This is a genomic window from Agrobacterium rubi TR3 = NBRC 13261 (assembly GCF_000739935.1).
Classification (GTDB): domain Bacteria; phylum Pseudomonadota; class Alphaproteobacteria; order Rhizobiales; family Rhizobiaceae; genus Agrobacterium; species Agrobacterium rubi.
Window position 1 is genome coordinate 1 of sequence record NZ_BBJU01000031.1, and the last position, 55,861, is coordinate 55,861.

The window sequence follows — 55,861 nt, forward strand, 5'->3', positions numbered from 1 at the left end:
TTGAGCAGCATGGCGGCCCCTTTTACGTGTCGGCCGTGGTTCGCATGGAAGCCTCGCTTTCGCTGACGCGGCGCATGGCCGAAGCGACAGGCCGCGACCGGCCTACGACCCCTGACATGCTCGCCACGGCGCGAAGGATGGTCGATCAGTTCTTTGCGGACCTTGAAGCCAAGGAGGCCATGATCTCTGGTGATGTCGGAACGAAAGCGCTCGACGCTGCACAGCAGTTCGGGAAGATCGTCAATCACCCGGCAAAACTGAATATGGGCGATTGCTTCACCTATGCCTGCGCCAGAGCCTACCGCACGAAGATCGCTTACAAGGGCAACGACTTTACCGAGACCGATCTCGGCTGGTGATCGTCCTCAACCAGGACGACCGGATCGCTTACATCCGGCGTGGAGATCCGAGAAGCAAATCCATTTCCTGGGGCGTCAGAGCATTGCCGGTCTTAAGGATGTAAGCTGCGATATAGGTCAGCTTCTCATTCACCTCGCTCTCACCCTGCGGCCTGTAATGGAGGATTGCCTGTCGGCTTTCCGCCTCTTGCCTCATCAGAGCGTCGTCAGACTGAGCGGCGTCTGCCATCGCGTGGAGCGTGGCGATGTGCTGATCAATCAACTCCTCAAGGCATGTCTCAAGGGTCTCCTTGCACACAAGGGCCTTGTGCGTGCGATGACGGAATGAGCGTGGATCGGATGACGACATATCTATCATGGCTGAACAACTCACTGATCTATGAGCGTCCAAGCGTAGACCACTGCTTGCGGATGAAGGCACGATACACTACGAAGTTCCACGAAACGAAACGAAATCAACGCCGGTAAGCCTTTGGAGAAGAACGGAAAGTTTTTCATCGCGCCCCCCAAGGATGGGCGTGATTTCAAGGAACTGTTCAAGGACCTTGCCGCTGCGGGGGCTGGACGTCCGCTGGACCGCGACGGCTTTCCATCGGGTCCGTGGACGCCAGAACTTCTAGCCGAAGCCATTTCGCAGATAGATTCCAATCATGTCGGCGTCGATTTGCGAACGGTCCAGCTCTGGTTTCAGGAGAACGACAAGGGTGTGAGCGCCGCCAACATCCGCTGGCTTGCGAGAGTATTCGGATGCGCTGATAAGCAAGCGACGAGCGAATGGCAGATGGAGCTCAGCGCGGCTCAATCCCGATTGGTCGCCAAGAGGCGGGATTCCAAAAAAACAGATAGCCGTCTCGATCGCATTCCTGATGTTTCTCTACCCGACCTCGAGGCCGTCGAAATCGTCTATGCGGCGCAAGGCGATGCGCAGACCCAAAAGCCGCGCTTCAGTCTCGGCCGAATGTCGGAAGCGGTCTTCACGCGCGGCTCGCCCCTGAATCTGCCCGCTTCGGTCTTCGCCGGCGCGTCGGCTCTCGGGTTCTTGGCCTATATCCTGGGCATACACAGCGCGATCTACACCCGGGCCGATGGCATTGTTAAGCAGGTCGGGTTCCTTTGGGCACCCAACTGGACCTTTCTCTTCATGGTCCTCCTGCCCGTGTTTTTCGTGCTGGTCACGGAGCTTCTGGTTTACTGGAAAAACAATGGACGGATGGTGCTGGCGGGCCATGGCGACAAGATCCAAAGCAGCCTTGAGTGGGACCGTTACCTCAAAGCCTATTCCTATTCCTACTGGGCCGTTTTCGTCATTTGCATTCCCTTCGCCGGTATCTTCCAGTGGACCGCGGTGGATCTGATACCGCTGCTAAAGGGCGGTGGCGACTACGCGACAAGTTGGGGCACGTTGGCGATCATCAGGCCCGAGGTGATCTCGGTGCCAATGGCGATCGTCTTGACAGGTCTTGCCTATCTCTACATGTGCCTGTGCTTCTATCTGCTGTTTGCTGGCCTTATTCTCCTTCATACGATCCTCCATGACCTCTGGACGATTGAAGGGGTAACATTGCTCCGGCCCGATGAATTTCAGCAGGAAGCCGGTGCAATCGCCTTAAGAGTGATGGAGGGAATATTCCGGTGCACCGCTATTGGTATTATGATCGCCATCTGCATGAAGCTGCAAAGCGCCTACTTGGCCTCAAATGGCAAGGACATCGTGACTTGGATCGTGAACGATATCTCAGTTGTCTTTGACGGATACGCAAATGGCCGCAGTGGCTTCCACTACAGAATGCCAACGCATTTCAGCAGTCTGTTGGTCGCGATCTCCGCCTGTGTCGGCTTTCTGTACGGCTCGATCCGGTTTGCAAGGCGCTTCCACATGCCGCTCTGGAGGATGTCGGCAGTGGTTGCGTTGCTATTTGCATCCTACATGCTGATCGATGCCTTTGACGGCTTCTCGATCCTCCTTGGTATCGTAACACTGGTTGCGACATACGCCCTCTTCGATCCGGAGTTCGGGCGATGGCGCGCAGACGAGATAGAAAGCGATCAACGTGTTTCATAGCTGGCTTGATGGTTGGGACGAACGGCGCGCGCAGCGTGGTGACGAGGCCAAGAAGACAACGCCTTTCCTGATCGACGCCGATCGCGCCTTTCCCGACGCGCACAATACCGCATCTCTGGAAGAATTTTGTTTGCTTGCCGACAAGGCCGCTTCCGATGCGGGTTTCTTCGAGCGACCGAGCGGGAGCGCTGACGGTTTTGACCGAAAAGACGGATGGCTCAAGTTCCCGTCCGACATCGCGACGGACGTTGACGAGAACAATACCGTCTGGGCAAAAATCACTGAAAGCGCGTCCAGCAAAAAGGCATTGGTAATCTTCCATCATTGGAATGCTGACGCCCGCAATGCCCATATCGCGACGTTTTTTTCAAAGCGGGGCATCACCGTGATCGAGATCGCGATGCCCTATCATTTCGAGCGTAGCCGTCTCGGGTCGCTGTATGCCGACTACATCCTCAGCGCCAATCTCGGGCGAACGCTCCAATCCATGAGGCAAGCCGTTTTCGACGGAAGGAAAGTCATTGGCTGGCTGAAAAGCGAAGGCTACCGCGAGATTTCGGTTCTCGGCACGAGCCTGGGCTCTTGGGTCGCAGGATTGATCACGGCGCACGAGCCCGCTGTGTCGAAAGCTTCGCTGTTTCTGGCAGCCGGTAGCCTCGCGGATATGGTTTGGACAGGGCGCGCGACACGATCCATTCACAAGAGCCTTGCGCCCCATATCGAGCTGAACGATCTCAGAAGAGCGTGGGGACCGCTCAATCTGGAGAACTACGCGCAAAACCTAGCGCGACCGGACTTGAGGCTTCACATCGTCCTCGCGAAACGAGACACAGTCGTTTTGCCCGATCTCTCTGCCCGATTTATGCAGAGGCTCGAGAGTGTCGGCGCTTCGCCCCACATCCTGGAACTGAACTGCGGGCATTATTCACTTGGTATTCCGCCCTACATCCTGCTGGCAGGCCTGAGCTTGAGCAGGTTCCTGTCGCGCTGATCAGTTCCACCGTTATGCCTCAAGCGCGCACTTGCTGACCGCGTTGAGCGGCCAGCGAGTGCAATGAGGGGGCCCCCTTCGGCCCCTCCCCTCAAACTCCCCTTCCCCCGCACGATGGACGCCCCGCAAGCGGGTCGGCTCATTGAGGCTTGTTGGCGTTTCCGGCCGGAGACGTCCTGATGTGTGTCCACCACGCTGCAGCATGATGGCGATGGAGATCCGCCCTTGCGGTCGGATAGCGATTTGCCGGTTGAAGGCAAAGGCGACGGCCGGGGCTACGAAGGCCGCGTTTACCGGTCTCTCCTTGCTGGCTGTACGTAATCTAATGCTGCGCACGATACGGCAGGCCCCGCCTTTGCGTGCAACCCCAAGGGGTTCTCCTCTCTGCTTCGCTCCGTTGCGATCGCTGCGCGATGCACTCGGCGGCTCCCGCCGTATTCGAGCTTCGCGATTACGCACAACCACCAAGGAGGATCACCTCATGAAAACGCTCGTAACCTTCTGCCAGAAAACCGGCCGTCGCCTTCGCCAGTTCATCAACCGGCAAATCGCGAAGTTGGCCCATAAGGGCCAACTAAAGTTCTCCATCGCCATCATGCTTCCGCTCCTCGCCAAGGTCGAGTTCACCTATCAGGTCGAGCTCGATGGCAAGGCCGGAAACGCCAACAAGCCTCAATGAGGCAAAGCCGCGCTCTTCGGGGCGCGGTTTTCCATCGTGCTCCCGGTGCGAATGGTGCAATATAAGAGGGTCCGGCCATGACGCGAGTTGGGGTAATGCACCATGGCCGGAGGAGAGCCGCGACATCATGTCGAGACAGCCGATAACATCATTCCGCATTCGAGCTCACAAGCCCGGATCGTCTTCCTCACTGTGAATTGAGTAGATGTCGCTGGCGTCCGCGTCGTCACGGATGCCCTTGAATGACGAATGACGAAGTTTCCTGTCATTCGTCCATCCTCGAAAATCGATCTCAGCAACGAGCGTCGGCCTGGTCGAAACCACGCCCTTCTTAAGTCCAGACGCTGTTTTCTTCACCTTCAGCTTGTCGAGCTGCGATCGCAGATCTCGCATTTGATCCGATTTGAAGCCGGTTCCAACGCTACCGACATAAACGTAGTCCGTCCCTGCTCTTGCGCCCAAAAGGAGACTGGAGAAGCCGTCAGGAGCCGAAGATGACGGCTCATATCCGACGATCGCGAAGCTTTCACGCTTGATGCACTTCACCTTGATCCAGTCGCCCGTTCGACCGGATCGATAAGGCCTGTCCCGGTGCTTGCCGATGATGCCTTCCAGGCCAAGTTGGCAAGCTTGCTTGAGCAGGAAAGCGGGATCGGCGTGAAACTCTTCCGATAGTCGAATGCCGCCGCCCTCGCCTTCCAGCAGGTCATCGAGAAGATGTCGCCGGCTCGCATACTCGACGCCCGTCAGATCGTGACCATCGAGATACAGTATGTCGAATGCGTACATGATGGCAGGCCCCGCGGTCGCGGTGCTGCCTCGCCCGCCGAGCGAGCTTTGCAAAAGTCCGAAATCCGAGCGGCCCTGTTCGTCCAGCATGACGGCCTCGCCGTCGAGGATGAACGTCGCCGGTCCGGTCGCAAGCGCGGCCGCCTCGATACCCGGAAAGCGGTGTGTCCAGTCATGGCCTCCCCGCGTGATAATGCGAACCCGATCAGGTTCGCGGTGGACCGCGATCCTGTATCCGTCCCACTTGATATCCCATGACCATTCCGGCCCGATTGGCGGGCGCGCGACGAGACTGGCAAGGCATGGTTCGATCCGCACGGGCATGGGATCGAACAGCAACTGCGGCTGGCTAGGGTCGCGGCGTCGCACGCGCCCGCTTTGCAGGGGCGCATTCTCTTCTGTACGGAGCGGCTGCGTTGAAGGGCGCGGGCGTCTGATCATCCCCGTATTGCATCAGGGAACCCTTAATATCCCGTACAATATGCTTTAGAACACAAAGCAAAAGACCGGACGGATGAACGATGACTTCAAGACAGCAACTATTGGCGAAGGTGCATGAGGTCGCTGATCCCTGCGAAGAGCTCCGGCAGGGTTTTCGTGCGTTGGCAGCGGACCCCTCAATACCCTCGGATGTACGGCAAGCCTCTCTCGATCTGGCCGACGCTATCGAGAAGGTCTTTCAGATTGCGCACTACATCATGAAAAGTGAAACGTCAGCTTCGGGCCGACTGGGCCTATATACGCCTTTCGGGTATTCGGATTGCGTATCTGGGCGGTAAAAAACTCCATAAAACGTCGGGCAGACGTTTCACCGGCCGAGAACATTATGCCTGGCGGAGAAACCGCACTGACAATCAGATCACCCATTGTCTTCTCCTCGGAGGATTAGCTTCGCGACAACGGCCGAGGTTTTGTTCTCGTAGCTTCCCTTCGCCATCTTCCTGAGATGCGATCGCAGCCATTCGTCATCGAGCAACTCCCACCCCTGACTGGCGAAGTGGTCGCTGAGCTGCTGGCGGTCAGTCGCACTTTTGAAGCGCCCACAAGCCAATCCTAACGTAACAACGGGATTTGGCGCACAGGCACCTGTCTTAGTGAATTGTAGAGCAAGACACTTGAGCACCACTTTCCGCAACCGTGCATCGGTAAAAAGCTTGTATCGTTGGGGCTTTTCCAGATTGGGTGCAATGATATCGCGGGCGGCAACACCTGTACTGTCGAGGTAGCTTTTGCACTCGACAACATGAAGCGTGTTGGTTGTTGGTTCGTAAGCAACCACGTCAAGCTCCCAACGGGGCGAGCTGGGACGACCGATCTCCTTCTTTTCCTCTTTGGAAAGGTCGACCTTCACTTCGGTTTGCGACCACCAGCCCTTGCTCCAAAGGGCGTCGCTAACCAGTTGCTCGAATGCGTCCATGCTGACTCTTTCTATATATGATCATATATATAGTAAGAATTGCGAACGTATTGGTTGAATGCAAACGAATAATTGACAAAACCGTGCGTTGATACCGACCTAAGTAAGGTGATGGGGGCGTTTTTTCGTTGAGCAAGCAGACTGTTGATGAATTCATAGCAAGATGGAAAACCACAGGCGGGAGCGAGCATGCAAATTATCAGTTGTTCGTAATTGAACTAACTGAATTGCTCGCCGTCGAACGGCCTAACCCTGCAACCGATGACGATAGCAACGATCACTACCGTTTCGAACGGCCAGTTAATTTTGCTACACATAAGCGATCGACTGGCTTCATTGATGTGTATCGGGGCGGTCACTTCATCTTGGAAACCAAACAGGGGGTTGATCAGAAGAAGGATAGAGCAGGCAACCTTGCTCATGGTATCCCCAAACGTAAACAGAAACGGATAGGTCACGGTGTCCGAGGCACAGCGGCGTGGGACGACACCATGCTCAAAGCGCGCAACCAAGCAGACAACTATGCTCGGGCTGTCGCAAGAGAAGATGGGTGGCCACCGTTCCTTATAATTGTAGACGTGGGCCACGTCATCGAACTGTACGCCGATTTTTCAAAGCATGGCCAGGGATACAACCAGTTTCCCGATGGCAACCGATACCGCATATTCATCGATGACTTAAGAAAGGACGAAACTCGCGACCTTCTGCGCACCATTTGGACTGATCCTTTCAGTCTCGACCCTTCCCTGAAAGCGGCCGAGGTAACGCGCGAGATCGCCTCTCACCTTGCCGAGCTTGGAAAGAGCTTCGAAGGGCAAGGCCATGATAGCGAGACAGTAGCTCGTTTTCTGATGCGCTGTTTGTTCTCTATGTTTGCTGAGGACGTCGAGCTTATCCCTCGGGATAGCTTTCAGGAGCTGCTCAAGAAGCTACGCGGTCATCCAGAGCACGCGCAGCCTACCCTAGAGGGCTTATGGGAAGTCATGAATACGGGCGGCTTTTCCCAGGTTCTGATGCAAGACCTCAAGCGCTTCAATGGCGGGCTTTTCAAGAATGCCGATGCGCTCCCTCTCAATAGTTTGCAGCTTGGGCTGTTGATCGAGGCAGCGGAAGCAGACTGGAAGCAGGTCGAGCCTGCGATTTTCGGGACACTTCTCGAACGAGCTATCGATAAGAAACAGCGTCATAAGCTCGGCGCGCACTACACCCCGCGCAGTTACGTCGAGCGGCTGGTAACGCCGACTATTATCGAGCCGCTTCGCGAAGATTGGCGCGATGTGCAAACTGCGGTTCAACGCCTCACTGAAGATGGAAAGAGGCCAGAAGCACTTGGTCTTGTCCGCAATTTTCATGCTCATCTGTGTGAAATTAAGGTTCTCGATCCCGCATGTGGATCAGGAAACTTTCTCTATATCGCGCTTGAAATGATGAAGAGACTTGAGGGCGAGGTGACAGCTCTTATTCAGGAACTAGGGGATACCAAGCCCCTCATCACTGTTGATCCGCACCAGTTCCTCGGCATAGAGTTGAACCCTTGGGCCGCTAACGTTGCAGAGTTGGTGCTTTGGATCGGTTATCTTCAGTGGCATTTCCGTACCCACGGCACAGCCGCCCCTGCTGAGCCGGTGCTACGAGACTTCAAAAACATCAAGAACGCTGATGCGGTGCTGGATTGGGAGGATCGCGTCCCTCTGCTAGATTCAGACAATCGTCCTGTCACTCGTTGGGATGGGGTAACGACAACACAGCATGCTGTGACGGGCGAAGATGTTCCCGATCAGAACGCAAGAGTGCCGGTTTTCCTTTATACCAAGCCTTCAGCGACCGTCTGGCCTAAGGCTGATTTCATTGTAGGAAACCCTCCCTTCATAGGCCTTCGGAATATCCGAAAAGCATATGCAGATGGCTATCTTGAAGCATTGCGTTCTGTTTATCCAGATGTTCCGGAGAACGCGGACTACGTCATGTATTGGTGGGAGAAAGCCGCCAATCGTGCCCGAGACTATAATTCCAAAGGAAAAAGCGGCGCACGTCGCTTTGGCCTGATTACGACGAACTCGATCAAGCAAAGCTTTAATCGAGCCATCACAGCCAGGCATCTTACAGATGCGAAAAAACCATTGTCATTGCTGTTTGCGATCCCCGATCATCCATGGATCGACGCTTCCGACGGCGCGGCCGTTCGAATTGCGATGTCTGTAGGAGCTCAAGGCCAGCGAGAAGGCCGCTTGCTCGAAATTTCGAAGGAGATAGAGAGCGGTAATGAGAGTGAAGGGATAACATGCGTGTTTTCGCAAGGCACTGGCACGATCTATTCGGATCTGCGTATCGGGGTGGACATTCTTTCTGCGAAACCGCTGATGTCGAACTCAGGCATCGCATGTGTCGGGTATCAGCTGACGGGACAAGGCTTCCTCGTTGATCCCCCTGTGGCCGCTCGAATTGCTAACGACGAGAAGACATCGAAGGAGCTTCTCAAGCCTTGGCTCGGTGGATTGGGAATACAGAGAAATCAGTCTCCAAAAGTTGCTATTGATGTTTGCGACCTGACGCTGGCAGACCTTCAGAGTAAACACCCAATGGTTTTCCAGCACCTATCGGATACCGTTTTACCAGAGCGTACTGAAAACAGTCGACGGTCGGTTCGTGAACGTTGGTGGGTTTATGGAGAGGCCCGCAACACATTCCGGCCTGCGCTTAAGAGCCTTAAAAGAATGATTGTGACGTCCTTAACAGCGTCCAACAGGATTTTCGTGTTCGCTCCATCCAACACGATCGCAGATAGCACAACCGTGATGTTTGCCCTAGACAAAGGGGAGCATCTATCGGTGTTGTCGTCCAGATTCCATGTTACATGGTGCTTGAATAGCGGTGGAACACTCGAAGACCGGCCACGATACAACAAGTCAGCCTGTTTCGATCCGTTTCCATTTCCGACCCTTGATAACAAACAGCAAACGCTTCTGCGCCAGTTAGGTGAGGAGCTGGACGCGCATAGGAAGCGGCAACAGGCGGCACACCCGCTACTGACCCTGACGCAGATGTATAATGTTCTTGAGAAGCTTCGCGCGGGCGAGGCTATCAAAGGGAGAGACAAGGAAATCTACGATCAAGGCCTCGTGGGCGTACTCCATATGTTGCACAAGCAGATCGACGCGGCAGTGGCCGACGCCTACGGATGGCCTGTAGACTTGGCAGATAAAGAAGTGCTCGGTCGTCTTGTCGCCCTGAATACAGAGCGGGCGGAAGGCGAGGGACTTGGCAAGGTTCACTGGATGCGCCCTGCATATCAAGACCCAGCGGGTCAAGCGACAGCAAAAGACAAGCAAGTCGAGCTCGACATTGGTCCTATCATGGGCATTCAAAAGGCTGCTTGGCCGAAATCTTTGCCAGAACAGATCGCTGCCGTTCGGCAAGAGTTGGCAAAAGTGGGGGAAGCGACAGCAGAGCAAATTGCTCGTAAATTCATTCGAGCTAGATCAACGGCAGTTGAGCCACTGCTCGAAAGTCTGACGGCGCTAGGACAAGCTAAGAGGATCGAGGAAGGCAGATATGCCGCCTGATCCGCGAAGCCTATATAAGCTTGCAATAGGATCGTAAGGGACGGGCGATCGGTGTATCGGCTTGGTGTCAAAACCGCTACATCCACAACGGTTAGCCCGCCCCGGCCCGCTCTTTCATATTGGGCCGTAGGGCTGGGGCGGGCGGATGGCTGGCACTAACGGTCTTTTTTACTAGTGATGCTCTTGTGCAGCCGTTCCAGCTCGGCTGCATTACGCTCATCCGACGACCATGGCTACAGCGGCACAAACCGCAATCGCCCAGGTCTTGATCAAGCCATCGCGGCGGTCCGAGAGCATGATAACCTCACATAAATGCTGGATAGAATTTCGAGAGAGGGAAAGGCGCACTGGTCTATGAAGGCATTGAATGAGAGCGGTTATTGGATGGGCTGGATAACCGCTGTGACCGTCTGCTGCATTTGCTGCGCTGCTTTAGCGGCTAAGCTTTTTGCCAGTGAAATGGTTTGCACAGGCGTGGATGACGAACACTGTTTGCGCGAGTGGGTTTCTGCCCTTGGAAGTTGGGCCGCAGTCCCAGCGGCAGTGATCACCGTGGTTTTCCTTTCGAAGCAGATCGCGCAAACGCAAAACCAACACCAAGAGCGACTTGAAATAGATCTTCGTCCATCTGTGGAGATCGCCAAGAAGGCAAAGGAAGTCGCCAAGCTATTGATACCTAAAGTAAATGATATCAAGAAACTCTGGAATGTGCCGTATGAAGATCGGATCTACCCCGATTTTGGTCAAACTCATGAATTTCACATGCTTTTCCTGGATGCAAACCTCGAAAACGATATCTTTGACCGTTTCGAGAAAGAGGTCACGCACGTTAGTTCTCCGCAACTCGCGTGGTTGAGATCCAGTATCGCGTGTGAAATGATTGTAAATCGACCTTGTGAGGAATCTGATTTTCCTTACGTCCGTCAGCAAGTTCTGATTCAGTGCGATCTCTTCTGTCAGTGGATGGAACGTTGCGTTAGAGCGGCTGATGAATACATCAGCGACTGCGACAGGAAGATCGGCAAGCAAGTTGTCACTTCTTCAGCTGATACGGCTTGAGATCGAGGTCCCGCATGTTAGTTTTCCAGCCCACAGGGCCGGAGCCTGCGCAGAGCGCTGGCGAAGCAGACGAAGGCCAGAACGCGCTTATCCAAATTGCGCCGAAGTGACGGCCGAAGTCTCGTGGAAAACACCGCTATGATTTTTTACGCCGAGAAAGTTCAGAAAACGGCTCGCGGCCTAAAGCGGCCGCGAGCTTGCGCCAATCGCTACCTCCCATGCAGGGAAGACGCAGAATTTGAACGCTCGGCAGGTGAGCCATGTCCTCTACCGTTTCATAACCATGCTGGTTGAGCATGAATACGGTTGAGGGCTTCATCTTGATATCGGAAAGGGATTTTGGTTCGTTTGTCATTGCTGCACGATTCACAACATCCACGCCGTTAGCAATGTGCAAATCTGCACCTCGGCCTAACGAGGCAGCTGACCCATGATCCACCGATTTCCGAGGCGGTTGCCACAGGCTCGACAGCGTAATCTTGCTTGCAGTGAACCGAGAAAGGCGTTTCCCCATTTCTTGCGGACAGCCTCCCGGTCGATCCACGTTTCGCGCTCACACGACGAACAAAAGCAACCAAGCGTGATGTATTGTGGAAGATCATCCAGTGCCGTGTTGACCGGATCAGGAACCGGCCCAATGTAAGTGATCTGGTCACGTCTGAGTTTACTAGCTTCGGAATCCCTTGGCTGTTTCATAACCTGTCCATAGCAGCCAATCTTGCAGTCATTAAAACTGCGCACGTTCGATGAGCTTCATCTTAATGAGTGATACCATAGAAGGCCCAGTCGGCCCGAAGCTGCGATTTTGGCTAATTCGAAGAACGTTGTGGGAACATACCGAGCGGGATTGACCTGCGACGGTCATTCAAGCCCTGTTATAGTAGCTGGCCTTCACCGTCCTGCCGCGTAAGCCACTCTAAAGTTACAGTTTCCTCGTTTGTTCTTGAAGTTGGCCAAAATCGCAGCTTCGGGCCGACTGGGCCATTTTGCCGGAGAAAGTCGGTCCCGGCTTCCGCTTCGCGGCGCAAGCTAAGCCTCCTGCGGCTTCCTTTTTCCCGGCAAAACCGCGTCGAGAATTCCCGCTTTCCCGGCCTGAAGAACGGCCGTCGCTATGCTGAAAGCTCCGATACTCTTCATTGTTCGTTTGGCTCGTCGCGACGAGCAAGCGCCGACCGACACGCCGAGCGGCACTCGACACGGTGCACTTTCTCATTGCGATAATTCACGTTGAACTAGATCTGCCCGTGAAGCGGAGCGCCCAACACTCGGAGCGCAGCGGGCAGATCGATCCGGGGAACCGGCTGGCCGGTTCACTTCTGGAATGAGCGTCCGAGAAGCGGACGCACAATTTTTTTATACCTATCCGCTCTTACGACAGGTCGCGGATCGCGCCAATGGGCAAGCGCGCAAGCGCTGTCCCTCGTCTGGAAAAACGGCTTTCACCGCCGAGCCGGCGAACCTTCCGTTTTTCCCTCCTCCGGACCCATGACCCGCTCCACCCCCTGACGGGAGCGGGCTGCGCCCTCCCCCTTCGTTCCGCCGGATGTGGGGGCACATCCTACGGAACGTAGGCAGAGGCTTCGCCCACTAGCGGGGCTTGCTCCCAAGGGAACCGGGAAAACTTTGGAGATTGACCTATGACCGAGATTGTCAGCATTCCGCTTAGCAAGCTTGATACGGACCCGAAAAACGTCCGCAAAACCTACAAGGCCGAGGGCGTCGAAAGCCTCGCAGCGTCCATTCTCGCCAATGGTGTTGTTCAGAACATCGTCGTGCGCAAGGCTCCAAAGGGCCGTTATTTTGTTACGGCGGGCGGTCGTCGGCGCGCTGCCCTGTTGCTCCTTGTCGAACGCGGCCAGATCTCAGCCGATTATGCCGTGAACGCTATCGTAAAGACCGCCGACGAGGCGACAGAGCTTAGCCTGACCGAGAACGTGCAGCGTGAGGAAATGCACCCTGCTGAGCAGTATGTGGCGTTTCAGGCCATGGTCAACGAGGGCAAGGCCATCGTGGATATCGCTGCGCGGTTCGGTGTCACTGAAATCATCGTTCGCCGCCGTTTGGCCTTGGCGAAGGTCTCGCCGGTCTTGCTGGCCCTGTTTCGCGACGACGAAATGACGTTTGAGCAGCTGACCGCCTTCACGGTCTGCGATGATCATGAGCGGCAGGAACAGGTCTGGGAGTCTCTTGATCGATGGAGCCGCGATGTATCGCGGATCAAGTCGGCACTGATGACGGACGAGATTGCCGGTAGCGATAAGCGTATCAAGTTCATCGGTGGCCTAGATGTCTATGAACAGGCAGGAGGCGCAGTTCGCCGCGACCTGTTCGATGCGCAGGGAGGCGGGTTCGCGCTCGACGTAATATTGGTTGAAAAGCTGGTCAGCGAGAAGTTGGCAGCGGTAGCCGAGCCGTTTTTGTCGCAGGGCTGGAAATTTGTCGAAACCTACATGCAGCGGCCCGACTGGATTTTCGGCGTTCCTCGCGTCTATCCGAAACAGATCGAGCTTTCCCCTGATGAACAATCGGAACGTTTCCGCCTGTGCGCCGAGCACGATGAACTCGTAGAGCTCATGGACCGTGACGAGGGCGAGGAAAGCCATTCCGAGCGCATCGATGCCATTAGCGCACGACTGGATGAACTGGACTCGATGCAGGAAGTCTTTTCCGACGAGGACAAGGCGAAAAGCGGGGTGATCGTTTCGTTGGACTACTACGGAAGGGCGGATATTGCCGTTGGCATCCGCAAGCCGGGTGATGACGAACAGACCGAGCAAGCGGAAACGGAGGATGACGATAGCGGGTCCGAGGTTTCCGAGAAGGGTGAGGAAGTCGGCCCGCCCAAGATCGTCCACTCTGCTGTGCTGGTCGAAGACCTGACAGCGCAGAAGACCGCCGCGCTCCGCGTCGAACTTGCCAACAATCCCGATGTCGCTCTGGTCGGCGTCGTTCACGCCATGCTGCTCGATCTTGTTTATCCCGGCACCTATGGCCGTTCACGAGGGATGACCGCATTGCAGATCGCGGTGACGCATGAGCGTCTGCAAGGTTCGATGAAAAGACCGGATGCGAGCCGGGCGACCGAGGAATGGGATCGGATTGCGGAAAATTTCGGTTATCAACTCCCCGGCGAGCCGGAAGACCTATGGGACCATCTTCTTGATAAGTCGCAGTCGGAGCTTTTGGGACTGCTGGCCTATGCCGCTGCGCACACCCTTAATGCGGTCGAGACGAAACATAGCTTCCGCAGGGACGCATGCGCCCATGCAGACCAGATCGGGCGCACCCTCAAGGTTGATATGACCGACTGGTTCGAGACGACAGCGGAGAGCTATTTTTCGAGCCTCAACCGCGCAGGCATTCAAGCGGCGCTGGCAGAAGTGAAAGGCGCTGATTTCGCTTCGCGTGTCGCAGGTATGAAAAAGGCCGAGGCGGCAGCTTTTGCCGAAACCGCCATCAAGGGGTCCGACTGGCTTCCGTCGCTGGTGCGGATCGCGCCTGATCCAAAGGGCGAGAAGGAACAAACGGAAGCCCGTTCAGAGGATGAGCAAACTTTCCCGATGGCAGCGGAATAGCCGCGCTGCTGTTAGCCGGTCACGTCCTCCAGCGTGACCGGCTCCCCTTTCGACGCGAGGCAAGTCATGTTCGATCAAGTTCCCGACCCCACCAAAGCAGCCGAATGTTGCTGCCAACTCATTCAAGCGTATCTGTCCGATCCAGAGCATGTGGATTGGAGCGACGTTCAAACGGCCGTTAACACGGCGCTGGAAGCTTTCAATCTTCCGCCCACGTTCTTCGAGGAACAGGCTCAAACCGCCTGATTCCCGGTTGTCACCCGCGCCGCCCGTCTTTGGTCCGATACCAGAGGCGGGCGTTCTGTCATTTGCAAACTTAGTGCAATACGGGGATGAAAAGCCGGTTCATGGGTTCGGATCGTCGCGAAACGCGCCTCTCCGTTGAAAGGAGGCCCAGGCCCCCTCCTCTCAAACTCTCCTTCCCACCCGAGGTCAAAAAGCCCTCTAAAGGTGTCGTTAACCGAGAGTTTGAGCCATTTCGGTAACGTCGCCGCACGCTGTTGCGCACGTCGATACGAATATAAACCCATGATTTGCAGGGGTTCTAGGCGGAAAAACCGCATTTGAGTGCGAATTACGATTGCGAGAAAGCTCAATCGTTGCGCCAAGTTGGGTAATCGGGCTATGTATCGCACTTAGCCGGAATCAGATACTGTTCCGACTCGCACATTCTAACTGAATTTTTGGAGAAGACACCGGCCCAGAAAAAGAAAACCGCTCCCGAGAAACCCCGGAAGCGGTCTGCAAAGTCAAATAATTAAGCAGATTTGTTCTCGCAGACCCTCCTTCCCCTGTCAATAAGAAAAACGCCTTTTCGGTGAACGGCGAAGCTTTGTCTGGTCCCTTGAACAGGAGACAGGACAAATGAGGGAAACCCTCACGAACAAGCGGCTAACTGGCCGCAGAATGACAAAGGAGAGAGCCGAGTTCCGGCGACTGGCACAGTCAACGGAAGTCGGAACGGTGACCCGCGGCCAGTTGGCCGTGTTGTCACAGAGCCTTCCATGCACTGGTCTTATTACCAGTACCGAAAGCCATCTCCTTACAGTGATCATCAACACCGCCCGGGCCGACGCCTTCGACAAGGGCGGGCGACCCATTGTGTTCAAGTCCAACAATCAGCTGGGGTTTGAGATTAACCGCTCGCCTGGGCGGGTCAGCCGTATCCTGTCGAGGTTGTTCGACGCCGGGCTCCTTACCATGCAGGACAGCGCGAATTTCAAGCGCTACCCGATCAGGGACGGCGAAGGTGAAATTTCGGACGCTTGTGGCATCGATTTGCGTGTGCTGATTGCCCGCTACCGTGAACTCGACGCCCTTGTGCGGCAGAAGCGTGAGGAGAAACGCGCCAATGACGCCGCCGCGCGCCGATTCAGGGACGCACTCAGGAGCGCCCGTTACGCGCTGATGAATGCCGCCGATATGACGGAAACCGCCCTCGCGAGCCTTGCATCTCGTATCGACCGTATCGCTGCTTTCGTTGGTATCGCCAGCAGAGCGCCCGCGGTTGTTTCGAGACGGGCAGCGCGCCTGTTGGAGTGGCTTGTTGGACGCTCCGTGCAGGCGTCGAGGCATCCTGAAAGCGTGTCTGATCATGATAATATGACATGCACGAATGTCGAAAACGACATGCACAAACAGATTACAAACCCCCATCCCTTTGACTTGAGTAAAGAAGAACGGCGTCCGGCTGAAGCCGGACAACACAATTCACATAAGGCTGGCTACGCCAGCAAGAGGGCTTTTGAGGAAAGCCTGACGAGAGGATCCGACCCAGACAATAGGCAATCTCGCCCGCAGCAAGGGATTGTTGCTCTTGATGATGTGTGGAGGGCGGCGCCATCGTTGAAAGACTATTTCACCACCGCGCCACGCAGCTGGTCCGATCTCGCCCGCATCGCCCCGCAGATTTGCCGTTTGGCGGGTGTCTCAGAGGACGCGCGGCTTCGCGCCGTCGATCAGATGGGCCAGCAGGCCGCCGCGATCGCCATCGCGGTCACGTTCGAGAAATATTCCCGCCAAGAAGTCAGCTCGCCCGGAGGATATCTGCGCGCCATGACGGACCGGGCGGCGTCCGGTGAGCTTCATCTTTCGCGTTCCGTCTTCGGGCTTGCCGCCCGCAACTCTATGGAGGCTTTAAATTGAGAAAAAACCCCGTTTTTTCGGCTCTTTTGTTCGCTCTTGTGTTTTCACAACCTGCCGGCGCGGCCGACTATTCCGGGCAAGCACGCGTGATCGATGGCGACACCTTCAGCATTCGACAGCAGCGGATCAGGATTGCGGCGATTGACGCCTGCGAGCGCTCGCAAAAGGGCTGGAAGAATGGAGCCGAATGGGCGTGTGGTGTCGAGGCTCGCAGCTATCTTTCTCGCCTTATCGACGGGAAGCATGTGACATGCACCATCATCGACGAGGACCAATACCGTCGCCTAGTCGGACAGTGCTACATCCAGCAAACCGATATCGGCCTTGAAATGGTGAAAGCCGGCCAGGCGCGACTTCTGTTGCAGTATCTACCGCGAGGCAACTCAATGCCTCTTGACGCTTACCATCAGGCCGAAGACAGCGCCCGGGGCAGACGTTTGGGCCAGTGGGCGGCCGAGATCGACGCGCCGAGCAACTATCGCCGTTCTAATTCTCATCAGTAGCCCAATGACAATTGGATCTGGAACCGTCGAAATCCTCTTTTGGTAGCGCCAAATTGGCTATCTCGTAGAGCAAAAAGCCGTTTGTTTCCGGTTGTATGCTTGCGAAAGTTGAATAATATTGGCGCAGGGATATGCGGTTATTGTTGTTGGTCGTACAGGTGATGTTTGGTAGACGCTTTCAGTAGACACCCCTCCAAGGCGGTTGCTCTTGATGCCCGTTCGCACAGCGACGCGGTTTGCGCAAAGCTGGCTGTCCACCAAATTTCCCCGCCTTCGGCTTCCTCGCGAAGCAAATTTGGCAGCCTTCCAGCCTCCTCCGCTGCGCTTCGGCCTCCGGTGCGCACCGCTTTCCGCTGTGCCTTGTGAACGCTCATCGCAACCACCAAAGAGGAGTGACCACCATGAAAAACATCACCAATTACATCCAGTTCAACGGCGACAATATCGAAACCGCAGACGGTACCGGCCTCATCTCCACCATCGAGCGAGACCTCGAAATCACGGTAACGCCTTTTTCTTCCACCAACGAGAGAGCCCCGACGCACCGCGTCTATGCAACATCTCCCGCAGGTCACAAGCTCGACGTGGGCGGCATCTGGAAAAAAGAGAACGGCGAAGGCAGGCCCTACTACACGATCTCGATCAAGCGCATGGGCTTCAACGCCAATCTGGGCCGGTTCCCCGGCCAGGACGACCCGACCCTTCAGGCAATCATCGAGTGGGAACCCCGCGATTGATTGCGCAGAGAAGCCCGGTTCATGACCGGGCATCTCACCCCGAAAAGGCTGAAAATCCGCCAAATAGCTGGATTTTTGGCCCTTTTCGTGTTAGGTTGAACAGTAATTGGAGATTTGTCGATGAACATTCATTCTACCCGTCCCGACCGCTCCCCGGAAGCAGTAGCGGCCCGAAAGAAGAGCACCGATCAGGCTCGCGCCATGAATATTCGCCAAGGCTATCAGGGCGACGACGCCCTGCTCGAAGCGGCAACCGTTGCTTACGTTGCCGGCGATCTCACCCGCGAAGAGTATCGCGCCCGCATCTTGCCGCAGCCCAAGGGCTGATCATTTCATTCAAGTCTCAAGAGGCTCAAGGCCGTCTGCTAGCGCAGACGGCTTTTTGTTGGTTTACGCATGGCTGAAGAGCATCCCAAGGGTTCCTACACTTATCCCAACACGTCAGACGATCCGGATCGCCAGAACGTGCTTCGTAACAAGTTCGGTATCGAATCCAAATCGGAGCTTCGCACGGTCGAGTACCGTGCAACGCAGGACCGAATTTCGGAAATCCTTGAGGGTGATGGTCCCAAGGGGAACTTTGATGCCGCTCATCTCAAGGCGATCCACGGGCACATATTCCAAGATGTGTACGAATGGGCCGGTCATACCCGGAACGAAAGCCCGGTGGTTGACGGAGCTCGTGTCGAGCCGATTGGCGGCCTTTCAAAAGGCGGAACGTCTTTCCTACATGGCGCGCGTATAGACATGGGTCTGAATGAGGCGCTGAAGCCGATCAGCGATCCGCAGGCCCTACGAGCCGCCAGCAGGGAAGAATTCGTTGAGCGGGCCGCAAAAACGCTGTCAGAACTGAACTACGTGCATCCATTTCGCGAAGGCAACGGAAGGACCCAGGAAACCTTCATCGCGGAGCTGGGCCGGCATTACGGTCACGACATCGATATGAGCGTGATCAGCAAAACCCGTATGATTGAAGCGTCTATTGCCACGACAAATGACCCTGCCAGCCCTGCCCTGAAGCACGTCATCGAGGATGCGATAGTCCCCAACCGCCGCGAGGCGCTGCGTGGTGCCTTTGCGGATCTGGAACAGGTCGGCGAGAAGCCCTTCGAGCATTATGTTCGGACTGCCCGCCCGGGCGAGGAGATCGAGGGCCAGGTGTTCGGTCATGACAACCGCGTTGCAACCCTTGTGACCGAGAACGGCATTATCGCTGTCGATCGCGCCGACCTTCCGGAGCGGATTCCGGCCGACGACGAAGAGGTGAAGTTCACCGCCCAATCTGACTTCAGAACCTTGGGGCGGCCGGAGCAGGAAGCCCAAGCGCAGCCTCAGAGCGTCGAGCAAAAGGCTGAACAAGCGCCGCAGCCGTCAAATCACAACGCAGAGCTCAAGGCCGTCGAAGCGCAGCATCTGGCAACCCGTCAGCAGCAGAACGACCGGGACGACCGGGATCGTTAGCCCGGCTTCCGAGCCGTCGCAGTACCGGCAATCGCAGCGCCGTTAGCGTCCCCTGCTCCCTTGTGTTTGCCGTCTCCCGTTTCGTTGGGTGATTGACGGACAAGCTACGATAGCCCCTCCCCCATTCAACCGCTTCGCGGTCCTCCTCTCCGTTGCGGCCCTCCGGGTGCATGGGCTCGTCTCGGCTATCTCCGTTTTTTGCCGTCAACCAACGAAAAGGAGACGGCTATGCAGAGCAAGGACACCTACCAGCGCATCACGGATGCCATCATCGAGCAGCTGGAAGCAGGAACGAAGCCCTGGATCCGCCCTTGGCGCGGAACTGTTCGCCGCTCGCCGGTACCGCAACGCGCCACCGGCGAAGCCTATCGCGGCATCAACGTGATCATGCTGTGGCTTTCCAGCCAGCTCGCCGGCTACGACGAGAACACTTGGATGACCTACCGGCAGGCTCAGGATCTTGGGGGCCAGGTCCGAAAGGGCGAACAAGGAACCCTCGTCGTCAAGTACGGGACCTTCACTCCCAAGAAGCAGGAAGCCGACGACAAGAGCATCCCGTACCTGAAGGGCTACACCGTCTTCAACGTCGAGCAGATCGATGGCCTACCCGACCGCTTCAAAAGTCCGGTCGAAGACATTCCGGAGGGCTCCATACCCCTCATCGGGCATGTCGAAGACTTCATCGGTCGAACCGCTGCGAAGATCACCTATGGGGGCAAGCAGGCCTGTTATCGTCCGGGTCCTGACGACATCGAGATGCCAGCGCGTGAACGCTTCCTAAACGAAGTCCATCTTTACAGCACGGTTCTGCACGAGCTCGGTCACTGGACCGGCGCAAAACACCGTCTTGATCGCGATCTTTCCGGCCGGTTCGGCACTGAAACCTATGCCATGGAAGAGCTTGTGGCCGAACTGTCGGCTGCCTTCGTATGCGCAGACCTTGGCGTAGAGCACGATCCACGCGAGAACACCGCGACCTATCTTGAGAGCTGGCTGAAAGTTCTCAAGCAGGATAAGCGGGCGATCGTCACAGCCGCCGCCAAGGCGCAGGCTGTTGCTGACTACCTTCACGGCATTCAGGATCAAGGAGAGAAGGAGGCCGCTTAGCGGCCTTCAGTCTTCACTCTCTCCGGACGTTCCTCAGGTGTCATCCGTGCGACGATCCCGATAAGATTGCGCACGGCTTCGTGCGGTAGACTCCGCGTGAGGTGCGAGAGCTCAAGGTGATCTTTGGCCTCTTCGGGCGTGCGGCCGTAAAGATGAGGTGCGGCGGCAAAGAGCATGTCGATCGGCTGGAAGCCAAGAAGCTCACACAAATGGATCATCCGTGTGACTGTCATCCTTGAGAACGCGCGTTCATAGCGACCGTACACGGCTGTCGAGAGACCGACGATGGAAGCAAAGTCTGCTCTGGTGAGTTTTTCGTCTTCGCGAGCCTTGCGCAGAAACGCTGCAAGTTTCTCGTCCATTTCCTTGAAACTCACGATACCTTCGAAACCGGGACGGCGATAAAGAGGCCGGCCTACTTCGTCGTCAGTGGTCTCAACGAGGCCCTTCGAACTCTTGTATTTGATTAAGTCTCGCGTTTCCGACATCACCCTCAGCCTCAATCCGCTTTTCGAGCGGTATTATGTTCCAAGCTGAACCAACTTGGCACCAGTCTGTTCCTATGAATCACAAAAAGGTCTTTCTACCAATTTGGGGGTAAGGTGTACAATCGGCGGCAAGTTGCAAACTTAGCCAAATTGGCGAACTCAGTGTTGGTATATTTACCGCATTTTCCAACGCAATATAGTGCGTGTTCAAGAATATCCAGCTATTTGGTGCGAAGCGAAACTAGAGACCATTTCTCATCTTTTCGCTCGAAGACGCCTTCCAACAGGGTATCTTCTTTGATCCAGCCGAGCTTCGCAGTCATCTCACATGCGATGGCGTTCCGAGCTAAGCTAATACAGCGATCGACGTGCACCGACGATTGCCGGCCGTAGTTTTCTATATCCCATCTGGATACGATAAACAGTTGCTCCTTCGCCGCTTGGTCAGTCGGCCAGTCGCCCTTATCGGTTACATCCGCTCCATTCACTGTTCGAGCCAAAATGGACTGTTTCAAGGCGGGTAGATCTATACCGACCGTAGCCGCTTGCGGTGCAAGGATAACTCCGAGCACTCCGCCTAAGGCAACGCCAAGAAGGAATTTGGGGTCTAGGATCAATACCCGTTATCCCGCAAGTATTGGTCTATGGCCGTTTTGATGATGACTGTCATTTTCACTTCGTTCTCTGTGGCAGCGCGCGCAAGGCGCTGTTTCGTTTCGAAGTCCAGTGGGCAGTTCACGAAGTGTTTGCTTTCCCTCGCCTTTGTCTGCTTCAAATCTTGCAAGCGCAAACGCGAAGCCTCCTGTCGGAGTGCTCGCGTTGTGGTGCGCTCACGGCGAACCTCTTCATTAGGGGAAATAAGTTTTCCGGCGTGTTGTTCCGTCGCTGGCTTAGTCTCAGCTTGATCAGGAGCCGCGATTGGCTCGACAACTTCCGACACGGTCTCAAGTGCGGCTTGTGATATCGTGGCCTCCGGCGTGACAGGCGCATCCTTTGGAGCTTGTGCCGGAGCAGCCTGGGCGGCTGCTACCTCCTGACGGGGCTTGCGAGGGGCAACCGCAAAATCCGTAACGCTCGTGTCTCGTTTTACCATCGGTTCAACCCTTTGCGTTGGTCTGGAGGAAGCCTTCGACTTCCTGCTTGAGAGCAAGAACTTCTGCCCGTGCCTTTTTCACGGACTCTGTCAGCTCAAGCATCTGCAGCGTTCCGTAGCCGGTTCGGATCTCTCGATAAGGGTTTCGTTCAACAAGTTCTGTTTCGAGGAGATGTGAATTATAGCCACCCTCCTGAAGGTTTGCGACGAACGGGCGGATCAACCGATACTCTTCAAGTGCGCGGTTCGGCATACTGATCCGCGTGCGGTAGATGAGGTGAGGAATGTCCCGCCCTACCCGGTCGCTCATGTCCGCCACGTCGCTTGCGGCCTGCCCTGCGGCAACAATCTCATCCTGCGATGGCTGAACCGGCGTAACCACAACATGAGAGCCTGCGATGATGGTATCCCTCGTAACGGTGTCCTGACCGGGGGAGTCCATGATCACTACATCATATTTAGCGGCGTCCCTTTCGAGTATTTGCCGAATACCGGCGTCCTGGGCTGCGGTGACAAGGGTTATGCCGTCCGGCTGATTGTCCTTATCAATGGAGCGTTGAAACCACGTCGAGAGATTTTGTCGGCCATCGGCGTCGATGAGCAGAACGGTCTTGCCTTCGAGAGCGAACTCTCCAGCCAGAAGGATGACGGCAGTGGTTTTTCCAGCGCCGCCTTTGCCGCTCACTGCGGACATACAAATCGTCATAGCTTCTTCCTTTGCTAGCCCAAAGAAATTCGTCAGGTCTCTTGGAGGACCGAACGCATTCGTGTGTCGCAACCGTGTTTCCGATCTTCACGACGCCACAAACAAATCTACGGCCAACACGGTTGTTAAAATCTTAACAACGCCACAAAAACACGATGTGTCAACACGCAAGCGCACAACCTCACCGTCACACGACGCTAAAGTAAGATGTGTTCGCACGTCAGGTCAATAGGAATGTTAAGATCGAAGCCACGCAGGTGCAACATGCCACGTTCGTGTGAAGTGTTTCACCCGTGCGTCAGTGTCATGTTGAGATTAGGAATTGAAACTCCACATTTCGAAACCACACGACCTGTCGTGTGGTTTTTTCGTGTGATCTGTTCGAGTGGTGAACCCCGGAGCCGCGTGAAGGCCGACTTTGGTAGGCGAACGGAAGCCGCAAGGGCGTAGAGCGAAGCGTCCCTTGCGGGTGAGTACGGCTGCCATACCAAGGGCTTCTTAGCGGTTTTGGCGGTGAACCCTGGTGAGCGTTTCAATGCTTTGAAGCCGATGCGTAAGCGTCGGTATCAGTGGGCGAGGAGATGGATTAAGGGGGTTGGTATTTTTCTAAGGTTAAGGGTGGCAGGATACGCAAAAATGTTTTACATTTTGGTTGCCGCTATCGAGGGACTGGCCCTCGATGCCCTCGCGTTGCTCTGGAAAGGCCTTCGGCTGATGAGTGAAAACAGTTTGGTGACGTCTGCGACTAAGGCCCGTAAAGACCGGCTTGTAAACGTGCGCTTGACGGATGCCGAACATGGAAAGATCGAAGAGGCGGCCAAAGCGGCTGATATGAGCGTGTCCGCGTTTTTCCGTTCGCTCTTGCTTGAGGGTGCAGGCGTGCGGCCGATTTTGACGCGTGACGATCGGCTTATTATGGCGGCATTGCTGGAAGATATGCGCAAGATCGGTGTGAACTTGAACCAGGTCGCGCGAGCGCTGAACAGCGGTAAGGCTGTTCATCCGAGCGAACTGGATATCAACCTAGCTAACGTTCAGTCGATTCAGGCCGCTGTAATGCTTGAACTCCGATCGCTTTCAAGGCGCGCTGGCTATCAGCGGCGTGGGGAGGAATAGGGTGGAGTTCTTCTTCGGAGCGTTCACAAGTGAATGGGAGCAGAAGCGCGCAGCGCTTTTGCATGAGATGTCACTTGGAGGAAAGGCGGCGCAATCTGAGGAAAATCTCTTCAAGTACGTTCATCAGATCAAGGAGGTTAAGCGCGGGGGAGGCGGACCGAAGGTGAAGCCTATGCGGATGCCTCGCATGCAGTTTCCCCGGATCTCAATGCCTTCTGGTAGTGCGGCGGCTTCAAGCCGCCCGATGGAGGCGCGTCTTACGAGCATCGCGAAGGGTAGTCAGCCAGCTGTTGTGAAAATGGCCTCCTATGGCGGCGGTGCACGCGTCGGATCGATGCTCAACTACGTCTCGCGTAGCGGTGAGTTGAAGGTAGAGAACGAAAACGGTGAGAAACTCGAAGGTCGTGAAGATCTTGCTCGTGTTCGGGGCGACTGGAACCACCTGTTTCAGAACCGGACGGAGAGCCGTGATATTGGAAACTTCTCGGTGGAGGTCGCGGCCAGTGCTGATGGTGAGGATTTGCATGGGCGGGTGCGAGATATCCTATCGAGCGGTTTTGGCGACCGTCGGTATGCTTATGCCGTTGCGGAGCGCGCTGATGGCTCATTGACGATCAATGGCCTTGTCGTTCTACGAAGCGGGCAGGGTAAGAGGCTTACAGCCGACGCCAAGGCGGCCGGGTTCGTGCAGCAAAGTTTTGACGCAAGCGCAGTCGCAGGTCAGGGCGCTGCGAGGTTTTCCTTCGGAGGCTATGGAAACGGTGTCGATTACGGCACTACGAAGGTTCGGGAGCTTATCGCCGACAGTGCCGAGGTTCGGGATGATCGCGGTCGCTTAATAGCAGACGGTAAGGCGGCCGGGGATCTCGTTCAAAAGGAGTGGCGCGAAGAGCTTCACAGCCGCAAAAGCCGTGATGTGATGCATGTCATCATGTCGGCCCGTGCCGGAACAGATGCAGGAGCCTTTGAAGGCGCTGTTCGAGATTTCCTCGCTGACCAGTTTGCTGGACATCGGTACGTCTTTGCGATGCACGACCCTGAAACCGACACCAAGGAAGCAGGGGAGGGGGGCAAGCGTCCGCATGTCCATGCTCATGCTATCGTCACGATGCGATCAGAAGCCGGGGACCGGATCGAGACAACGCCGGCAACCTTCCGCCAATGGCGTGAAGTGATGGCCGAGAAGGCGCGCGATCACGGCATCAATATGGAAATGACGGATCGACGGGAGTTCGCCTCAGCACCTGCCTACAGCCGTAATCAGGTTCGCGCTGTAAACCGCGACGGTAGAACTGAGCATGTGGGAACGAGTGAGCCTGCCCAGGCTCGCTACGATGCAAAGCGATCCGGCCGACGTACCGTAGCGTCAAGTGATCGTAGTCGGCAGTACACGGTCAAGGCTCAGGAGACGTGGCAGAAGATAGCTGCGGTTTCCGGTGATCGGCGGACTGTAGCATTTGCAGCTGAACATCGAGACGTCATTGAGACAGGGCTCAGAGAGCTTGATTCCGCAAACAACTCAACAGTCGTTCACTCGGATTTCGGCGGCAATTTCCGTGCAAATATGATATCATTGCAGAAGATGCTTTTGGAGGCAGAGGACATGCGCGAGCAGACACGCCAGGAGTTTGAATCATACGAGAAGACAGTCGAAACAGCTCTGTTCAGGCTTGAACGAAGTGCTGGACCCGACGACAGGGCTGGTTTTGATGAGGTTGCGACTACGGCCCGGGAAATTGTTGATCTGCGCCGTGAAATGCTCGAGCTCACCGAGCGCGTTGGCGACAGACAGATTGGCAACGAGGCCGATCGGGAACCACTTGCTGACGCCACGGACCAGCGTGGGGGAGCGGATGAACGTAGTGGAGCCATCGCCACTGACGCTGTTCGCGATGACGCCCTACGCCTCGCCAACGAGGCTGACGATGTCAGCAAGAAGTGGGATGAGGCTGTTGCCAAGCATGGCGAAGCGGTTGTTGAGGCTGGCAATGATGCGATGATCGATGTCGAACATTTCAGAGAAGGTATCGCGCTGGTACAGTCGGGCGAGTTTTCTGAAGAAGACCTTGAAATGTACGAGACCGGGCTCAGGTCAGCCCTGCGGCGTGCCGCCGAGCTAGCGGCCGACGGAAACGCCTACCTTCGCGATGTCGCTGTCGAGGATCCAGAGCTTCGCAGCGAAGTCGAAAAAGTCGAACGCGAAGACGGCCGGACAGACGAAAACACGACCAACAAAACCGCTTCTACGTCTGATGCTCCTGACGATCGTCAGCGCGACCTTCAGCTTGATGCGGAAGAGGAGCGGGGTCAGCTTCCAAGCGAGCGCGAGGCGCACGAGTTGGCCGACACAATCGAGGCTACAAACAAGCAACAAGATCGTGTAAAACAGGAGCGTGAGGCTGGGCAGAAAGCAGGAGAAACCACGCGAACTGACCCTGCGCAGCAGCACGTGCCTCGTCTTGAAGAACTTGAGCGGGAGCAAAATGAACAGAGGGACCGCGATCGGGACGATCGTGAGCGGTGATAGGCCATGACAAACCGATACGTCATTCAGACTGAGAACAGAAAGTCGGACGAAGCCGTAGGAAAAGGGATCGTCGCGATCTTTGCCTTCGTTGCTGCTCTCGCTGCTATCGGCTTCGCGTATCAGACAGTTGTCGGATGGTATGACGCGGCCGCGATCTGGCTTGGAGACATCGGCCAGTATCTCGCTGGCTTTTGGCCATTTTAGGCCTTCTACCCGAGCAAGTAGATTCGTAGCGGCCCTGAGAGCGAAACTCCTAGGGCCGTTTCAAATTCAGGCTGTCTCTGGGTCTGGAACGGTCGCAGCGAAAACATCCATGATGTTCTTTCGCTTAGTCGGGTTCTTTCCGACGCTGTTTTTCTCGACCTGTTCGCGAAGTTTCTGTGCTGCAAGGGAATGCAGCGCTTCAATCTCCTCTCGCCGTGCAATGTCATCCGACACGGAGCTATTGCGCTTCCGTGGGGTTTTGGGTCGGGCTGCGGGCGAGGCTTTGGCTTTCGAGGTCAATGCGGCTGGATTGACGGTACGCTTCGCTGGGGTGGTTGCTGGCGCCGTTACATCCGCGGGCTCTAGCGCCATCGTTGCAGGCATCTGCTTTTCCGGCTCTTTCTGAGCGGGATCGGCTTCCGGTATGTTCCTTTGGACTGCAGCCGAAGGCTCAGCTACCGGCGCTACATTTCCGGCATTCTCATATTCTGCAGTCGTCGCCGGGACCGGCTTCGATGGAAGGTACTCGATATCCGGGACACTCGGGATGTGAGCCTGGGCGTAGGCCTCAGCTGCCTTGAACGGCTGGGTGTTGAAGAACCGAAGCTTTTCGGCAAAAATTGGACGCTGGCCCTCTACCAAAAGGATCATTCTGTTTTCCGGCATTTGCCGAACTTCCTGAGACATCATGAGGTCCCGCTCGCGAATTTGCTCGACCTTCGTCCGCCGTGGGAGTCCCATGATTTCGATTGTGCGAGACTCCGACGAGTAGCGAATGGTCCTCTTGCCGAGAGCCCGTGACGCATAGTCGGCCGTCGCCTGATCATTTGCTCCAAGGATCAACTGGTAGCCGCAATTCCCCAAGAGTGAGTGCCGCGAGGTCTCTCCATATATCTCATCTAGGTTTTTCAGGTCCTGGATAATGAATGCGAGCTTGATCTTGTAACCGGCCACGTAAGGCAGCTTCGTCATGATCTCGTCCATGCGTTTCAGCTGGCGAAATTCATCGAGAAGAAAATAGACAGGAAGGGAGTTTGGATCGTGCTCAAGCGTGAGAATATCCATGACCTGTTGGACAAACAGGGTCAGTAAGGGCCTGAGAAGCGTAATGTCGGTGATGTTCGGAGCGAGATAGATCGTAATGGGGCGCCGTTTCATGGAGCGAAGGTCCATGTCCGTGAAGTTTGTTGCGGCAACAACCCGTTCGTTCTTGAAAGGTCGCATAGCCTTCTGGATATCCAGAAGCGCTGATGCAGCGGCTCGATCAGACAGGGAAAGATATGAGTTGAAGCTCTCGACGGTGAATTTCGAGAGGTAGGGCTCTTTCTCCTTGATGTGCTTCATCAAGGCCTGGAGATCTACGCCGCTGTTGAAGAACGAGTTGATTTCGCCCAGATTGCGGCGGTCCCGGTAGAAGGGGCTTTCGAGAATGTAGCTTATCGCGCCGGCGAGGACCTGCTGCGCGGTGGCCTGCCATACTGAATTCTCAGACTCCGTGTTCTCCGGAACAAGAATGCTGGCTATGTTCTGAATGTCGGTTGTTCGATTGCCCCGTTCCGGTCGCACAAAATCGAGAGGATTATAGCTGTTCGTGCGCTCGGAGCCCGGTGCAAAAATGAAAACCTGGCTGCCATTCTTCTTCCGATAGCCGGCCGTCGCCTTGAAGACCTCTCCCTTTAGGTCGGTAACGATCATCGAGCCTTCATGCATAAGAGCATTCGGAATGACGTAACCGGCACCTTTACCGGACCTTGTCGGCCCGATGATCAGGTGATGGCGATCGTCCTGCGCCCGGAGGACCTTTCCTCCAAAACGACCGAAAATATGCCCCTTCTTGCCGAACCATTTCCCCGTCCGCAAACCCGCGATGTCCTGAAACGCGGCGTCCCCTAATGGGCTCGTAACTGGCCTAAGGCCGAGATAGGCAGTAATTGCGGCGATTACGAAGGCAGGCACCAATGACCCCAGGGCGACCTTCTGCAGGGTATGATTATCGCTGTAAGCCCAGAACTGTTGTATTGGGGCGAAAGGATTGCTTCGTATCGTTGTATCGAGGATCCTGCCGTCGCCGTAAAACAGGTGAAGGCCAGCGCCATATCCAAGCATCCAGGCCGCAAAGGCAACCGCGAGGCAAAACGCTAGGTAGACGGCTTTGAAGCCCTTTGTCATGCTTCATCTCTTGCAAAGAAAATCTCCGAAACGCCGCGCTTGCCTCCTTCGCGGCGGAGCTGGATGACGATCGGGATCACCATTTGAATGTAGGACATTAAGTCCTGCTTCGAGTAGCCCGCCGACATGCCGGATTGCTGCATCATCATTGCAAGTTGCTCATATGCCCCCATAGGGGTGTCTGCATGAACTGTGGACATGCTACCCGGATGACCGGTGTTGATGGCGCGCAGGAAAGAGAAAGCTTCAGCGCCTCTGATCTCGCCCACGAAAAGGCGGTCAGGACGCATGCGCAGTGCCGACTCGAGCAGGTTTTGAATGGTCACATTGGACGTACCTTGCCCACCTTTGGAAGCAACCAAGTGGACTGCGTTTTTCTGTGGCGGAAAAAGTTCCCGCGTGTCTTCGAGCGTCAAGATGCGCTCGTTCAGGTCAACTGAGTTGAGGCAGGCATTTAAGAATGTCGTTTTGCCCGAGGACGTGCCGCCGCTGATAAGGATCGAAACCCGCTTCGTGATCGCAGTATGGATGAAGTCGTAGATCTTTTCTTGGCGCAGATACCCGATGAGCTCGCGATCGACATTGCTCAACCCTCCAACGGCAACCGACACCTTATCGAGCGATCCGTTGTCCCTGTAATCTTCCAGAGAGAAATTCTGGACGACCTGCTTTCGGATGGTAATGGATCCTCCGTCAGGAGCCGCGGGCGGTAAAACGACCTGAATGCGCTCACCAGTGGGCAGCGCCGCGCTTAGGATTGGATTGGCCTGGTTCAAGAACTGCTTTGTTGAGGCGGCGACGCGTTCTCCGATGTTCTCTATCTCTTGCGCGGTCAGAACATCGATAAGATGATGCTCCATATGGTCCGCACCAAACCGTTCCACGTAAACGTGGCCCGGCTTGTTGATCGCGATTTCGACAACCTTTGGATCATCAAGAAATGGCCTGATGGGCTCCAACGAACGGGTCAGGAAATAGTGGGGATCATGAACCAGTGGGTTACCTGCCGGAGCGTTCACGTTTGATCTCCTTCATCGCTTCTGTAACCGGATCGTCGTACATGTCGCTGAAATCGAGGTCTTGGCGCACGAAAATGAAGATGCGTTCGCCCTGTGGGACGCTGATCGTTGGGGGGATGCGAAGATTTTCCGAAAGCACGGTGTTTGCCATGTCGCTAAACGTCTGTGCGATCGTCTCGCGAGCGAGATCCGCCCCACGCTGCGCATCATCATTGTTGGAACCTGAACTCTGTTCGCTTCCATATCCCGTCAGATAGCTTGCGCCGCCACCAACGATCGAAAGAAGGATGGAAGCGCCGAAACGCTCCCGGAACTTGTTATCAACGTGACCTGTCAATCCCGATCGACCGAGGCTATCCGCTCCGATTGAGTTTAGCCTCACGCTGGCACCATCGTCACGGATCAGGCGTGTCCAGACGACGAAGATACGCTTCTGTCCACGCGTAACCTCCGACTGGTATTCGCCAATTAGGCGCGTGCCTGTAGGGATGATCACGCGCCGGCCGTCGAACGAGTAGACATCCTGAGATGTAATAGCACGGATCTGCCCGGGAAGATCACTCACGATGGCCGTTTCCAGAATGCCTGGAATAAGCGTGCCTTCTGGCACTAAAGCGTCGAGGCGCTTCAGCTGTCTGGCCTTGGCGCTGCGATCTCCTATCGCGCTCGCGGACGAGAGGTATTGGCTATTCTTGTCCTCGCCGGCAACCGTCAACGGCGGGCCGCTGGCCGACCCGTCCAGCGAACCATTCCCGTTGCCTCCCAAATTCTGGTCCATAGTGATGAGCTTTGACCTGAAGCGCTCGGGAAACTCCTCCACTTTGGGTACTTCCACGGTAGGAGGCGGAGCCACTGGTGGTGGCGGCACGTTGAACGTTGTCGTGTCAGCTGGCGGCTCGGGTGGCGGCGGAGGCGGCGGAGGTGGCGGTAAGACGACGACCGGCTGTTCCGGGGCAGGTTGCGGCTCACCATCGCGCACGAAGCCAGGCGGCCGGAACGTCGTGGTGCGAAACTCTTCATCTGATTGGGAATTATCTCGCGGCTCATCTTTCGAGGTCGCAAGGACCATGTATGCGGCGATAACGCCGAAAATCACCAGAGCAGCCATTCCGGCCGTCTGGTTCCGTTTTGCGTTCTTGTTGCTGACATCCGTTTCGTCAGCCTGCGCCATAGCTTCAAGTTCGGGGCTGCGCTTCATTAGTTGCCGCTCCTTCTGCGCTTGCTTGCGTCCGGATCAGGTTTTGGAGCCATGATGTCAGGGTCAGGGGCTGCAAAATCGGGCTTGCGTAGATTGAAAATGCAGGTCCATTGGTTCCCGTCTCGCAGCGTGTATTGCGTCGCCGTGCCATCAACGACGATGTATTCGCCCTCTTTTCTGAAATTCCGAAGGGTCTCAGAGAAGTCGGACTGAACCGCAAAAATCGCTGGTACGCGCCCTTTGAACTTAAAGAACGTCTTTTTCCCGTCATCGAAGACCATAGACGGCTTCAAAGCGGCATCACCCGAAAATGAATAGTCGATATTTACATTGGCCTTGTCGATATTGCTTACGTTCGGATTCGCGGCTCTAAACTCCGCCTCTTTCCGCAGAGATGCGTTCAAGTCCTTCTCGGGGTACACAAACCGGATTCCGAAGACCTTACGTTCGTCTGTCGGCGCGTAGTCATTTAATTCGAGGAAATAGATCCGCTTGGATGTCACGACATTCATGTTAGTAGCGACACCCTTCGCAATAGGTTTTACGAAGAGGATGTTCCCTTTTTCAGACGGCGCGACCTGCCAACTGTCTGTGTCGCCAAGAGAGATCGTCTCGAACTTTTCATCTTCATCGAAGATGATCATCGTTGAGATGCCGTAGGTCGCGGAGACCTTCACCACGTTGTTTGGCTGGTAAACGACGCTTGTAACGCGTGAATCCAAAGTGCCAGGACGAGGCTGTTGTGCGCCGAAGGCGTGAGTCATCGTTGCGGCCATGAAGGCCGCTGAAACAAGTAGTCTGAATCTCATCCTGCTGCTCCCGGCGTAACCGTTTCCTGATCGCGACGGTAGTTGTACACCTGGAAGCCAAGGGGGTTCTCAAACCTCCAATCATTTCGCTCCGGTGTGTCCGTGTAACGGAATCTGACAACAGAGATGTAGTGCCGGGTAATATTGTCACTCTCAGAACTCTCTGTTGTCGAGAAGCGAACTAGCGCGGTGCTAGCGTTCGAGAACGTGACCGACTTTACGTCAACGGTGATTTTCTTGTTTCTGCCCAAACGCCTGCCCGGGTTGTTCGGATTAGCGGCGCTCCATTCGTCTTGGAGCTCCTTGGCCGCATCAGCCGTGGAAAGAAGCGCGGCAATTCCAAAGTTTTGCTGGATGGCAAACGGGTCATAGCCCTCGCGTGAGCGGATGTACCGGACAACATTGGCCTGAGTGACAGCCTGCTGGTCAGTGAGGTTTGCCGAGCGCGTGAGCCCGGTCTTGACCTCGATGTAACCTGTATTTTTATCGACCTCGACGATGTAGGGCTCGAAGGTCTTGAGCGGAACTAACATCACCAGCGTCCCGAGCGACATAAGGGTGATGGCGCTCATTATCAGGGCAATAAACCAAGCGAATGTCCTTGAGCGATTTGCCTTTTTTACAATCTCCTGTTCCCACTTGTCGCCGTCTTGAAAATAGCTCCGGAGAGCTTCATTTGAATCTGCCATGGTCTAGCCCTTAAACCCCTCTGAACAGCCTGCGCTTAACGTGGCACGCTGTTGCTGCTGATGCTTTTCTGCATCGCGTCCGCGCTTGCATTTCGAATATTTTCCCGCATTCCCGCATGGGTACGTTCCCTGGCAGCCATCCCGATCCGACCGGCCGCGCCGGAAACACTGCGCGCTCCTGTGAGTGCAGCAGCGGGGGCACTGAAGCCCGTCAGGCCTCCGACGGTTCGCGCCACTTGGCCGATCCCGGCTGCGACACCCCCCGTAATCCCCTGAGCAAGTGTCTGTATGTTGAAAAGCACAAAGGCGCCGGCGGCACACAAAAGAAGGAAAGCTGCAACATCATCGAGTTGAAGCCTGCGTTGATCGGCCGCTGCAGCGACTTTCGTCAACTCTGGATCCATTGCGGAGATCAAGAACGCAGCCACCACGTAAACGAACAACGGAATAATCGCGTACATCAGCACACTTTGGAACCATGCCATTCCGTAGCTTCGCGTAGATTGAAACAACAAACATGCGATGAAAATGGGGGCGGTTCCTAGCAGCACCCACATCATGACCTTCGCAAGCAAAAGGATCGCAAGAGCGACGGCGATAAACACGCCGACGCCAAACATGATCAGAAAACCGACCATAGCCGGAAGAACAGAAAAATAACCGGCCTGTTCAGCAAAGGCCCCCGCCGCTTTGTTGGCCGTTTCCCAGATCATCGAAAGGCCGTTTGTCGGCTCTGTGATACCTGTATTGCTGACCGCGAGAATTGCCCGTCCCACGTCTTCCGGTGTATCGCTCAGCCAGGCGTAGAAGAACGTATTGAAGTTACCCCATGAGTTTATGAAAGCAACGATCAGCGTCATTCTGACTACGCGGCTGATCACCTCCCCAACGCTGACACGCGCAGTGCCCATGATCAGTTGAAGACCGTAATAGGCGACGTAGGCAATCAGAAGCACGGTTAGAAGCGGCGTTACTTCGCTCGCAACAACCCCATAGGCGCTTTGCGTAAAGCTAGCGCCCGTCTGTTCGATCCGATCCAAAAGCCCACCGAGGAAATCCTCCATCGCCCAACATCCTTATTCAGTTGCTATTGTGCCGATGGCCGCCAGAGCGGCGGATGGTTCGCCATTGACGCTTGTCATTGGACCACAGTCGTGACGTGGATCCTCAGCATAAGACGTCATATTGGCGGGCCGTTTGCATGGTGCCGTTTTCTCTTTCGCGGCCGTCCCACAGCCGGCAAGCCCGGCTGTAAAGGTCGCGACTAGAAGCACCGTTCCCGCTATCTCGAATGCCTTAATCACCGTAGGTCATCGCCTTCTTCGAGTTCGACATATCGACAAGACGTTGCTGGTTTTGAGCATTGAGCGACTGGACTGTGCCATTCATGACGCCGATCATTTCGTTTAGCACCAGCCCGGATTGGACCTGAAGCTGCGTATTCTGATCGATCGAGCCCTTGATATCCTCAGCCTTGCCAATCTGCTGACCTGCTTGCTGGAAGGATTGGGTACGCTGTTGTACCGCCTGGTTTGAACCGGTCACCAAAGCCGCAACGCCGAGAACCGTGTTCATCACCTCCTCATAGGACTTGTCGCCTGAGAATGTGCTATCGGCCTTTCCCGACAGGTTTTTCACCAACTGCAGCCCGTTAATAAACGTGGAGGCGATTTTGCCGATATCGCCCCCCATGTTCCCGAAATTCGGTACGCCACCGCTCATCAAGCTGTCGAAGGACGGCATCTGGGAGACACTGAAGCCATTGCCGATAGCAAGGTTCTGCATAGGGCTTTGCACGCTTCCACGGTCACCCGTTACGGCTTTAAGTGTTTCTTCGACCGTCTTAAGAACCTCCTTGTTGGTATCGAGGATGTCGGTCGTTGTTTTCGATGTTTCCTGAGCAACCTTCAGGTTAGCATTATCGATTGTGGGGACCTGAGCGTACGCTGTCGAAGCTAGAGCCAGCGAAAACGCCGTTGCGATCGTCTTTTTCATGGCAGTTCTCCTTTATTGTGTACTCAACATCAGTTTCATTTCGGACGCCCGTTCCCTCTTCTGGACGCAAGCTTGTTCCTTCTCGTTCCACTCCACGTTCAGCGCCGGGTCACAGAGCTTCACCGTTTCGGGGTCTTTATCGTCGTTTTTCTTCACCGAGCTCGTGCGAGACGAGCCGGATCTTTCACCGAGATCCAGCGCGTTCTTCGAGTTCATGAGTTCAGCCATTGTCGCTCCAAGACGAATGACCTGATTCATCATTTCGAGATTCGCGTTTCGCGCCCCTGAGTTCTGGTCCCAGCTGTCTTGGATCGTGCCCGTCTGCATCTGCCCGAGCTGCTGCAACCACGAACTGACATTGCCACTGCTTTCCGTGATGGACTGGCTCGTCGCCATAGCGTTCATCGAGCTGTCACGAGCACCCGAGAAGGCTGTGCTGCCTCCTCCATAGTTCATCGGAATGTTTGAGGTATCCGACCCGCCAAACTGCGGCATCCATTGTTTCGTGATGCTCGCGACATAGCCTTGGGTTTCTTTGAATGGTGGGATGCCGCCATACTTCTGCACGTTGCCAGGGCCAGCATTGTAAGCGGCCAGAGCGAGGTTCGTGTTCCCGTTGAAACGCTTCAGCTGTTGCTTGAGATACCGCGCGCCGCCCCGAAGGTTGTCTTCAATGTTGTTTGGGTCAACGCCGAGGTCCTTTGCGGTTCCTGGCATAAGCTGCGATAGACCCGTCGCGCCTACCGGTGATTTTGCGCAGGGGTTGAAGCGGCTCTCTTGATAGACAAGAGACATGAACAGCGTTTCGTCTACGCCCTCTTCCTGGGCAACGCGCTTTACGAGGCCGACGATCTCCGGATTAGCTTGCGCGGCAGACGGCGCGTCGCCTCCCTTGCCTTTTTTGTACATCGAGCAAGTGACGCTGGTGCTGACAGTGTGGCGTTTCTTGTCTGTTTCCTTGATGTCGTCGGTTGTTTTCTCCCTCACCGTGTCGTCCGCCGTTAGTGCGGCGTCGGTGATTGGAACCTGCGTAAAGGCTGCGCTTGGAGCGCCAATCGACATGGCTGTAGCAAGCAGCACCAGAGTGGGACTTTTCCTCATTCAGCATTCTCCCATCCGCAAAATTTAGCCAACCAGTTTTCCGGCTCGTCTCCATATTGTTCGCGGAGTGCGGCGCACTCCTCGATCGTCTCCTTGCGCCCGGACAGGACCTTGACGAGATCGGGCATGCTCGAAAGGTCGAGCCGGGCGATGACTGAGTCATTGCCGTGCTTGATCAGGAAGGTTCGCTTTTCGGGCGGGGTGTTCTTGATGAAGTTGTATTCCTTCACCGTGAGACCGAAGCGCTTGATGTAGCTCTCTTCGTCTGCACGCGGGTTCGGGAAATGAATGTTCGTGGAAGACTGCTCAATGAGCGTGTGAGAGACCTTCGACTTTGCAATGTCGGCGGCCGATTGAGTGCCAAAGCCCACGATGCCGTTGAGCTTACGAATGGTCTTCATTTTGTCGACAATGAACGCGCTGAAAGTTTCATCGAGGAGCAGCTGCCAGCCTTCGTCCATGAAGAACATGACCGGATTGCCATCCAGCAGTTCATCAAGCCGATGGTAGAGATACATGAGGGCGGGCGTCCGCAGTTCTTCGTTCCCAAGAATACTGGTCATGTCAAAGCCGAACACCGTCCGGCCAGAGAAGGACAGCACATCGTGTGGAGCGTTAAAGAGCCAAGCCTTTTCGCCCTCGGTCCAAGGACGAAGGCGAGAATAGAGGTCATTGGCATCAGCACGGGCACGGCCCATAAGCAAATTGCCAAGGTTGGTGAGGTTTCGCTGTTGTGCCGGTTCTTCCATGAGGCGGACCACAGCGCGCTCTATGATATCTTCATCTTCCTGGGTGAAGTCGCGGCGATCACGTCCACCGAGCATCGCCTTGAGAAGGCGTTGAAGAAATTCTCTGTTTGGTCCCGTGTTCTCCAACTGGAGCGGATTGAATCCAGTTGGTGTACCCGGGGAAAGGATCTCGTAAGATCCGCCGATGGCTCGAACGAAGATTTCGGCTCCGCGGTCCTTATCGAAAAAGACGGCGCGGGGTGTTGGGGAAACTCGCATGGCCTGCGCGAGCAGGAAACTCAAACCCACAGTTTTACCCGAGCCGGTCGGTCCTGTGACGGTAAAATGCCCGATATCGCGGCGGTGGAAATTGAACCAGTAGGGCGTCTGCGATGTCGTCTCAAGGATCGTGATGGGAAGGCCCCAATGCGTACGTTCCGCCTGACCACTGGCGAAATTGTGCATTGATGACAGGCCCGAGAAGTTCGAGCTGGAGAGCATCGCCTTTCTAGCAATATAGGAGTGGTTACCGGGCAACTGCGCCCAAAACGCTGCCTCAAGATTGAGATCTTCACGCAGCCAGTTGATATTCATGTCCGTGAGGCATGCACCAAGTTCCGAAACGCAGCGGCTCAAGCCTTCGAGGTCCCGGGAAATGCAAAGTAGCGAAAAATGGTGGAAGCCAAACACGGCTTCCTGATTCAGCATACTGTCGAGAGCAAAATTGATGTCAGATTCTACAGACGTCCCAGCTTCATCCGAGGCACGGATTTGCCTCTGAAGGCGCGTTATGCGCTCTTGCGCAATTGGCTTGTCTGCAAGGGTAAACGACTGCGTCAGGATGAACTCATGGTTCACCTGTAACAGTCCGTCCAACATGCCAGGTCCAGTGAAAGGAGGGTATTCCTTGATGGACAGCAGTGCGCCATACCGCGAATCTTCGTCCACGGCGGCTTGCGCGTGAAAGGCGCGCTTGGCGAAGTGGAGACGAGATGTTCCAATGAAGTTGCGGATGCCCATGCGCGGCAGTCGCATCTTCCGAGACACACTCCCCGTGAGGATAGAATTGAAGAATTCGCAGGGCTCGGAATACGGTTCGCCCTTGGTCTCTTCCTCCTGCCCCTCGATCTTTGCAATATCATCGGACTTCTTCCGATAGGTTATGCCGAGCGAGCGGGCTCCGTATTTACTCAGTTCACGGACGATATTCCCGATCAGTTCCTCTAGGTCCGTTACCTCTTCGCGCGTGGCTTGTGTTTTGGCGTCCTTGTTGGACTGCGTAAAAATCCGCTTGAGAGAGTCGCCAACACCAAGCGCGCCGCGCATGCCCGAACGGACAATCGTCAAGTAGATCTCGTTGGTGAACATGCGCTTCTTGCGAAGCTGACCCATGTATCGCGTATTCAGGATGTCGCAGAATGATTGATCAAACGTTCCGCCGATCTCGGTCTCGACCTCGCGACGGATCACGGTTGACCATAGGGAAAACCGGCTTGAGCCGAGCGCGCGTATCATCGTGTTCTGGACGACTGATCGCATATTCAATTCGGCCTGGTCTTCGGTCTGGAAAAACAAGCCGTCGAGCTTGATGACACTGGCGAGTGATCCATTCTCGAGACCTATCACCGTGTCCGAGACATGCCGCATGTAGGGAATATGAACGGACATAGGCCGCTCGTTTCCGGCGACCTTCCCAAATCCTAGCTCTTCTTTGACGACTTTCAGCATGATTATGGTCCGTACGAGTTGGTGCCCCAAAAGCGCTTATTGGGAGTGCGGGGGGTCTTGCGTGACGAAACCTGAAGCACGTCGAGAATTTTCGCGTCCCATGTGCAAAGCGAGAAAAGGACGAGATAGCCCACAGGCGCGAGCAGAAGTGCCGCGAGATGGTTCGACGCAAGCCATCCGATGATGGTGAGGCCGATGATCAGCACCACCGCCATGTATGGCACGCCCCATAGGGTTGGTGATCGGGTCAGACCGATCACCAAAGGCGTGAGCGCCGGCTTCTCATCCGAGAACTCGCTCAACTTACTGCCCGCCCACCGAAGAAATCATCTGATCAACAATGGCCGGAGCGCCGAAGACGAGGCCGATACCAATAACGACCGCGCCGGCTGTAAACCAAGACAAACGACCGGCAAATGCCATGAAGCCCAGGGCGATAACGGCAATGATCGCCAACAACCGGCCAAATGGGCCAGTGATGAAATCCACGATCATCTGCACAGCGGTCTGGATAGGGCCGAAAGCACCACTGCCTCCGCCGCCTGCCCCTTGGGCAAACGCCAACTCCGCGCCGACGATCTGCACCGCCGTGACCACGCCAAGAAGCGCGATCACCTTAACCGCTTGGGATTGACCCAACTTTACCTTTTTCATCTGACTCTCTCCTTAGAAGTGCATCACGCCGCCGACAAACTTGCCGGTTTTCTCAACGGCAATTACCCCGCTACCGTTGGCCGTATTCGTCGCCGCTGCCTCACGGACGACATTTCCGGCCTTCCGCTTGCCCGCAGGCATCGGAAGACCAAGCTGAAAATTGAGGACTTTTGCTACGTATCCGACCGTCTCCTGAAAGGGCGGAACGCCGCCATATTCGTAGATCCGGTTCTCGCCGCTGTTGTATGCAGCGGCTACCAGCAGAGGATTTTGAAACTCATCGAGCAGAAACCGGAGATACTTGATGCCACCCTCGATGTTCTGCCGTGGATCGCAGATATCAACGACGCCGAACCTCGTTGCGGTATCGGGGATAAGCTGCATGGGGCCACGAGCTCCTTTGGGAGAGTTGCGAACCACGTCAAACCTGCTTTCGGCCCAAGTGATTGCCACAGCAAACCCCTCATCAACCTGATGGCGGCGCGCGGTCTCTACAACCAAAGCTTTGATCTCGTCCGGCGTCATCGGAGATGCGCCACACTCTTTTGCCCCCATCACGGGCGAAGCTAACACGTTTCCTGCGCCAATTTGGCTAAGTGAACCGGTCGCACGAGAAGCAATCGGAGAGTCTACCGTTGATTCCGATGCATTCACATATGGGGAGTTTTCTGCGCCAATTTTGGTAGTCGACAAAGCCGCCGCTTCGGTCGTGTTTTTCTGCTGGTTCGCGCCCTTCACTACACCATCAGCGCCCAAGACAAATTCTTTGGCTGCAACAGGCTCACCGGCCCATCTTTCCGCGAAATTAGTCGCGAGTGACGGCGTTTCAGGCGCGTCGGTTTCGTTGTATGCACTGGCTATTCTGGTATTTCTTACAGCGTCTTGGGCATATGCGCAGTTGGCCGACCACAGCGTAACGAGAGCTGTCCCAAAAAGGACGGTGGTGCCTGAAAAGCCTGCCATGCGAGCCCTTTTTTCCATCGTCTCCGCCTGCCAAACGGTGTTGTGATTAGGAAGAAAACCGATTAAGTTGATGCTTGTATGATACCGATTTGGCTCAGACTTACAAGTTTTTGTGCCAGTGTTAAACCCCCTTTCTCAAGGGAATCCGTTGTACCAAGATGGTTAGGGCTAGAAAATGATACGGACCATCATTACCGCACTCGCAAGTTGCGCAATGGCAACACAAGCTTTTGCCGCGCCGGCGATCAACAAGGATTACGTCAAGTCGCTCGCCGCCCCCGGTAAAACGGCTTTGGTGATCGAGTATTATGACGGCAATGGGAAGGTCGTTGACCGGAAGGGCTATGCAACAGCCTCAGGGTTCAAGGCAGTCTCCGGAACCGACTTCAAGATTGACGATAAGACGACAGTACATCTGTACGGTCTCCAGCCGTGTAAGGGCGATTTGGTCAACCGGACGGAAGACTATGCCGGAACCTGCGATGACTATGCGCTTAAACAGCTTCAGGTCATGTTGCAGAGCCCAAAAGTCGTTTTCTGCCGCGCCTTCGTCAGCGAGCAGGGGGCGCCGATGCAGAATGCGACGTGCTACGGGTACTACAATTATCCTGGTGCCATGGACTCGGTCGATAATTTTGAGGAACAGCTTCTTTCTCTAGGCGCTGTTCGTCTCGCCAAAAAACCTGATGGATCAGTGGAGCGGCCTGATCTTCAGGAAGCCGAGAATCTCGGCAAAAAGGGCGACTTCGGCATGTGGGCCGATCCGCGGGTAAAGTCGCAATGAAGCGGATAGCCCTTCTCATGGCGGCACTGATGCCTACCTGGGCTCTCGCAGCCCCGGAGGGCTATTTCGATTTAAGGCCGGACGGAATAACGCTCGAGACCGGGGACACATGGGTATCCAATGGAGAGCGGTTCCGTCTCTATGGAATACAGTCATGTTTGCGCGGTACCAGTTATACCGATGCGCACGGTAACACTCGCGATTGCGGCGAGGCGTCCCTCGCTGTTCTTGCCGCGTACATCAAGGACACGCAGCCGATTTGCGCACCAGTCGCTAAGGCAAACGACATTTCGTATGTCATTTGTTACGCGACCGTTGGGAGCCAGCGGCTGGATCTAGGGCAGGTTCTCGTCAGCAGTGGGTACGCGTTTGCTGCATTGAAGAGCGACGGACTTCCATATCATGTCCCCTACTCTGTGGCCGAACAGATGGCCCAGCAGAAAAAGGCGGGTCTCTGGCAGTTCAAAGACGTCCAGCACCCGTCGATCACCCTCAGCCGAGAAGCCAATCAGCGCGCCAGGAAGGCGGAGCAATGAAACATATTCCACTGTTCAGCGTCATTATCGCTGCGATTGCCACACCTTCAATGGCCGCCGACCTACAATACTATACCCCGCGCTACTCGGGGCGCGTTGCACCACCCGTCGATTCCGCGCCCGTCAGGTTGCCGGTCTTCAAAGGCGTTGTAACCGTTCTGGACGGTCGCACTCTTTGGTATGGCTCTCTCGGACGTGGCTATAAGGTCCGCCTCGCGAGTATCGATGCATGCGAGCTCCCGCAATGGGCTCTCCACCCCAAGTGGGTAGACCGGACAAAGAACCAAGCGCCTATGCCGGTTCCCTGTGGCCCGCTTGCAAAAGCTTGGTTGAAGCGAACCATTGGCAACAAGGTGACGGTCTGCACGACGCTTGGGTATGGGAATGATGGCATTCCTCTCGCTCAATGCACGGTCAAAGGCCGAGACGTGGCGACGGAAATGCTACGCGTAGGTTGGGCGCGAGTGGATTCACCCTACGCCAACCAACAGTACCTTTCCTATCAGCACGATGCCATGGCCGCCCGTTATGGAATGTGGGGCACCTACGTGCTCGACATGAACGAATGGCGGCGCAAAGCGGTTGATAAGACCCTCGAGCGGCGACCTCTGGCGGATTTCAACCTTTTGGCAGAACGAAAAAGCGAAATCTCGCCGCCGTTTGCTGACGCACGCAACAAACCTAAGAGGACAGATCGATAGTTGCCGGATATCGCACATATCGCGACATCGTTCGCTATCGATCCGATGGCGGCGCTATTGGTTGCCATTCCCCTTTCGCTCGCCCTGATCGTGCCCTGCGAACGTTTGTGGTGGATCCACGCCCCCTGCGCTTTGGTCCTCCTCGTGGCCTCAGCCTTATTCCAGGCCGAGCGTCATCTCGCTTTCGACAGCTATCTTGTCGGCTTTTTTGCATTTGCGGCGGTTTGCCGGGATATCCCAAACCGCCCCCTCCTCTACCGCGTCGGTATCCTCTGGTTTGCAGCATTCTCGTTGATCGCCGCCGTCATTTATGCGGCCTCCGACCGAACAGACCGCCACGCGATAGAAGCCAAGATCTCACACCGGCCAATTCCGCAGTGAACGAATGAGAGAGGGAAAGCTAATGAAAGCTCTGTATTTTGTCGCCGCAGGTGTTGCGGCTTTTGCCATGACACCTGCCGCAAGGGCGCAAGATGCGTCTTGGGGGTGCCAGATCCTCCTTTGCGCAGCGTCCAAAAACCCTTCATGGCAGGGGGTTGGGTACTGCGTGCCGCCGATGCAGAAATTGATTTCGGCTATGAAGAAGCCCGGCTTTTCGTGGCCGATCTGCGAAGAAGCTAAAGCCGGGAAACCCGGCCATGAACCTTTTGAAGATTGCCCTGCCGGTTTTCAGGCCGGGCGGGCATCGTCTGGCCGCGACAACGACTCCCTCTTTGGCGGTGGCGAGGCGATTGTATGCACAAAGACGGTCAACCAGTGCAGCAACCGCGGCGCTTTCCGGACGCTCTACGGGAACGAACGCGCGAACCAGCAGGCCGGCATCACAATCCGCGAACTTAATTCAAACAATGACAACGGCTTTGGCAACAGCTGCCAAGTTGTCATCACGCAGCCAAGGCCAATGAGGGCTGACCCCTATTACTTCGATATCCCGAACGACAAAGGCGTGAAGGAACGCCATTGGTTCAACCTCAATCTATGAGGCCAGCGCCATGAACCAGAACATTCTACTCGTAATCGCTACCGGAGTTGGCATTGCTGCCGGCTCCGGCGCAACTTACGTTTTGATGCCGCAGCCAGATCCGCAAGTTCGCGCACCCACGCATGAAGAAATTGTAGCAGCCATAGAAGCTGATCCGTCTCTTCTGCCGCGCGAGTTTGTAGCTCCGGCCTTGGAGACCCCGAGCGAAGAAGAGGCCTTGGCGGCATACCGCCGAGCCTACTCCTCCAATCCGATGCGAACTCGCGGATCTGAGGACCGTATCTCAATACGACTTGGCGAGTGCGACCAGAATCCAGCCGGGCCGGGAGTGTCTTGTCTTACGTCCATCAAGTTTACCCCGTCCGCCCAACCTCTCGATCGCGTTATTGGATATTCGAAATCCGCTTCAGGCGATTGGGTTGCGAACGGATATTAGCAGCTATCAGGCCAACTCAAACAGTGAGGTTGTCAGCCTCTGTCTGAATCACTTCCATCTCTTTGGGATCCAAAGCTGCCTGCGTTGTCAGGATATAGGCAGCTAAATATTCGAGTTTGCGGTCGGATTCGTTTCGGTCGGCTGGCTTGTGCATGACGATCGATAGTCGTGCCGCCTCATCTTCCTTCGATGCAGCAGCCAAAGCCCCGGCATAAATCACAGGACTTACGCGCTCGGTCGCTCGCTTTACGTCCCATTCTCTCACCGTCTTAGCCGTCGCCATCTGAGCCGCGACGTGGCGTTCCATTTTCTCGAAGAGCGAACCGTCTTCCATTCCCTGCTTCATCATCTCACCTCTATCCACAAAACCAGCCGAAGCCGTTTGACCTCCCAAATCGAAGGGAGGGCAGGACCTGGTCCTGCTCCCGAGCTCGTGCGGAACAGCTGGAGAGAGGGGGACAAGCGCTAAACCGGAGGGGGATCACCCACCCGAAGGGCCGCGTCGGATTTTTGTAGAAAATCGGACCGGTGCTGCAAGCCGCAGGCTGAAGCATGGGGAAACCGGTTTAGTGCTTGTGGGGGAGAGAGGGCAGCGCGCCTTTCTCCCTTCTCAGTGAGCTACATTGTCATTAAATCTAAATCGAGATAGGTTTACATTACGTAGAAAAGAACACGGGTTATGTGACACGCTATCTGTTTCTCCCGGCCGCCACACTGACTGTAACAAATACGAGCGTTTATGTGACAACATTTTTAGGATATGCCCGAGTCTCAAAATCTGACGGAACACAGGTTCACGATCTACAGCGAGACGCGCTGATTGCGGCTGGCGTGGATAGCAACAATATCTATGAGGATTCTGCGTCAGGGAAAAAGGACGATCGACCGGGACTGACAGCATGCCTAAAGGCTCTTAGGGCTGGAGACACGCTCCTTGTTTGGAAGCTCGATCGACTTGGCCGCGATCTCCGTCACCTGGTTAACTTGGTTGATGAACTCACCAAGCGGAATATTGGCCTTAAGGTCCTTGCCGGCGAAGGCGCAACGATCGACACGTCAACGGCTAATGGTAGGCTCGTGTTCGGAATATTTGCCGCGTTGGCCGAATTTGAACGGTCGCTGATTATCGAACGGACAAAGGCCGGACTCGAGGCGGCGCGCGCACGGGGGCGCAACGGCGGCCGACCGTTCAAAATGACAGCGGCAAAGCTCAGGCTCGCGCAGGCTGCGATGGGGAAGCCGGAAACGAAGGTTAGTGGGTTGTGCGCCGAGCTGGGGGTATCGAGACAGACACTCTACCGGTTTGTCGGTCCAGTAGGCGATATTCGACCAGATGGAGAGAAGCTATTGGCGAGCGTAAAACGGAAGTGATCGCGCTCTCGCCTCACCGATGGAATCTTAGGAGAGTGTCATTCACGTAATCCGTTGGAATCAGCAAGCGATGAAAACCCATATTTCGGCACCACCGCGTATGTTTAGGACGCAGCGCCATACCCAACCGTTGGCTGGCTATGTCACGCCACAGTTGCAGGAGCTTGTTACCAGCCTTTCGCACTTGAACGACTTCGGGTTCCTCACGATGGCGTGGTCAACCCATGCCCTCCAGACGGGTCGAGAGGACCACATTCGAAAAGGTGTTTTCCGCTATCCAAAGGCGGCGGTGGGCAACGATAACCTGAGCGATCACACTGTTCATGAATGGGAGATCGAGACGCTGGTGAACCTCTTGCTTACCTCGCCGAAAACGCCTGGCTTCGCATGGGAGCCGACCATGGACACGGGACAGTTTGAGACCATCCGCAAGCTGACAAATCTCCTCAGAAGTGCCGAAAACGACGAGACCCCGCTTCGCATCAACAGCGAAAACATCTTCGATGAGCTTCACAGGATCGGCCACAGGCAGTTTCCGTGGCAGCGCACTTGGATCAGGTCGGGCGAACTTTACAAATATCTCTACATTTACTGCCAAGGTGCCTGCGCTGATTATTTCAAGGAAAAATACGGGCTCGATATCATCGACTATGTGTCGGCAGCCTTCATTCTTTTCACTCAGCATTCTCGCCTGACTTGGATGCCGCTACTGGACACCCGCGAAAAGCTTCCTTTGTCCCTCCAAGCAATCCACAAGACCACCGAATTGCTGTCGAGCAGTACATGGACAGCGCGCCGCGAAGCCGCCGCCCTCGTTCGCAAGTTTGAAGCCGAGGCTTCAGCGCCTATACCTATCGCCTATCAGCCGAGCTATCTCCGCCTGAAACCAATCCTCTCCTACGACCGTGCGGATACGACCCTCTACACGTCCCCCCTGCCCGACCTGATCCTGTTGCGGGTTACGGCCGGTCTATTCTACGACCTAGCCTCTGGTAAGAACCCGGTCATCAGCGATGCCAACAGGCGGTTCGAGGAATACTCGCGTAAGATCATCAAGGCCTTCATTCCGGAATTCGATCCGCAGCCTGCAGAAACGTACCGGTACAAGAGAAATCCGGTCGAGACGCCGGATATCCTCTTGAAACTGGATGGTAAGATCGTGAGCGTCATGGAGTGCAAGGCGACCAAGCTCACTTATGCCGCTCAATACGGAGAAAACCCCCGAGAGGACGCCAGCGACGGATACGACCAGATCGTCAAGGCGATATTCCAGCTGTGGCGGTATTTCGCCCACGTTCGACAGGGGATTCTCAAACACGACTTGGTGGACGATGTGACCGGTGTGATTTTGACACTCGACTCGTGGACGCAGATGGGCGGCAAGCTAAGGGATAAACTGGTTGCGGAAGCTAAGGTCTACTCCGCTAAAAAGGACAGCAGCATTACGGAAGCAGACATGCGAACGCCCGTATTTTGCCCGATACAGGAGCTCGATGACATTCTGTCCATTTCTGATGCCCGCCAGATACTCGCAACGTTCTGCAGCATGACCGAGATCGATAGTTTCAGCTGGAATGTACGACAGAAAAGAGATGAAGTCGGCCCAAAGCTAGCGGCTAAAACCTATCCCTTCGATCCGGGTGAGTTCATGCCTCTGTGGGCTACGACGAGCGAGCGACGCAGGGCAAACGAACTGAGAGATGAAGCCTAGCCTTTATGCCACTTCAGCACCCTGAGGCAGGCCCGCGGTAGAACGATCATTCATGGTAGACGGAGCTATCACGCCATGTGTCCTGATGCCTTTAATCGTTCGATTTCAGTCATCGCTATGTTGACCAACTTTCCGTGCGCGGCCGATCTCAGGACCTCAACCCGCCTATCCAAAATTTCATCGAGATTAGAAGGCGCCGGCCAGATGCCGATGGCTTGCACAATCGTAACGGCGGCCACCAGTGAGATACCATTGGGAAGCGTTTGCTCGCCTCGAATGCGAGTGTAAAATTCGAAGTCCTTCAGAATCTGCTTAACCGACGCAGGCTTAAGCCCGAAACGTTCCGCCAAGGCCGCAATGGGTTCCCCTGCTTCATATGCTTCGGTGATAGCCTGGTTTCGGACATGCCTTTCCATTGTCGCGCACTCCTTCATCCAAGCATTAAGTGTCGGAACCATCGTCGTCCGCTTCATCCTCTCCGGGCTGAAGGACAACGAGAAGCGATAAAACTTTTAGTCGTAGCGAGCGCGGAAGCTTACTCATCGTATCGATGAGCTTGTACCCCTCCTTGCTCGACAGGTACTCCTTGTGGCGTTCGAGTGCCCCGCCCGCCTCGCGTTCAATTTTGTCTCCCGGCGTCAAATCCTCAAAGAAATATGTAATGGGAACGCTGAGGGCATTTGCTATCTCATACAGCTTGGATGTGCTGATGCGGTTCGAGCCTCGCTCATATTTTTGAACCTGCTGAAACGTAATTCCGAGACCTTCACCAAGCGTTGTCTGAGACACCCCTATTATGTTCCGGCGCATCCGCACCCGTTGGCCCACATGTATATCGACCGGGTGTGGCCCGTCTGTCTTTGCATTGCCTCTGCTCATTGGTCCCTCTTGTTCCGCGTCCGGCTCGCCAAAGCCGGCTCTCTGTCGATTATCATAGCGCCTTTCGAAATGCATTCTGCAGATCTGCACCATGCGGCGATATCCGTGAGAATAGGCTCCCGAAATCTCAGCCTTCACGACGCGCGTAATCCTATATAAAACAAGGACTATGTATTCATAAACGTGTTGCTATAGGGTGTAAAATATTGAAGCCAAAGCAGGCGACGGATTTTGATATCCTTGTTGGTGCAAGGATTAGAAAGCGGCGAAAAGCACTTTGACTTAGCCAAAGTGAACTTGGTGCCGCGGCCGGCTTATCTCACCAGCAGGTCGTCAAATATGAGCGGGACAGAACCGCGTCCATCCTGCCGAGATGGTCGTGTTTGCCAGAGCGCTGGATGCGCCAGTCAGTACTTTTTTTGGAGCACCTGACTGCGTTCGCCGAGGAGAAACACTTTCTTCGATATCTCGTTTCAGAGGAGAGTATCGAGCTTAACACGGCATTCGCCAAAGTGACAGATCCGGCAAAGCGAAGAGTCATTCTCAACATCGTGGACAGTTTCAAAGAGCTGTCGATCGAAACTCGGTAGATAAGGGAGGCCCTATGTGCGGGCGTTTTACGAACATCATGACTTGGGCCGAGATCCATGCCCTTTACAGCATTCATCAAGCCGATCCCCCGGCGTCGAACATGCAGCCCCGGTACAACATAGCGCCTACCCAAGATGTCCACTTCGCACATAAGAGCAAGTCCGGCGAGCTGGAGATCAACTATGGTAGGTGGTGGCTCGTGCCTTTTTTCGCAAAAGAGCTTCCAAAGGCAGTGATGTTCAATGCTCGCATCGAGACAGTTGATAAATCGGGTGCGTTTCGAGAACCGTTCAAATCGAGGCGGTGTTTGATCCCCGCCGACGGCTATTTTGAATGGACAACGAATGCCGAGGACGGAAAGAAAGATCCGTGGCTATTGCAGTTGCCCGCTGGCGAGCCTTTTTCGTTCGCAGGCCTGTGGGCGTATAACGATAAGCTTGGCATTACCAGTTGCACGATCATCACCGCGCCAGCGGTCCGCCATATCGCTCACATTCACACGAGAATGCCGCTGATCTTGGATCCTACGTCATATGACGCTTGGCTCAATCCGGACATTCAGGGAAAGGATGCTAAGTCGCTGCTGGCTGATCGCCAGATTGATGACCAGCTCGTGTTTCATCGCGTCGGGCGCGAAGTAAACTCTTCGCGTTACGATGGGACGGACACGAAGATGCCGATCGTCAATTCCCTGTAGGCGGCCGTGGGAAGCCATTTACCGAACGCTGCAATACCGGAGGAAACTCGCATGCGAAAATTATACGGACCACTTGTGATTATCGGATTGCTGCCAACATTGGCGGCTTGCAGCAGCGAGACGGCTACGCCGCCCTCCTCGCAAGTCGTTTGCAACACGGACGCTGCACAGAAGCTCGTCGGGCAAAAACCCACCGACGAAGAGGTTCTACTCCTGACGAAGGCTAAGAGCCTTCGCCGGATCGAGCCGGGAATGATGGTAACGCACGATTTCAGAGAGGACCGCGTCACCATCGAAAGCGATCCGCAGACCGGACGGGTTGTTTCAGCCAAGTGCGGATAGCGCGCCCACAAAACGCGTAGAAAAAAAAGGGCCAACGGAGAACCGCGGCCCTTGAGGTATGAAGGTCATCAACCTCCAGAGGGGAACAGCTGAAGGCGATCCTGGGAGGAGCACCGCGCATCAGCTACGGAACATATGGTCGGTGGTCATCAGGATTGCAATCCAAAACCGGTTTCAGTTGTCAGAACCAATGGCTTCGCTCCTAGCTATGTGGAGTTGGAGGAGCCGCAGGGCTTGAGGGCGATGGCGGTTCGTTCGGCCTTAGCGTCGGGCTGCCTTCGACCGGCCTCTGCATTTCGTAAGTAGCGAGCAGGACAACTCCCATCAGAACGGCACCTGCGATGATAAAAACCCTCAATTTCATTTCGTCCCCTTCTGATCTGTGATGGCGATAATGGTCCGCCCATCGTGCTGACGGTTCATGCGAACATTCTATTCGACTGAACCGCTGTTTTTGCGCGGCCGGAACGCCGCTGGCCGGTCATGGACCGTAAGATAAAAGAGGGTGGAATACGGAGAGGTATTTTCTCTCTCAACATGAGCCGATTGAACCGAACGGGAGAGCTTGCGTCAATGATGCGTGGTTCCCCCAATTTCGCCGCTGCGCAACGAAATCGGCTCCCCCACGCCCCGTAGGCCGCCTTAGGCGGTCATTGACCCAAGCCCTCCCTTATCGGTCTCGCACCCTTGTTTTCATTCAAAGGAGCCGACGATGACCACTTACGACCACATCCAAGAACTGCGCGCCGAGCTGCGTAACGCCGTGTATCAGGACGAGCGCCAGTGGATCCTCAAGGAGCTTGCCGCCGCCGAGCGCCTGCTTGCCGAAGAAGAAGCTGCGTACGAAGCGATGGTTCTCGCTGAGCCGCCTGAATAGGGCGGCTTTCTTTGGCGCTTGATTAAGGAGCACCATTAACAAAAAAGCCCGACTCGAACCGGGCTCTTGCCGACTGGTAAGTATTTTTAGAACTTTACCTTCAAGGACGTAGAAAGTGCTGAAACCAGGTCACTGTCGTATTCGTAACTGGCTTTGTCGCCTACGGGGATGCCGTCGATGGACGATGCGCTGGACTCGCCACCCGTCAGGATCCCGAGCACGCCGCCAAGACGAATCTCGACGTGCTTGGTCAGCGCATAAGAAACGCCGGCGCTGAACAACCAGGTATCGCTCTGCGTTCCGAACTCTGGCGACGTGCCGCGATCCCAGGTGACGCTCAGGGCTCCACTCCACTGTTCGTTGAACTTGTGGCCGATACCGCCGGTGATCGTCCACCCATCGCGATAGCCGAGATCGAGCGAGGTGATTTCAAAACCGTTGTTGTAGAACGGGATGCGCTGCAGCTGGCTCCAGTCGGTCCACTTGACCGAACCGAAGGCAAGCCAGTCCGGCGCAATACCCGACTGGAGCTTCAGCTCGAACGCATCCGGCGTAGCCGTCGAGCCCTCAACCGGCACGACAGTACCGGCGTAGACGCTCCCGACCGGGACCTGCGTCAGATCGACCTTACCGGTGACCTTGTCGAGCTTCACCTGACTATAATACATCAGGCTCGCGCGGAATGCGTATTCCGGAATCTCGTAAGCCGCGCCGGCACGCCAGCCCCAACCGTCGCCTTCCAGGTCCAGACGACCAACACCGCTGAACGCAAAGCCAAGCGCTTCAGGGGCGATCAACAGGCTTTCCTTGAAGCCATCCATGCGGAGATAATTCGCGCCGCCGATCAGGCGAAGCTGGCCCGGGCCAGCATCGAAACGGTAGGAACATGTGGCTGCGTAGTTCTCGCTGTCAACCTTCGTCTCTATATTGTCGTTGGCGCCGGCCCATCGGCCTCCGGGATTGGTATGCGCGCCATAGGGTTGCGAATAATCAAACATGCAGTCAGTGGCTTCGCCGATACCCGCCTTGATTCCGATCCGCGGCGACCAATAGCTCTCGCTGTCGTCAGCGGTGCTGGAATAGGAATAGCCGGGCGTTGTGCTGAGATTGCCGTCCGGTCCGGTGATGGTGTCTTGCGCGTTCTTCAACTTTCGCTGCGGCATGACGTAGGTTGCCGTCGTTTCGGCGGCATAGGGGGACCTCTCAAACAGAAGGTCGATATTGTATCCGCCACGTTCCAGTCCGCCCGCGGACGCTGGCGAATAAAAGCTCCACCCTGCCATCAGAACGAAGGCCCCCTTCGCGATGTAATTGCTTTGCATCTCGTCTCCAGCTCCCCGGCAAGTCATTCAGTTACTTTTAAATACTCTGCCGAAAATGACAACTTTCGGCTGTCCCCGATCTTGCGCTGCAAAACGGTCGCTGGTTTACGTAAGGGGATGAACAATCTCCATCGAACCGGTGGTTGGAACAACTTTACCTAATTCGGCGCCGTACCGTAGCTGGAATTAGAACACCATCCCGCGTCGGTGCGGCGATGGGACCATCCAGACGTTCCTCACGGAGGCTCGCCAGACGCCCTTGAGCGTCGCATGCTGCTACCTCGACATCAAAGGCCTCGCCTGCCCGCGAACGCATAAGCTCAATCATCCATCGCGGTCTCCCGACGCCTGGAACCGGAAGCGGTTCGGATGGCATCGAGGACACGCGCCAGCGCGTGACCGATGCTGTCGGCTGCCCATAATCGGTTGCCTCAGATTGTCGGCGCCAGCGCCGAACGATTAGGCCCATCGTGCCTGACTGTTCAGCCGCTAGCTGAAGGCGGCGGGAAGCAACCATCGGCAAGCGCACCGTCTCGGCAATCACCGCCCCAAGGCCCCCAAAGCGTAAGGCTTCTTCCGCGCATTCCAAGATCGCCTCTTCGGTCGTGCACTCGACGAATATGACACGATTGAGGTCAAGGCCAGCCTGCCGAAGGCCCGGCGCGAACAGGTCTGTTCGGGATAGGCACCAGATAACAGGGCCTTTCGTCCGCGCAGCGATACCGGCCGCAAACAGCGAAGACACGGCCCCAGAGACCGCGTCACTTCCACCCCCTGCAATTTCATGGGTGCAGCCGTAGGCCAGACCACCACCCGGAATGCGGCTATCGATATCTTCGACACCGAACGGCAAACGCGGTCGCTGTTTGGCTGCTCCGCCTGCAATCTGGTCTATCCGCTCCTGAAGCTTAGCGAAAATTTCGGGGCTAACGTTCCTGGTCATGATCTATCTTGCCATCGCTATTGGCAGCTCCTTGATGTTGGTTGTGTAACGGGGCGACCGACGGTCGAACTTCGTTTGCCACTCCCGCTTGATGCCGGCCGAGGCAGGAATGAGCGCGCCACGTCCAAATTTTGTGTTCACCGCATCGAGGGCGATCATAAGCCGGTCGGACCGGTCGCGATCGCGGGCGTCAAAGAGCGGGCGCTGTTGCGACCGCGCTGGAACAAGATCATTCATAATGATGCCGGCTTTCGCGTAGCGATGGCCGTCCCTGAAAATCTTACGCGCGCCGCTTTGCGCCATGCGGATCAGATCGAACGTGTCGTTTGACGCTTCAGGCAAATGCACGGTCGTTTGTGCAGAGTAGGGTTGATCCTTCTCGTTAAAGCGCGACGTGTGCATGAAGACTGCCATATGGGTGGCCTCAAGGCCGTAGCGGCGCAGCTTTTCGCCTGCCCTCGTCGCATAGGCCGCAACAGCTTCCAGCATGCCTGCAAGATCCGTGACCGGCGTTCCGAACGAACGCGTCACGGCGCAGCCTTTGCGTTGCGGGGGCACGTCTTCGAGCGGCAGACACGATAAGCCCTGCAATTCCAACACTGTCCGTTCCCCGACGACGCTCAAAAGCTTGCGGGCCAAACGCGCGTCTATGCGCGCCAGGTCGCCCGCCGTTTCTACGCCGAGGCCAAAGAGCTTGCGTTCCGAGGCGGCACCCACGCCCCACACCTCGCCAACCTCGATCCGGTCAAGCCAGCCTTGCCGCGTTGCCGCGTCGGTCAGGTCGCAGACTCCACCAAGTTCAGGATTCTTTTTCGCAACGTGATTGGCAAATTTGGCGAGCGTCTTTGTGGGGCCGATGCCAACGCATGTCGGAATCCCGGTCCAGCGCTGGACGGTCGATCGCAGATCGCGTCCGAATGCTTGCCGGTCGGCCGGTCTGATGTCGGTCAAATCGAGAAAGCTTTCATCGATCGAATAGACTTCGACATCTGGGGACCATTGCCGGTAGATCGCGTTCAGGCGTGCGCTCATGTCGCCGTAGAGCGTGTAATTGCTGGAATACACAGCGACATTGTTGGTGCGACAGAGATCGCGGATTTTGAAGAAGGGTTCGCCCATCCCGATGCCAAGAGCTTTTGCCTCGGCCGTTCTGGCAACAGCGCAACCGTCATTATTCGACAGCACAATGACCGGTCGCTTTTCTATCGAGGGGTCGAAAACCCGCTCGCAGGAACAGTAGAACGAATTTCCATCGATCAGCGCAAAGGAAGTCATGTCCGTTTCCTGGGTCTGAGCCAGTGGACGTTGCACATGGCGACGCCCCAGATCTCGACTTCCGCGATCTCGGGTAAGTCGAATAACGGCATATCGCTATTCTCAAACAGCAGCCGCGGTCGATTGCCGTTCATGCGCAGACGCTTCAATGACCGTTCGCCGTGGACCGTTGCCACGACAATATCGCCATCGACTGCGGTCACGCTCCTGTCCACAACGATCAAATCGCCGTGGAATATGCCAGCATCCCGCATGGAATTGCCGTCAACCTTCCAGAGGAAGGTCGCGGGCGGGTTGCGGATCAGCAGCCGCGTTAGATCGATGGATTCGTCAATGTAGTCATCTGCAGGAGAGGGGAAGCCGGCACAAAGCCCGTGCAGCATCAGCGGAACGTAAACCTCCGCTTGGATTTTCAGGCCGGCAAGCATTCTAAAGTACCCTTCACGAGACACGAGCGAAAGGAACAAATAGGGAACATAAGCGGCCGCAAAACGCAATATAGACGTTTACGCGATGCTTGTATTAAGTTCGCGTAATTAGAGAGATGGCGGTATGTTTGTACGCTAGCGGACCAAAGCTCACCAACGACGCCCATCCTCTTTCCGGCGAAGACGAGCATTTTGACAATGCTTCTCATTGTCCTCGGCGTCTTTATCTGGATCAAGTCAGAGGAAATGCCAAAGCACTGGCAGCGAGTGACGATGCGGTTTTTTGTAATCATCGTCGGCATTAACGTTGGCTCGATTGTTCTTGCCGCTATGGGTCGGTGGGCGACATAAATTGACATGTCAACTTGACGGAGCCGTCATTTTGACCTATTTATACAGAAATCGGTATATCTTGAAAGACAATAAAATGACAGAAAAGCTCGAATTCACTAACATTTTCGAGTCGATCACCGAGGATTCCGCGCTTGCTGCTGACCTGCAATTCAGGTCCGATGCGCTAATGACGCTGATCGACATCTTCGAGTACAAAGGCTGGAAGCAAGCTGAAATCTCAGAGGCTTTGGGAATTCCCCAGCCAAGAGTTAGCGAACTCCTGCGCGGAAAGATCAGCCTGTTCTCGTCGGATCGCCTTATCGGGTACCTAGCGAAAGTGGGTATCCGGTTGAAGCTATCCATGGGCAATGATCACAAGGTAATTTGCCACGTTGATGAAGATGAGATGGAGGCGGCTTAACCGCCTCCACCGATTATCTTTATTTTTTGGCGGCCTTTTTCACCGCTTTTTCCGCTTCTCGGACGATTGCCATCATTTCCTTGTAGCGTTTTTCAACGGTAGCCATTGCTGCTCTATCGGTACCGTTGGTTGTCTTCGTAAACGCGTGTAGCACGTAGACAGTATCTAGGTGCTTTGCGCAGTACATCAGTCTGTATGCCGGTGACCCGTTTTCGATTAGCTCGATGACTCCGGGTCCGATTGACTGCAAAGGTTTAAAAGCCGATCTGGGGTCTTTCCCAGCCATCACGAAGTTCAAGTCGTTCAGGAAGTCGGTTGCAATATCTGCAGGGAGGTCTTTGACCGCCCTTTTTGCTGCAGGGCTTACGTATTTGAACTGTTTTCTTGCCATTCTTCCCATTCCTTAATTTTCATATTTCTCCTATCTCCCGTCTCGTTTGAGGCGGAGGTTGCTGTTAGCCGAACAATTTTGGAAACAAAAAAATCCGTAACAGAAGACTAATATAGCCTATCTGACGGATTGTGTCAATATCTAATTACGGATTAGTGGTATTATTAATACTTGTACGACTTAAAGAATGGCATGTCAACAGGTTATTTCAAAAAAATTTTTCTAAGAAGGCTTTCCGGCAAGATTTTCGCTGAAGAGGACAAACTACAGACGAGCGTCAATTACGCTGGTTCCTCACATCGTAGCTACCCAACTGCCTCTGGTGACATATCATAAATGTTCGCTCGTAATTTCAGCAATATCTACTGTTCCTCGATGAACATATGAATCAAGACCTGTCAGGCGATAAGCGTTCGCCTTTCCCATGTCAGATTCGAAACTTGGTACACGATCAACGTGAATGAGTCCGTGAACGGTCAATAAGCTCAGTCCATCGCGAACGTGGTTTCGTTGGAGTCCTGTATACTCGCCAATGGAATTATAATTGATCATTGCCATATTCATCCTACGATCTCTACGAGACGCAAAAAGGAAGTACAGCTTCAGCGCATGTAGTTCGATGGGACGACGCAATTTAAAATCGCTGAAGGCGAGCATAACGCCCTTGTTGTATAATCTTTTGCAAGGCAGCTTCGCCCAGCCTGCGTCTGGATCAAAATTTGCCAATCGGTAGGTGCTTTGTCCAGCTGGCTCTTTTTCTATCAGGTGGAAATTGACGAGGACTGATAGTCCTGCCGCAACTTTTGCTCGGCTCATTGAGGTAGCTAGTTCGATTTCATCGTAGGTAATTTTGGCTGTGCCAGTCTCATCGATACGGTGTGCTACGGCCAGCAGAACCAAAAGTGCGGCTGTATTGTCAGCGCCTTCACCTGCGGCCCATTTGAATGTCATCAGCCCCCCCTTTTCAATCCATGCGGTAGGGAGCTTTATCCAGTCTTGATAGCGATAGCTCTTGTTGATCATATCACCGGTCCTTGTTTTTAGTGACTGAGTAAATGACGTGAATTGCAAAGCCTGCCAGGGCAATCCCACTCAATGCGACAAGACCGGCTAAGCGATCCGGAGAAACTGTGAGGGCAATTTTGAATGCTTCAACTAGTGAGTCCATGTGGTTCAAGCTCCATAAGAATTCCAATGGTGTTTTTTT

Annotated in this window: 59 protein-coding genes (1 of these 59 cut by a window edge); 28 read left to right on the top strand and 31 right to left on the bottom strand. The window is 55.3% G+C overall.

What is annotated here, in order from left to right; genetic code table 11:
- The coding region (locus RRU01S_RS22635; protein WP_045232504.1) for a type II toxin-antitoxin system VapC family toxin at window positions 1–359 on the top strand (359 nt) is incomplete at its 5' end.
- 28 nt (window positions 360–387) lie between these two features.
- On the opposite strand, the gene RRU01S_RS22640 is transcribed toward RRU01S_RS22635, so the two are convergent.
- The gene (locus RRU01S_RS22640; RefSeq protein WP_045232505.1) at window positions 388–717 is read right to left on the bottom strand and encodes a hypothetical protein; all 330 of its coding nucleotides are present in this window, start codon (window positions 715–717) and stop codon (window positions 388–390) included.
- 114 nt (window positions 718–831) lie between these two features.
- On the opposite strand from RRU01S_RS22640, the gene RRU01S_RS22645 reads away from it, so the two are divergent.
- The 3 genes from RRU01S_RS22645 (at window position 832) to RRU01S_RS22655 (ending at window position 4,091) form a co-directional block, all read left to right on the top strand.
- Entirely contained in the window at window positions 832–2,421 is a 1,590-nt protein-coding gene (locus RRU01S_RS22645; protein ID WP_045232506.1) for an RcgA family putative transporter, read from the top strand.
- Complete coding sequence (locus tag RRU01S_RS22650; RefSeq protein WP_045232507.1) at window positions 2,411–3,412, top strand: RcgR family putative quorum lactone hydrolase; 1,002 nt, start codon at window positions 2,411–2,413, stop codon at window positions 3,410–3,412. The genes RRU01S_RS22645 and RRU01S_RS22650 overlap by 11 nt, the downstream gene beginning before the upstream one ends.
- Window positions 3,413–3,893: 481 nt before the next feature.
- Window positions 3,894–4,091, top strand: a complete 198-nt coding sequence (locus tag RRU01S_RS22655) for a hypothetical protein (protein WP_045232508.1) — start codon at window positions 3,894–3,896, stop codon at window positions 4,089–4,091.
- 165 nt (window positions 4,092–4,256) lie between these two features.
- Here the strand turns inward: RRU01S_RS22655 and ligD are convergent, their stop codons facing one another.
- From ligD to RRU01S_RS25090, 3 genes are all read right to left on the bottom strand, one after another.
- Complete coding sequence (gene ligD / locus RRU01S_RS22660) at window positions 4,257–5,321, bottom strand: non-homologous end-joining DNA ligase (protein ID WP_108722716.1); 1,065 nt, start codon at window positions 5,319–5,321, stop codon at window positions 4,257–4,259.
- A 255-nt stretch (window positions 5,322–5,576) separates the two neighbouring features.
- A complete protein-coding gene (locus RRU01S_RS26270; RefSeq protein ID WP_165572266.1) occupies window positions 5,577–5,747 on the bottom strand; it encodes a hypothetical protein in 171 nt (56 codons plus the stop codon).
- Window positions 5,740–6,297, bottom strand: coding sequence for a hypothetical protein (locus tag RRU01S_RS25090; protein ID WP_052816213.1), 558 nt, complete (start codon window positions 6,295–6,297; stop codon window positions 5,740–5,742). The genes RRU01S_RS26270 and RRU01S_RS25090 overlap by 8 nt, the downstream gene beginning before the upstream one ends.
- 128 nt (window positions 6,298–6,425) lie before the next feature.
- Between RRU01S_RS25090 and RRU01S_RS22675 the strand changes: the two genes are divergently transcribed.
- Window positions 6,426–9,860, top strand: a complete 3,435-nt coding sequence (locus tag RRU01S_RS22675; protein WP_045232510.1) for a class I SAM-dependent DNA methyltransferase — start codon at window positions 6,426–6,428, stop codon at window positions 9,858–9,860.
- 354 nt (window positions 9,861–10,214) lie between these two features.
- Entirely contained in the window at window positions 10,215–10,919 is a 705-nt protein-coding gene (locus RRU01S_RS22680) for a hypothetical protein (RefSeq protein ID WP_045232511.1), read from the top strand.
- Window positions 10,920–11,055: 136 nt separating this feature from the next.
- On the opposite strand, the gene RRU01S_RS22685 is transcribed toward RRU01S_RS22680, so the two are convergent.
- Window positions 11,056–11,316, bottom strand: a complete 261-nt coding sequence (locus tag RRU01S_RS22685) for a hypothetical protein (RefSeq protein WP_327787163.1) — start codon at window positions 11,314–11,316, stop codon at window positions 11,056–11,058.
- A gap of 1,240 nt (window positions 11,317–12,556) precedes the next feature.
- Here RRU01S_RS22685 and RRU01S_RS22690 point away from each other — a divergent pair.
- The 8 genes from RRU01S_RS22690 to RRU01S_RS22730 all read left to right on the top strand — a co-directional run bounded on the left by RRU01S_RS22690 (window position 12,557) and on the right by RRU01S_RS22730 (window position 20,447).
- Complete coding sequence (locus RRU01S_RS22690; RefSeq protein ID WP_045232512.1) at window positions 12,557–14,494, top strand: ParB/RepB/Spo0J family partition protein; 1,938 nt, start codon at window positions 12,557–12,559, stop codon at window positions 14,492–14,494.
- A 66-nt stretch (window positions 14,495–14,560) separates the two neighbouring features.
- Window positions 14,561–14,740 carry a hypothetical protein gene (locus RRU01S_RS22695; protein ID WP_045232513.1) on the top strand — a complete coding sequence of 60 codons (180 nt, stop codon included), beginning with the start codon at window positions 14,561–14,563 and terminating at the stop codon, window positions 14,738–14,740.
- 618 nt (window positions 14,741–15,358) lie between these two features.
- Complete coding sequence (repC, locus tag RRU01S_RS22700) at window positions 15,359–16,639, top strand: plasmid replication protein RepC (protein ID WP_045232514.1); 1,281 nt, start codon at window positions 15,359–15,361, stop codon at window positions 16,637–16,639.
- Window positions 16,636–17,142: a thermonuclease family protein gene (locus RRU01S_RS22705; protein WP_045232515.1), complete on the top strand. Its 507-nt coding sequence runs from the start codon at window positions 16,636–16,638 to the stop codon at window positions 17,140–17,142. Before repC ends, RRU01S_RS22705 begins: the two co-directional genes overlap by 4 nt.
- A 401-nt stretch (window positions 17,143–17,543) precedes the next feature.
- Window positions 17,544–17,879 carry a DUF736 family protein gene (locus tag RRU01S_RS22715; protein WP_045232554.1) on the top strand — a complete coding sequence of 112 codons (336 nt, stop codon included), beginning with the start codon at window positions 17,544–17,546 and terminating at the stop codon, window positions 17,877–17,879.
- 120 nt (window positions 17,880–17,999) lie between these two features.
- Window positions 18,000–18,206: an antitoxin VbhA family protein gene (locus RRU01S_RS22720; protein WP_045232517.1), complete on the top strand. Its 207-nt coding sequence runs from the start codon at window positions 18,000–18,002 to the stop codon at window positions 18,204–18,206.
- A 69-nt stretch (window positions 18,207–18,275) separates the two neighbouring features.
- Complete coding sequence (locus RRU01S_RS22725) at window positions 18,276–19,340, top strand: Fic/DOC family protein (RefSeq protein ID WP_045232518.1); 1,065 nt, start codon at window positions 18,276–18,278, stop codon at window positions 19,338–19,340.
- Between the two features lie 228 nt (window positions 19,341–19,568).
- Window positions 19,569–20,447 (top strand): ArdC family protein, encoded by an 879-nt coding sequence (locus tag RRU01S_RS22730; protein ID WP_045232519.1) that lies wholly within the window; start codon window positions 19,569–19,571, stop codon window positions 20,445–20,447.
- Here the strand turns inward: RRU01S_RS22730 and RRU01S_RS22735 are convergent.
- The 3 genes from RRU01S_RS22735 to RRU01S_RS22750 form a co-directional block, all read right to left on the bottom strand.
- Window positions 20,444–20,935 (bottom strand): helix-turn-helix transcriptional regulator, encoded by a 492-nt coding sequence (locus RRU01S_RS22735; RefSeq protein ID WP_045232520.1) that lies wholly within the window; start codon window positions 20,933–20,935, stop codon window positions 20,444–20,446. The two genes, RRU01S_RS22730 and RRU01S_RS22735, sit on opposite strands and share 4 nt — an antisense overlap.
- A gap of 221 nt (window positions 20,936–21,156) precedes the next feature.
- Entirely contained in the window at window positions 21,157–21,552 is a 396-nt protein-coding gene (locus tag RRU01S_RS22740; RefSeq protein ID WP_052816215.1) for a hypothetical protein, read from the bottom strand.
- Window positions 21,553–22,032: 480 nt separating this feature from the next.
- Window positions 22,033–22,734: a ParA family protein gene (locus RRU01S_RS22750; protein ID WP_045232522.1), complete on the bottom strand. Its 702-nt coding sequence runs from the start codon at window positions 22,732–22,734 to the stop codon at window positions 22,033–22,035.
- 714 nt (window positions 22,735–23,448) lie between these two features.
- On the opposite strand from RRU01S_RS22750, the gene RRU01S_RS22755 reads away from it, so the two are divergent.
- From RRU01S_RS22755 to RRU01S_RS22765, 3 genes are read left to right on the top strand one after another with little or no spacing between them, the layout of a single operon-like run.
- Window positions 23,449–23,850 (top strand): plasmid mobilization protein, encoded by a 402-nt coding sequence (locus RRU01S_RS22755; RefSeq protein WP_045232556.1) that lies wholly within the window; start codon window positions 23,449–23,451, stop codon window positions 23,848–23,850.
- A 1-nt stretch (window position 23,851) separates the two neighbouring features.
- Window positions 23,852–26,374 carry a relaxase/mobilization nuclease domain-containing protein gene (locus RRU01S_RS22760; protein ID WP_045232557.1) on the top strand — a complete coding sequence of 841 codons (2,523 nt, stop codon included), beginning with the start codon at window positions 23,852–23,854 and terminating at the stop codon, window positions 26,372–26,374.
- A gap of 6 nt (window positions 26,375–26,380) precedes the next feature.
- Window positions 26,381–26,581 (top strand): hypothetical protein, encoded by a 201-nt coding sequence (locus RRU01S_RS22765; protein ID WP_045232523.1) that lies wholly within the window; start codon window positions 26,381–26,383, stop codon window positions 26,579–26,581.
- A gap of 66 nt (window positions 26,582–26,647) precedes the next feature.
- On the opposite strand, the gene RRU01S_RS22770 is transcribed toward RRU01S_RS22765, so the two are convergent.
- Genes RRU01S_RS22770 through RRU01S_RS22825 form a run of 13 tightly spaced genes read right to left on the bottom strand, consistent with a single transcriptional unit; the run spans window position 26,648 to window position 39,652 of the window.
- Entirely contained in the window at window positions 26,648–28,750 is a 2,103-nt protein-coding gene (locus RRU01S_RS22770) for a type IV secretory system conjugative DNA transfer family protein (RefSeq protein ID WP_045232524.1), read from the bottom strand.
- A complete protein-coding gene (gene virB11 / locus RRU01S_RS22775; RefSeq protein WP_012653014.1) occupies window positions 28,747–29,769 on the bottom strand; it encodes a P-type DNA transfer ATPase VirB11 in 1,023 nt (340 codons plus the stop codon). Before virB11 ends, RRU01S_RS22770 begins: the two co-directional genes overlap by 4 nt.
- Window positions 29,750–30,967: a type IV secretion system protein VirB10 gene (gene virB10 / locus RRU01S_RS22780; protein ID WP_045232525.1), complete on the bottom strand. Its 1,218-nt coding sequence runs from the start codon at window positions 30,965–30,967 to the stop codon at window positions 29,750–29,752. The genes virB11 and virB10 overlap by 20 nt, the downstream gene beginning before the upstream one ends.
- Window positions 30,967–31,776, bottom strand: coding sequence for a TrbG/VirB9 family P-type conjugative transfer protein (locus RRU01S_RS22785; RefSeq protein ID WP_045232526.1), 810 nt, complete (start codon window positions 31,774–31,776; stop codon window positions 30,967–30,969). Before RRU01S_RS22785 ends, virB10 begins: the two co-directional genes overlap by 1 nt.
- The gene (locus RRU01S_RS22790; RefSeq protein WP_012653017.1) at window positions 31,773–32,465 is read right to left on the bottom strand and encodes a VirB8 family type IV secretion system protein; all 693 of its coding nucleotides are present in this window, start codon (window positions 32,463–32,465) and stop codon (window positions 31,773–31,775) included. The genes RRU01S_RS22785 and RRU01S_RS22790 overlap by 4 nt, the downstream gene beginning before the upstream one ends.
- A gap of 35 nt (window positions 32,466–32,500) precedes the next feature.
- Window positions 32,501–33,529, bottom strand: a complete 1,029-nt coding sequence (locus RRU01S_RS22795; protein WP_045232527.1) for a TrbL/VirB6 family protein — start codon at window positions 33,527–33,529, stop codon at window positions 32,501–32,503.
- A 12-nt stretch (window positions 33,530–33,541) separates the two neighbouring features.
- Window positions 33,542–33,769, bottom strand: coding sequence for a hypothetical protein (locus tag RRU01S_RS26565; RefSeq protein ID WP_012653019.1), 228 nt, complete (start codon window positions 33,767–33,769; stop codon window positions 33,542–33,544).
- Window positions 33,762–34,460: a type IV secretion system protein gene (locus tag RRU01S_RS22800; protein WP_012653020.1), complete on the bottom strand. Its 699-nt coding sequence runs from the start codon at window positions 34,458–34,460 to the stop codon at window positions 33,762–33,764. Before RRU01S_RS22800 ends, RRU01S_RS26565 begins: the two co-directional genes overlap by 8 nt.
- 12 nt (window positions 34,461–34,472) lie before the next feature.
- Window positions 34,473–35,561 carry a lytic transglycosylase domain-containing protein gene (locus RRU01S_RS22805; RefSeq protein ID WP_012653021.1) on the bottom strand — a complete coding sequence of 363 codons (1,089 nt, stop codon included), beginning with the start codon at window positions 35,559–35,561 and terminating at the stop codon, window positions 34,473–34,475.
- Window positions 35,558–38,017 carry a VirB4 family type IV secretion/conjugal transfer ATPase gene (locus tag RRU01S_RS22810; RefSeq protein ID WP_045232528.1) on the bottom strand — a complete coding sequence of 820 codons (2,460 nt, stop codon included), beginning with the start codon at window positions 38,015–38,017 and terminating at the stop codon, window positions 35,558–35,560. The genes RRU01S_RS22805 and RRU01S_RS22810 overlap by 4 nt, the downstream gene beginning before the upstream one ends.
- Window positions 38,018–38,019: 2 nt before the next feature.
- Window positions 38,020–38,319: a VirB3 family type IV secretion system protein gene (locus tag RRU01S_RS22815; protein ID WP_080517092.1), complete on the bottom strand. Its 300-nt coding sequence runs from the start codon at window positions 38,317–38,319 to the stop codon at window positions 38,020–38,022.
- Window position 38,320: 1 nt separating this feature from the next.
- On the bottom strand, window positions 38,321–38,671 hold the full coding sequence (locus RRU01S_RS22820; protein WP_045232529.1) for a TrbC/VirB2 family type IV secretion system protein: 351 nt from the start codon (window positions 38,669–38,671) through the stop codon (window positions 38,321–38,323).
- A gap of 12 nt (window positions 38,672–38,683) precedes the next feature.
- Window positions 38,684–39,652: a lytic transglycosylase domain-containing protein gene (locus tag RRU01S_RS22825; RefSeq protein ID WP_052816217.1), complete on the bottom strand. Its 969-nt coding sequence runs from the start codon at window positions 39,650–39,652 to the stop codon at window positions 38,684–38,686.
- 157 nt (window positions 39,653–39,809) lie between these two features.
- Here RRU01S_RS22825 and RRU01S_RS22830 point away from each other — a divergent pair, with 157 nt between their 5' ends.
- The 5 genes from RRU01S_RS22830 to RRU01S_RS22850 are packed head-to-tail and all read left to right on the top strand — an operon-like array spanning window position 39,810 to window position 42,637.
- Complete coding sequence (locus tag RRU01S_RS22830) at window positions 39,810–40,418, top strand: hypothetical protein (protein WP_045232530.1); 609 nt, start codon at window positions 39,810–39,812, stop codon at window positions 40,416–40,418.
- Complete coding sequence (locus tag RRU01S_RS22835; RefSeq protein ID WP_045232531.1) at window positions 40,415–40,954, top strand: thermonuclease family protein; 540 nt, start codon at window positions 40,415–40,417, stop codon at window positions 40,952–40,954. Before RRU01S_RS22830 ends, RRU01S_RS22835 begins: the two co-directional genes overlap by 4 nt.
- Window positions 40,951–41,655 (top strand): thermonuclease family protein, encoded by a 705-nt coding sequence (locus RRU01S_RS22840; RefSeq protein ID WP_045232532.1) that lies wholly within the window; start codon window positions 40,951–40,953, stop codon window positions 41,653–41,655. Before RRU01S_RS22835 ends, RRU01S_RS22840 begins: the two co-directional genes overlap by 4 nt.
- Window positions 41,656–42,036: a hypothetical protein gene (locus tag RRU01S_RS22845; protein WP_045232533.1), complete on the top strand. Its 381-nt coding sequence runs from the start codon at window positions 41,656–41,658 to the stop codon at window positions 42,034–42,036.
- 22 nt (window positions 42,037–42,058) lie between these two features.
- A complete protein-coding gene (locus tag RRU01S_RS22850; RefSeq protein WP_045232559.1) occupies window positions 42,059–42,637 on the top strand; it encodes a hypothetical protein in 579 nt (192 codons plus the stop codon).
- A 452-nt stretch (window positions 42,638–43,089) separates the two neighbouring features.
- Here the strand turns inward: RRU01S_RS22850 and RRU01S_RS22855 are convergent, their stop codons facing one another.
- The gene (locus RRU01S_RS22855; protein WP_045232534.1) at window positions 43,090–43,422 is read right to left on the bottom strand and encodes a hypothetical protein; all 333 of its coding nucleotides are present in this window, start codon (window positions 43,420–43,422) and stop codon (window positions 43,090–43,092) included.
- A 392-nt stretch (window positions 43,423–43,814) separates the two neighbouring features.
- Here RRU01S_RS22855 and RRU01S_RS22860 point away from each other — a divergent pair, with 392 nt between their 5' ends.
- Both RRU01S_RS22860 and RRU01S_RS22865 read left to right on the top strand, forming a co-directional pair.
- Window positions 43,815–44,444, top strand: coding sequence for a recombinase family protein (locus RRU01S_RS22860; protein ID WP_045232560.1), 630 nt, complete (start codon window positions 43,815–43,817; stop codon window positions 44,442–44,444).
- A gap of 70 nt (window positions 44,445–44,514) precedes the next feature.
- A complete protein-coding gene (locus tag RRU01S_RS22865) occupies window positions 44,515–46,155 on the top strand; it encodes a hypothetical protein (RefSeq protein ID WP_131367826.1) in 1,641 nt (546 codons plus the stop codon).
- Window positions 46,156–46,223: 68 nt separating this feature from the next.
- Here the strand turns inward: RRU01S_RS22865 and RRU01S_RS22870 are convergent, their stop codons facing one another.
- Together RRU01S_RS22870 and RRU01S_RS22875 are read right to left on the bottom strand one after the other, a co-directional pair.
- The gene (locus RRU01S_RS22870; RefSeq protein ID WP_131367828.1) at window positions 46,224–46,571 is read right to left on the bottom strand and encodes a hypothetical protein; all 348 of its coding nucleotides are present in this window, start codon (window positions 46,569–46,571) and stop codon (window positions 46,224–46,226) included.
- Window positions 46,572–46,596: 25 nt separating this feature from the next.
- A complete protein-coding gene (locus RRU01S_RS22875; protein WP_244446098.1) occupies window positions 46,597–47,172 on the bottom strand; it encodes a helix-turn-helix domain-containing protein in 576 nt (191 codons plus the stop codon).
- A gap of 466 nt (window positions 47,173–47,638) precedes the next feature.
- Here RRU01S_RS22875 and RRU01S_RS22885 point away from each other — a divergent pair, with 466 nt between their 5' ends.
- The 3 genes from RRU01S_RS22885 (at window position 47,639) to RRU01S_RS26275 (ending at window position 49,541) form a co-directional block, all read left to right on the top strand.
- A complete protein-coding gene (locus tag RRU01S_RS22885; RefSeq protein ID WP_045232537.1) occupies window positions 47,639–48,322 on the top strand; it encodes an SOS response-associated peptidase in 684 nt (227 codons plus the stop codon).
- 51 nt (window positions 48,323–48,373) lie between these two features.
- Complete coding sequence (locus RRU01S_RS22890) at window positions 48,374–48,664, top strand: I78 family peptidase inhibitor (RefSeq protein ID WP_052816223.1); 291 nt, start codon at window positions 48,374–48,376, stop codon at window positions 48,662–48,664.
- Between the two features lie 712 nt (window positions 48,665–49,376).
- Entirely contained in the window at window positions 49,377–49,541 is a 165-nt protein-coding gene (locus RRU01S_RS26275; RefSeq protein WP_165572267.1) for a hypothetical protein, read from the top strand.
- 86 nt (window positions 49,542–49,627) lie between these two features.
- On the opposite strand, the gene RRU01S_RS22895 is transcribed toward RRU01S_RS26275, so the two are convergent.
- The 4 genes from RRU01S_RS22895 to RRU01S_RS22910 all read right to left on the bottom strand — a co-directional run bounded on the left by RRU01S_RS22895 (window position 49,628) and on the right by RRU01S_RS22910 (window position 53,509).
- Window positions 49,628–50,863: an OmpP1/FadL family transporter gene (locus RRU01S_RS22895; RefSeq protein ID WP_045232538.1), complete on the bottom strand. Its 1,236-nt coding sequence runs from the start codon at window positions 50,861–50,863 to the stop codon at window positions 49,628–49,630.
- Window positions 50,864–51,017: 154 nt separating this feature from the next.
- Window positions 51,018–51,806 carry an ImuA family protein gene (locus RRU01S_RS22900; protein ID WP_045232539.1) on the bottom strand — a complete coding sequence of 263 codons (789 nt, stop codon included), beginning with the start codon at window positions 51,804–51,806 and terminating at the stop codon, window positions 51,018–51,020.
- 3 nt (window positions 51,807–51,809) lie between these two features.
- Complete coding sequence (locus RRU01S_RS22905; protein WP_045232540.1) at window positions 51,810–53,081, bottom strand: Y-family DNA polymerase; 1,272 nt, start codon at window positions 53,079–53,081, stop codon at window positions 51,810–51,812.
- The gene (locus RRU01S_RS22910; protein WP_045232541.1) at window positions 53,078–53,509 is read right to left on the bottom strand and encodes a LexA family protein; all 432 of its coding nucleotides are present in this window, start codon (window positions 53,507–53,509) and stop codon (window positions 53,078–53,080) included. Before RRU01S_RS22910 ends, RRU01S_RS22905 begins: the two co-directional genes overlap by 4 nt.
- Before the next feature lie 427 nt (window positions 53,510–53,936).
- Here RRU01S_RS22910 and RRU01S_RS22915 point away from each other — a divergent pair, with 427 nt between their 5' ends.
- Window positions 53,937–54,263: a helix-turn-helix domain-containing protein gene (locus tag RRU01S_RS22915; RefSeq protein WP_045232564.1), complete on the top strand. Its 327-nt coding sequence runs from the start codon at window positions 53,937–53,939 to the stop codon at window positions 54,261–54,263.
- Window positions 54,264–54,282: 19 nt separating this feature from the next.
- Here RRU01S_RS22915 and RRU01S_RS22920 read toward each other — a convergent pair whose 3' ends face one another.
- The 3 genes from RRU01S_RS22920 to RRU01S_RS22930 all read right to left on the bottom strand — a co-directional run.
- Window positions 54,283–54,654: a type II toxin-antitoxin system RelE/ParE family toxin gene (locus tag RRU01S_RS22920; RefSeq protein ID WP_045232542.1), complete on the bottom strand. Its 372-nt coding sequence runs from the start codon at window positions 54,652–54,654 to the stop codon at window positions 54,283–54,285.
- Between the two features lie 330 nt (window positions 54,655–54,984).
- Entirely contained in the window at window positions 54,985–55,677 is a 693-nt protein-coding gene (locus RRU01S_RS22925) for a hypothetical protein (protein WP_045232543.1), read from the bottom strand.
- 1 nt (window position 55,678) lies between these two features.
- Window positions 55,679–55,861: the 3' portion of a hypothetical protein gene (locus RRU01S_RS22930; RefSeq protein WP_045232544.1), read on the bottom strand. Its footprint extends 12 nt past the window's final position; only the last 183 of its 195 coding nucleotides appear in the window; the start codon falls outside the window, past its right edge; it ends in the stop codon at window positions 55,679–55,681.

Bases quoted from the DNA above. Each gene is read 5' to 3' on its own strand.
- RRU01S_RS22640 (WP_045232505.1), bottom strand. From the start codon at position 717: ATGATAGATATGTCGTCATCCGATCCACGCTCATTCCGTCATCGCACG.
- RRU01S_RS22655 (WP_045232508.1), top strand. From the start codon at position 3,894: ATGAAAACGCTCGTAACCTTCTGCCAGAAAACCGGCCGTCGCCTTCGC.
- ligD (WP_108722716.1), bottom strand. From the start codon at position 5,321: ATGATCAGACGCCCGCGCCCTTCAACGCAGCCGCTCCGTACAGAAGAG.
- RRU01S_RS26270 (WP_165572266.1), bottom strand. From the start codon at position 5,747: ATGGGTGATCTGATTGTCAGTGCGGTTTCTCCGCCAGGCATAATGTTC.
- RRU01S_RS25090 (WP_052816213.1), bottom strand. From the start codon at position 6,297: ATGGACGCATTCGAGCAACTGGTTAGCGACGCCCTTTGGAGCAAGGGC.
- RRU01S_RS22680 (WP_045232511.1), top strand. From the start codon at position 10,215: ATGAAGGCATTGAATGAGAGCGGTTATTGGATGGGCTGGATAACCGCT.
- RRU01S_RS22690 (WP_045232512.1), top strand. From the start codon at position 12,557: ATGACCGAGATTGTCAGCATTCCGCTTAGCAAGCTTGATACGGACCCG.
- RRU01S_RS22695 (WP_045232513.1), top strand. From the start codon at position 14,561: ATGTTCGATCAAGTTCCCGACCCCACCAAAGCAGCCGAATGTTGCTGC.
- repC (WP_045232514.1), top strand. From the start codon at position 15,359: ATGAGGGAAACCCTCACGAACAAGCGGCTAACTGGCCGCAGAATGACA.
- RRU01S_RS22715 (WP_045232554.1), top strand. From the start codon at position 17,544: ATGAAAAACATCACCAATTACATCCAGTTCAACGGCGACAATATCGAA.
- RRU01S_RS22720 (WP_045232517.1), top strand. From the start codon at position 18,000: ATGAACATTCATTCTACCCGTCCCGACCGCTCCCCGGAAGCAGTAGCG.
- RRU01S_RS22725 (WP_045232518.1), top strand. From the start codon at position 18,276: ATGGCTGAAGAGCATCCCAAGGGTTCCTACACTTATCCCAACACGTCA.
- RRU01S_RS22730 (WP_045232519.1), top strand. From the start codon at position 19,569: ATGCAGAGCAAGGACACCTACCAGCGCATCACGGATGCCATCATCGAG.
- RRU01S_RS22735 (WP_045232520.1), bottom strand. From the start codon at position 20,935: ATGTCGGAAACGCGAGACTTAATCAAATACAAGAGTTCGAAGGGCCTC.
- RRU01S_RS22750 (WP_045232522.1), bottom strand. From the start codon at position 22,734: ATGACGATTTGTATGTCCGCAGTGAGCGGCAAAGGCGGCGCTGGAAAA.
- RRU01S_RS22755 (WP_045232556.1), top strand. From the start codon at position 23,449: ATGAGTGAAAACAGTTTGGTGACGTCTGCGACTAAGGCCCGTAAAGAC.
- RRU01S_RS22765 (WP_045232523.1), top strand. From the start codon at position 26,381: ATGACAAACCGATACGTCATTCAGACTGAGAACAGAAAGTCGGACGAA.
- RRU01S_RS22770 (WP_045232524.1), bottom strand. From the start codon at position 28,750: ATGACAAAGGGCTTCAAAGCCGTCTACCTAGCGTTTTGCCTCGCGGTT.
- virB10 (WP_045232525.1), bottom strand. From the start codon at position 30,967: ATGAAGCGCAGCCCCGAACTTGAAGCTATGGCGCAGGCTGACGAAACG.
- RRU01S_RS22785 (WP_045232526.1), bottom strand. From the start codon at position 31,776: ATGAGATTCAGACTACTTGTTTCAGCGGCCTTCATGGCCGCAACGATG.
- RRU01S_RS22790 (WP_012653017.1), bottom strand. From the start codon at position 32,465: ATGGCAGATTCAAATGAAGCTCTCCGGAGCTATTTTCAAGACGGCGAC.
- RRU01S_RS22795 (WP_045232527.1), bottom strand. From the start codon at position 33,529: ATGGAGGATTTCCTCGGTGGGCTTTTGGATCGGATCGAACAGACGGGC.
- RRU01S_RS22800 (WP_012653020.1), bottom strand. From the start codon at position 34,460: ATGAAAAAGACGATCGCAACGGCGTTTTCGCTGGCTCTAGCTTCGACA.
- RRU01S_RS22805 (WP_012653021.1), bottom strand. From the start codon at position 35,561: ATGAGGAAAAGTCCCACTCTGGTGCTGCTTGCTACAGCCATGTCGATT.
- RRU01S_RS22810 (WP_045232528.1), bottom strand. From the start codon at position 38,017: ATGCTGAAAGTCGTCAAAGAAGAGCTAGGATTTGGGAAGGTCGCCGGA.
- RRU01S_RS22820 (WP_045232529.1), bottom strand. From the start codon at position 38,671: ATGAAAAAGGTAAAGTTGGGTCAATCCCAAGCGGTTAAGGTGATCGCG.
- RRU01S_RS22825 (WP_052816217.1), bottom strand. From the start codon at position 39,652: ATGGAAAAAAGGGCTCGCATGGCAGGCTTTTCAGGCACCACCGTCCTT.
- RRU01S_RS22830 (WP_045232530.1), top strand. From the start codon at position 39,810: ATGATACGGACCATCATTACCGCACTCGCAAGTTGCGCAATGGCAACA.
- RRU01S_RS22835 (WP_045232531.1), top strand. From the start codon at position 40,415: ATGAAGCGGATAGCCCTTCTCATGGCGGCACTGATGCCTACCTGGGCT.
- RRU01S_RS22840 (WP_045232532.1), top strand. From the start codon at position 40,951: ATGAAACATATTCCACTGTTCAGCGTCATTATCGCTGCGATTGCCACA.
- RRU01S_RS22850 (WP_045232559.1), top strand. From the start codon at position 42,059: ATGAAAGCTCTGTATTTTGTCGCCGCAGGTGTTGCGGCTTTTGCCATG.
- RRU01S_RS22855 (WP_045232534.1), bottom strand. From the start codon at position 43,422: ATGATGAAGCAGGGAATGGAAGACGGTTCGCTCTTCGAGAAAATGGAA.
- RRU01S_RS22865 (WP_131367826.1), top strand. From the start codon at position 44,515: ATGAAAACCCATATTTCGGCACCACCGCGTATGTTTAGGACGCAGCGC.
- RRU01S_RS22870 (WP_131367828.1), bottom strand. From the start codon at position 46,571: ATGGAAAGGCATGTCCGAAACCAGGCTATCACCGAAGCATATGAAGCA.
- RRU01S_RS22885 (WP_045232537.1), top strand. From the start codon at position 47,639: ATGTGCGGGCGTTTTACGAACATCATGACTTGGGCCGAGATCCATGCC.
- RRU01S_RS22890 (WP_052816223.1), top strand. From the start codon at position 48,374: ATGCGAAAATTATACGGACCACTTGTGATTATCGGATTGCTGCCAACA.
- RRU01S_RS26275 (WP_165572267.1), top strand. From the start codon at position 49,377: ATGACCACTTACGACCACATCCAAGAACTGCGCGCCGAGCTGCGTAAC.
- RRU01S_RS22895 (WP_045232538.1), bottom strand. From the start codon at position 50,863: ATGCAAAGCAATTACATCGCGAAGGGGGCCTTCGTTCTGATGGCAGGG.
- RRU01S_RS22900 (WP_045232539.1), bottom strand. From the start codon at position 51,806: ATGACCAGGAACGTTAGCCCCGAAATTTTCGCTAAGCTTCAGGAGCGG.
- RRU01S_RS22905 (WP_045232540.1), bottom strand. From the start codon at position 53,081: ATGACTTCCTTTGCGCTGATCGATGGAAATTCGTTCTACTGTTCCTGC.
- RRU01S_RS22910 (WP_045232541.1), bottom strand. From the start codon at position 53,509: ATGCTTGCCGGCCTGAAAATCCAAGCGGAGGTTTACGTTCCGCTGATG.
- RRU01S_RS22915 (WP_045232564.1), top strand. From the start codon at position 53,937: ATGACAGAAAAGCTCGAATTCACTAACATTTTCGAGTCGATCACCGAG.
- RRU01S_RS22920 (WP_045232542.1), bottom strand. From the start codon at position 54,654: ATGGCAAGAAAACAGTTCAAATACGTAAGCCCTGCAGCAAAAAGGGCG.
- RRU01S_RS22925 (WP_045232543.1), bottom strand. From the start codon at position 55,677: ATGATCAACAAGAGCTATCGCTATCAAGACTGGATAAAGCTCCCTACC.